Raw genomic sequence first — 57,111 nt, 5'->3', positions numbered from 1 at the left:
ATAGTGCGCCTGCAGCGCCTGCTGGAACTCAGCGAAGCGCATCGCGCGCCGCCTCGCGCACCTGGCCGCGCCCGCGCCAACGTTGCACTTCGCCTGGCAACCCAGGACCGAACACGCGCACGATCGCGCGCTTGAGGGCGCGCCGCAGGCGGTCGCGCAGGCGCCAGCGCACGCTGTCCAGCCGCGCATCGAGCCGCCCCACTTCTTCGGCGCTGGCGGTCGCCAGGGGGTGAGCGCAGGACTGCGCAGGACGCTGCACCGCCATCCACAGATTGTCGGCCAGCACGCCGCCGCCCGGATGCGCGCCGCACTGCGCCACCTGCAGCCCGGCGCTCACCGCCAGCCGCTGCAGCACCGCGCCGGAGAAATAGCTCAGATGCGCCGGTTGCACGTAGTTGCGCGAGCGCCAGTCGCTCATCACGTCCGGCACCTCGATCCAGGCGCGGCCGCCGGGTGTCAGGATCCGCACCAGGGTCTGCAGGAATCCACGCGGATCGGGCAGATGCTCCAGCACGTGGAACGCCACCACCGCGTCGACGCTGGCATCGGGCACCGCCTGCAGGTCCGCCACGAACGTCACGCGCGCGTCGCCGAGCAGCCGCGCACGGTGGTCGAGATCGGGTTCGATCGCCCACAGGTCCAGATCCGGACGCGCCGCCGCAGCGACGCCGAGAAAGGCGCCGAAGCCCGAGCCCATTTCCAGCAGCCGTGCGCCGGCTGCCAGCTGCGGCGCGATCCACTGCAGCCGACGCTGCGCGATCGGCTGGTCGCCGCGCCAGGCGAAGAAGCGCGCTTCGCTGCGCCATGGCGATTCGGCCGGGAACAGCCGGCGGTAATCGTGCGCGTAGAATCGCGCCAGCGCCTCCTCGGTGAAGTCCGGTGCCAGATAGGCCACCGCACAATGGCCGCAGCGGCGCAATTCCTGACCGGTGCCGGCGTAGACCTCCGGCCACACCGCGCGTTGCTGCGTGGTGGCGCCGCAACAGCGGCAGGCGCCATCGTCGGCCGCCAGTTCCATCGGCGCACGTCCGAGCTTAGCCATAGATGCTCCGATACCACAGCGCCACGGACACGGCGAACCACAGCGTGCTGTGCGCCTCGCCGCGCTGCCACTGGCGGCGCAACACGTCCAGGTCGAGGAATTGACCCAACTCCGGCGGCAAGTCCGCCAGGATCGGCTGCAGCGGCATGCGATCGACCAGGAACTGCTCGGCATGGCCGAACCCGGTGCTCTTGCGCTGGCCGACCAGGCGCGGCGGCAGGACGCCGGAAAACGCCTGCCGCAGCAGCGCCTTGCCATGGTAATCGCCCATGCGCTGGTCCGCGGGGGTGGCCAGCGCACGTTCCACCACGCGGTAATCCAGGAACGGCGCGCGCACCTCCACCCCCGAGTGCATGCTGTTGCGATCGGTCATGCGCAGGATCATCGGCAGGTTGGTCGTCAGCACATCGGCGCGCAGGCGCGCCTGCACGTCGCCGCGGCGATCGGCCTGCAGCACGGCCAGACGCGGTGCCTGCTCGTGCCACAGCGCCGCCGACATGCTGGCCACGCTGGGCCGCTGCCGGCGCAGCAGCGCCCCGAGCGTGCCTGCCGGCAGATCCCAGGCCAGGCGGTTGAGCAGCAAGCGCGGATCCACCGCGCCACTGCCGAGCAGGCGCGCCAGGGTCGGCAGGCGCAGGCCGTGCAACGCGCTGCGCGCGCTCAACGCCAGGTACAGGCGGACGTAGCCGCCGAACAATTCGTCGGCGCCCTCGCCGTTGAGCACGACCGTGTAGCCGGCGTCGCGGATCGCCCGGTACATGCGGAAGCTGGCCAGGATCGACGGGGTGCAGAACGGCTCCTCCTGCGCGCGCACCAACTCCAGCAACTCGTCTTGCGCCGGGATCGCATGCGCGCGATGCACGCGGTGGCGCGCCGCCTCGCCCCACTCGGCCATCAATGCCGATGCCGAGGCGACCTCGTCGAAGCGCGCCTGCTCGGCATCGCGGTAGCCGTAGGTGTAGGCGCCGGCGAAGCAGGTCCGCGGGAACGCAGCGGCACGCAGGCTGAGCCGGGTCAGGATCGCGCTGTCCAGCCCGCCCGACAGCAGCGTCACCGTGGGCACGTCCGAACGCAGCCGCAGCCGCGTGGCGTCCTCCAGCAACGCCTGCGTCGCCCCGGCATCGAGCGGCGCCACTTCGCCCGGCAACGGCCAGCGATGGTAGCGGTGGCGGCGGCTGTGCCCGTCCGCGCAGACGCGGTACACCCAGCCCGGCGGCACCGCGCGGATGCCGGTATAGAACGTCTCGCCGCGATGATCGGACAGGCCGGCGATCAGGAAGTCGAAGATCGCGCCGGGATTGGGCGGCGGGTAGCCGCCCAGCGCCGCGGCGATGGCGCGGATCTCGCTGGCCAGCAGCAGCTGCCGGCCGTCGTGATGCAGGTACAGCGGCTTCACCCCGAGCCGGTCGCGGCAGTAGATCAGGTCGCCGCTCGCCTGCTCCAGCAGCACGATCGCCCACATGCCGTTGCAGCGCGCGAACAGGTCTTCGCCCCAGGCGCGCCAGCCGTGCAGCAGCACCTCGGTGTCGCTGTCGGTGCGGAAGCGATGACCGAGCGCTTCCAGCTCGCGGCGCAGCTCCAGGAAGTTGTAGATCTCGCCGTTGAACACCACCACGTTGCCGGTCTCGGGGCAGCGCATCGGTTGCGTCGCCGCCTCGCTCAGGTCGAGGATGGCCAGGCGGCGGTGGCCCAGCGCGGTCGGCACCGGCTGCAGCGTGCAGAGCAGCCCCTGCGCGTCCGGCCCGCGCCGGGCCAGGGCAGCCAGCGTGCGCTCGGCCTGCGCCTGCAGCGATCCGCCGTCGTCGAAGCGGCGCAACGCGACTATGCCGCACATGCGCGCCTCCTTGAGCGTCCGCCGTGGCGCGACACGACAGCGCACCTCGATGACCGCGTCACGCCGCACGCTCCGGCGCTGTCGCGAACAGGCTGTGCTGGCGCCACGCCGTCCACAGCGCCGGCAGCAGCAACACCGCCGCCAGCGTCCAGCCGAGCCGTCCGCCCCAGAGCGTGGCCGCCAGCAATGCCGAGAGCAGCGCCGCGACGCCGCCGCCGTTGAGGCGCAGGCCGCACAGACGCAGGCTCGCGACCACGATGCCCAACAGGCACAGCAGCCGCCCCCACAGCAGCAGTTGCGGCGCCGGCCAGGCCGCAGCGGCCAGTTGCAGCAGCGCGCTGCACAGCACACCGATCAGCAACACCCGCAACAATGCGCGTTCGCGATGACGCCCGATCAGCAGCGCCGACAGCACGCCGCCGAGCAGCACGGTGGCGCCACCGGCCAGCACCGGCGTCGTCCACGGCAACCAGGCGCGTTGCGCGGCAGTGCCCCATGCCTCGGTCGCCAGCGGCAGCACCAGCGCGCCCAGCGCCGCGCCGCCGAGCACCAGCGAGATCAGCCACTGCGCCCAGCGCTGGCCGGCCTCGCTGGCGGCCTCGGCCAGGAGCAGACGGTTGAACTGATTGAACACGCCGCTTGCACCGTTGAGCAGATAACCCAGGAACAGATACACCGGCAGGAAGCCCGGCGCCACCGCCGCCAGCAGCAGCGGCGTCAACCGATCGTGCAGGATGCCGATGATCCCCAGCAGCGACAGCTGCACGGCCGTGCCCAGCAGGTGGCGGCCCTGGCCGCGCTGCGGCCACAGCAGGCGCAACGGCGCGGTGAACACCGCCAGGTTGACCAGCGCCTGCGCCAGATAGCCGAGGCTCACCGCGAGGCCGGCACCGACGCCGCCACCGCAGCCTGGCAACGGCCGCAGCAGCAGCCAGGCCAGGATCGCCACCGGCATCGCCACCTGCTGCACGGCGAATCCCGCCAGTCGCCGCCCCTGCGCCAGCAACGGCGCCGAATAGCCGACCAGGCCGAAGACGGTGGCCGGCAGCACCGCCAGCACGTACCCGAAGCCGGGGCCATGCCACTGCCAGGACCATCCGGCCGCGGCGACCCAGCCCAGGTCCAGCAGCACGGTGGCCAGCAGCCGGTGACGCAGCGCCTGCCGCCAGCGCGTCTCCCATGCCGGCGCCGCCGGATCCTCGCGCAGGAACAGCGAGGCATAGCCCAGGTCGGCCAGGAACAGCACCGTCGTCAGCCCCAGATGCGCCAGTCCCACCTCGCCATAGCCCTGCAGGCCGAACTGGCGCAACAACAGCCACTGGAACAGCAGCGCGCAGCCCTGCCCGAGCGCATACAGCAGCGCACCGGACGCAAAGCCCGCGCGCATGCGTGCGGCCGCGCTCATGGCAGGGCGGACGATCCGGCTGCCGGCGCATGGTGTGCAATGACGCCGACAACGGCCTGCTCCGGTGCCAGGGTCCGTTGCAGCGCCTCGCGCAGGGTCCAGCGCGTGCGCCAGCCCAGCACCGCTGCCGCCTTGGCCGGGTTGCCGAGCTGGTGTGCACGATCGTGCGGACGCTGCCGTTGCGGATCCACTTCCACCCGCGGCGCGCGGCCGAGCAGCGCGCCGAGTTCCGCCACCAGTTCGCCGACCGCGTGCTCCACGCCGGAACACAGGTTGAAGACATCGTAGGCCGGCTCCACCCGCGCATCGTCGAGCAGGGCCAGCAGGCCCGCCGCGGCATCGTCGGCATGCAGGTAGTCGCGCCGCGGCTGCAGGTTGCCCAGCCGCACCTGCGGCGTCTGCGACGGATCGGCGGCCAGTTGCGCCAGGATGTCGGGAATCAGGTGCGCATTCGGGTCGTCGTGGGCGATGCAGTTGAACAGGCGCGCCACACGCCCGCGGCGCCCGGCGCCACGCCCGCACCACAGGCGCAACTGGCTTTCGTTGCACAGCTTGGACAGCGCGTAGTTGTCGCGCGCCTCGGTGGGAGTGCCGGCTTCGTCCAGCGCCGCCTCGCCCCAGGCGTACACCGCCCCGCTGGAGGCGATCAGCACCTGCCGTACCTCGGCCTCGGCCGCCGCCTGCAGCACGCTCTCGGTCCCGACCACGTTCACCTGCAGGCAATGCATGCGCTGCAGTTCGCAGGTCGGGATATGGTGGACCGCGGCCAGATGCACCACCGCCTCGGCGCGGAAGTCGCGCAGGCACGCCAGCACCGCCGCGGTCTCGCGGACGTCGGCGACCTCGGCGAGGTGCAGGCCCTCGGGAAATGGTATCCCGCTGGACAGATCGTCCAGCCCGGCCACCGCATCGCCGCGCTGCACCAGCGCGGCGACCAGCCGGCGCCCGATCATGCCGGCGGCGCCGGTCACCAACACCCGTTTCATGGCTGCTCCGGCGCGCGCCGCGGCGCATCCTCGGGTAGCAGCCGGCGGCGCAATGCGGCCGGCAGCCAGGCGAACAGCGGGTCGCGCTGCGCCGACCACGCAGACCGATCGCGCAGGCGCCGGGCCGCGACATACACGCCAAGCCCCAGCGACATCGCCAGCAGCGAACCGGCGAACACCACGGCGGCGACCAGCAGCGGATGCCGCGTCGGCACCGGCGTTGCCGACAGCGCCGGCAGCGCCCGGTAACGCACCTGTTGCGACTGGCCGAGTTTCTGCGCCAGCGTCAGGTCGATCTCGCGCACCACCTGCCGTCGTGCCGAACCGGTCTCCGCGGCATCGCCGAACACCGCCGTGCGGCACGCCTGCAGCCAGGACGCGAGCGCCTGGCCCGAATGCAGCGTGCCTGCGCGCCGATCGGCGCAGGCCAGGAAGCGCCGCTTCCAGTCGAGCTGCTCGAGTTCGCGCTGGCCCTGGCGCAGGTCGGCCCGGGTTTCGGTGATGGTGGCCTGCAAGGCCACGATCTGCGCCAGCGGCGACAGGTACTTGCCGCCGCCGTCGTCGACCGAGACCACCGTATTGACCTCGCTGCGCCGCAATTCCGGATAGCGCTCCAGCAGCGCCTGCATCTCGGTGATTTTCTGGGTGTTCTGCTCGATGGCGAACTGCTGCTGGATCTGCGCGATCTGCAGCTCCGGCCGCTTCTCCAGGGTCTGCTGGCGCATGGCCTCCAGCGCATCGCGCAGGCCGCCCCACAGCACCACCTGGCGCACGTGCCGGGCGATCACCTGCAACTGCTGCGTGGCGGACGTCTCGTCGCGCGCGTCCAGCATCACCTCCAAGCCCAGCGCACCGACCGTCTTCGGATCGATGTTGACCTGCTGGCGGATATCGTCGCGCTCCACCGCGCTGCGGTACTGCACCCGCGTCTGCCAGTACAGCGGCTGCAGGAACCGGCGCTGCACGCGCTCGCGCAACGCCGGCGGCAGGCCGGCCGCGGCGACCGAATCGGCCACCAGTTGCCGATCCGACAACATCGGCTGCAGGCGCCGCCACTCTTCCAGGGTCATGCGCGGCGTGTCCAGCAACGCGCCGACGCGGTAGAGCGGGAACAGCGCGACCAGCACGCCGGCGGCCAGCGCCAACAGCACGGCAACGGGGATCAGCAGCCGGCCGAACTGCCGGTAGAAGCGCAGCAGCCCCAGCAGCAGATCGCCCAGCGACGCATCGTCGCCATGGTTACGCACATCGTCTATGCCTGGCATCGCATCCGTCGCCGTGGTTCGGGTACAAGGAAGTCACCAGCCCGGCGCAGCGCCGCACACGGCATCGCATGTCCCCTCATGTCGATCGGCGGCTGGATGGGCAGGCACTGTGCCACACGGGTCGCGATGGCGGCAATGCGAGGCGGCTCACGCCGCTGGCGCGGCGGCGCGGCGCAGCCCCAGCCACAACGTCGCCGCCAGCACCGCCTCGGTGGCGATCGTGGCCAGCGCCGCACCGCGCGCGCCGTAATGCGGCGCCAGCCACAGGTTGAGCGCCAGGTTGGTCGCGGCGGCCAGGCCGGCGCCGACCATGTAGCAGCGCTGGCGCTCGAGCGCGATCGCCGTCTGCGTCAACACGTAGTTCGGCAGCACGAACACGAAGGCAGCGAACAGCCAGCCCACCAGCGGTCCGGCGGTAGGCCGGTACGCCTGGCCATACAGGAGCCCGACCACCCAGGCGCCGAGACCGGTCCCGGCGATCGCCAGCATGGCGCCGGCCACCCCTGCAGCCGCGAGTGCACGGCCGTGCAGGCGCTGCGCGGCAGCGGGGTCGTCGCGGGTCAGGCGCAGGCGCCGGAAGAACAGCAACGCCACCGGTGCCGCCAGCAACAACACGCCGTCGAACAGGCGATAGGCCGCGGCGTACTGGCCGACCTCGGCCGGGGACACCGCGCGATGCAGGATGACGATGTCGCTGCGCCGGTACAGGCCGGTCGCCAGGTCGATCCACAGGAAACCGGCCGCCGCACGATACACCGTGGCCTGCGGGCGCCAGCGCGGCCGGTCGTGCAGGTCCCGCCCCAGCAGCGCGTAGGCCAGCAGCAGCCCCACCGCCCAGGCCGCGAATACCACGTCGGGACGGGCGCCCAGCAGCAGCACCGCGAGCACGATGGCCAGCCCGCTCAGCGCGCGTGCACCGACCTGCCAGCGCGCCTCGCGGCGCCATTGCCCCGCGCCCTTCAGTTGCGCCGACACCAGTTGCGACAGGGTCACCGCGGCGAAGCACAGCACCGCCCAGACCAGCGCCGGGTCGCCGACACCGCGCGGCAGCAGCAGTGCCGTGCCCATCAGCACCAGCGTCGCCAGCAGCAGATGCCCGCGCGCCAGCCCCGGCAATGCCGCCGCGTCTCCGGCCAGCGCCGAACTGGGCGCCACGCGCTCGCGCAGCACCAAGGTGCGCATGCCCGCATCCTGGGCCAGTGCCAGCAAGGTCGCCAGGTTGAGCAGGTAGGCGTAACGGCCGAATCCGTCCGGCTGCATGCTGCGCGCCAGCCACACCGACAGCCCCAGCGAGACCGCCGCCACGCCCAGGATCGCGCCCCATTGCGCGGACAACGCGCCGGTGCCGGCACGCCAGGTCGCGGGAAGGCGCCAGTTCATCCGCGTGCGAGCGTGCGGCGGAGCGTCATGCCACGCCCGTCCATGCGCAGCCCCGCTCGGGCCGCTGCGCCACCGCGGCGCGCGCGCCACCGCGACCACCGGGGCCAGCGCAGGAAGCCGCTCCGGCTGCCAGGCATGGGCATTGGCACCGTCACACCGAGGGCGCCGCCATGATCCGCGCCTTCCCACGCCCGGCCGCCGCCCGCAGGCGTTGCACTGGCGGCATGCGCGGGCACGGGAGCGGCGGCTGGACGGACATGGGCGACACCTGCGCGGGAAAGGCGGCGGCGAAAACCTGCGCCATGGCGCAAGCGCGGACGCGCCAGCCTAACAAATGCGTCCCGCGCCAGGCACGCCGGGCACCGCGCCGGCGCGGTGCGCGAGGGTCTGCCCTACAGCCGGCTCACGCTGCGGATGCGGATCTCGCTGCTGTCCACGCCGTGGCGTTGCGCGGCCTGCGCGCGCAGGCGGCACAGCAGCCGCTCCGGGTCCAGCGGCGCCGGCTCGGCCCAGGTGTGCGCCAGGGTGCCCCAGGCCACGCGCTGGCCGAAGCTGTAGGCCTCGTAGTCGGCCAGGTAGTGGCGCGCGCGCTCAGGTGCCGACGTGGACATCGCCTTCGTAGCCGTTGCAGCCCAGGTGTTCGAGCGCGATCGACAGCGCCAGCGCATAGCCCTGCGCGCAGTAGCCGCCAACCTGGCCCAGGCGCTGCCCCGAGGACGCGCACAGGCAGGCTTCGCGGCGATCGCTGGCGTCGTCGTGCACTTCCACGTAGGGCCGGCGCAGGTGCGCCACCGCGTCGGCGGTGACGGCGCTGTCCGAACACGCGCCCGGATCCAGCAGCAGCATCTCCACGCCGGCCTGGTCGGCCTGGGCCAGCGCCTGCAGCAGTTCGCGCTCGCTGGCGCAGCCGCGCACGGCCAGGGTCTTGCCGGCGCGCCCGGCATGGGCGAGCAATTGCCGCATCACCGGCGGGGCGATGCGCGCCGGGCGGCCGCGATGGCCGGCCACGCAGTCCGGGCCACGGAGCAACAGGATCGACATGGCGGCGCCCTCAGTTGGTCAGCGCCGCGCGCGCGCCGAGGCGGCGCTGCGCCACGCCCAGGGCGATGGCGTAGCTGTCGGCGAGCGCGCCGTTGGCGATCACCGTCAGCAGCGGCATGTGCCGCGGATGCAGCAGCGGCTCCAGCGCCTGCGCGCTGGCGTCGTGCACCTCGATGTACGGGTGGCCCAGCGCCTCCAGCGCCGCGCACAGCTGCGCGCCGTGGTCGGCCAGCTCCGACGCCGGCAATTCGCCGGAATCCAGCAGCACCAATTCGGTGTCGTCGCACGCGCCTTGCCGCAGCCGCGCCACGATCTGCGCGGCATCGGCGCAGGCCACCGGCACCACCTGCGCGGCATGGGAAGCGGCCAGACACTGCGCCGCGGCAATGGCCGACGCATCGCGATGCGGGCCCTGGATCAGCAGAATCGACATGGAACACATCCAACGGAAAGGACGTGGCGCAGTCTGCGCGCGCGCCGCGTAAGCGTTCCATGGCGGTTCGGGGCTGCGCGCGTAAAGTCTGTGTAAGGCCGGGATTCGGGATTCGGGATTCGGGATTCGGGATTCGGGATTCGGGATTGGGGATTGGGGATTGGCAAAAGCGGATGGCGGCGCTGCGCTTCCACCAATCCCTAATCCCGAATCCCTGCTTCTAAGCCAATCCCCAATCCCGAATCCCCAATCCCGGCTTTATGCGATCATCCCCGGCTTCCCGCCGCCGCCCGGACTCGCCATGACCCACTCCGCCCTGCGCCGCGATGTCGGCCCGTTCGCCCTGATGCTGACCGGCCTGGGCTCGATCATCGGCTCCGGTTGGCTGTTCGGCGCCTGGCGCGCCGCCGGGCTGGCCGGCCCCGGTGCGATCTGGGCCTGGGTGCTGGGCGCGGCCATCGTCACCACCATCGCCCTGGCCTATGCCGAGCTGGGCGCGATGTTCCCCGAGTCCGGCGGCATGGTCCGCTACAGCCACTATTCGCACGGCTCGCTGGTCGGCTTCATCGCCGGCTGGGCCAACTGGATCGCGATCGTGTCGGTGATCCCGGTGGAGGCCGAGGCCTCGGTGCAGTACATGGCCTCGTGGCCGTGGCAGTGGGCGCAGGATCTGTATGTGCAGCAGCCCGGCGGCGCCGGCGAGCTGTCGGTGCCCGGCCTGTGCATCGCCGCGGTGCTGGTGCTGGTGTACTTCCTGCTGAACTTCTGGAGCGTCAAGCTGTTCGCGCGCTCCAACAGCCTGATCACCGTGTTCAAGCTGGTGGTGCCGGCGCTGACCGGCGTGGCGCTGATCGCCAGCGGCTTCCACAGCGAGAACTTCAGCGTCGGCCTGCACGGCGGCAGCCACACCATCGACTTCGCCGCAGTGCTCACCGCCGTGGCCACCGCCGGCATCGTGTTCAGCTTCAACGGCTTCCAGAGCCCGGTGAACCTGGCCGGCGAGGCGCGCAACCCGGGGCGCAGCATCCCGTTCGCGGTGCTCGGCTCGATCGCGCTGGCCACGGTGGTCTACGTGCTGCTGCAGGTCGCCTACCTGGGCGCAGTGCCGCCGGACCTGCTGGCCAAGGCCGGCTGGCACGGCATCGACTTCCGCTCGCCGTTCGCGCAGCTGGCGATCATCGTCAACCTGCACTGGCTGGCGATGCTGCTGTACGTGGACGCCTTCGTCAGCCCCAGCGGCACCGGCATCACCTACACCGCCACCACCGCGCGGATGATCTACGGCATGGAGCGCAACGGCACCATGCCCAAGGTGCTGGGCCGGATCCATCCGACCTGGGGCGTGCCGCGCCCGGCGATGTTCTTCAACCTGCTGGTGTCCTACCTGTTCCTGTTCTTCTTCCGCGGTTGGGGCACGCTGGCGGCGGTGATCTCGGTGGCCACCATCATTTCCTACCTGACCGGCCCGATCAGCGCCATGGCGCTGCGCAAGCACGCGCCGGAGATGCACCGCCCGCTGCGCATCGCCGGCCTGCCGGTGCTGGCCGCCGCCGCCTTCGTGCTGGCCACCGAACTGCTGTACTGGGCGCGCTGGCCGCTGACCGGCGAGATCATCCTGCTGATGCTGGTGGCCCTGCCGGTGTACGCCTACTACCAGCAGCGCGACGGCTGGAAGGATTTCCGCCGGCACCTGCGCGGCGCCAGCTGGCTGATCGCCTACCTGCCGACCATCGCGCTGCTGTCGTGGGCCGGCAGCACCACCTTCGGCGGCCACGGCTACCTGTCCTACGGGCCGGACCTGGTGGTGGTCGGCGTGGTGGCGCTGGGCTTCTACTTCTGGGGCGTGCGCGCCGGCTGGCGCACCCCGTCGCTGCAACAGGCCAGCGCCGGCTGAGCCGCGGCGGCGCTCAGCCGCCGCGCAGGAACTGCAGCGCGCGCGACAGCAGCGCGGCGCCGACGAAGCCGGCCAGGGCGCACAGGCCCACCGCGATGACGCCCTGGTGGTACGGGTCGTCGCGTCTGTCGAACAGGGCCAGCACCGCGGCGACGCAGACCGCCGAGGTACCCGCCCCGATCAGCCCGATGCGCAGATGCGCGCGCCAGCCACGCAGGCGCGGCCAGGCGCGGGCGGCGAACAGACCGGTCAGCAGCGCCGGCAAGGCGCCGAAGACATAGGAAAACAGCGCCATCAGCAGGAGCAGCAGCAGCGGAGCGCTGACGCCGCTGCCCTCCCCCCGGGTCATCGCGATCGCCACCGGCAGCCCCACCACCATGGTGCCCAGCGGCGGGCCGACGAACAGGAAGGTCGTCACCACGCCAACGCCGACCAGCCAGCGCGGCAGCGGGTCGTTGCCCGCCTCCCTGTCCAGCCGATCGGCATCGCCGGCGAGCGCACCCGGCGGCGGCTCCGCGGCCGCCTGCGAGGCAGGCGGCAACGGGTCGTGGCTCACTTGGCGGGCGCGGCTGGGCGCTGCGCGGCGCTGGCGTCGCGGGCGGCGCGGAACTCGGAGTCGCGGCTCCAGTTCGGCCACTGCGGCGAATTGGCCAGTTCCTTGCCCAGGGTGTACAGCACCTGCATGTCGCGCGCGGCGCCGGCGAAGGTCCAGTTCGGCTGCCATTCGTCGCCGGGCTGGTGGTAGCGCTTGGCGGTGTAGTCGTCCGAGGCGGCCTTGCCGGCCGCCACGCCGCCGTCCACCCAGTCCTGGCCGGCGGCAAAGGACAGCGCCGGCACGCCGCGCTTGGCGAAGGAGAAGTGATCGGAGCGGAAGAAGTAGCCGGCCTCCGGCTTCGGATCGGGCGTGTAGCGCAGGTCCCAGCCCTTGGCGACACGCTTGAGGTCGTCGAGCAGTTCCAGCTTGGCGGTGCCGTAGATGCCGAAATCGCGCGAGGGCCCGAACGGGCTCATGCCGTCCATGTTGATCACCGCCACCGTGCGCGCCAGCGGATACAGCGGCTTGGAGGCGTAGTACTCCGAGCCGAGCAGGCCCTTCTCCTCGGCGGTGACTGCCATGAACACCACCGAGCGCTGCGGCGCCGGGCCCTTGGCGAAGGCGCGGGCCAGTTCCAGCAGCGCGGCGACGCCGCTGGCGTTGTCCAGCGCGCCGTTGAAGATGCGGTCGCCCTTGGCGTCGGGCGCGCCCACGCCCAGGTGATCCCAGTGCGCGGTGTAGATGAGGGTGTCGTCCGGCTGGGTCTTGCCGGGCAGCCGCGCGACCACGTTGTGCGAGGTGATCACCTCCGACTTCACCGCGTAGTCGGCATACAGGCGCTCGCCCTTCAGCGGCACCGGCTTGAAGTCGCGCGATTGCGCCTGCTTCTTCAGCGCATCGAAATCCAGCCCGGCGCGCTTGAACAGCTCCACCGCCAGATCGCGCTGGATCCAACCCTCCAGCTCCGGGTGCACCGACTTGGGATCGTCGCGGACCACGTCGAACATGCTGTTGGTGTTGGAGTTGGCGACGGTGGCCCAGCCGTAGGAGGCCGGTGCGGTCTCGTGCACGATCAGCACGCCGGCCGCGCCCTGCCGCGCGCCTTCCTCGAACTTGTAGGTCCAGCGGCCGTAGTAGGTCATGCCCTTGCCGTCGAACGCGCCCTTGCCGGTCTCGAAGTCGGGGTCGTTGATCAGCACCACCGCGATCTTGCCCTTCAGGTCGACGCCCTTGAAGTCGTCCCAGCCGCGCTCGGGCGCCTTCACCCCATAGCCGACGAACACCAGCGGCGCCCCGTCCAGGGTCACCTGGCTGCTGCCGTCCAGCGCGGCGCGCACGGCGATCTGCTGGCCCTGGGTCAGGGTTTGGCGCTGGTCGCCACTGGCGATCGCCAGGCGCGGGGTGCCGACGATGTCGGCGCGGCGCAGCGGCACCGCCTGCGTCCACAGGCGCTTGCCGTCGTGCAGGTCGCCGCCGGGCTGCAGGCCGGCCGCCTGGAACTGCGCGCTGAGGTAGGCCACGGTCTTCTCCTCGCCCGCCGAGCCCGGGGCGCGGCCCTCGTAGGCGTCGGAGGCCAGCGTCTTGACGTCGGTGGACAGGCGCTGGGTGTCGAAGGTCGGTGCGGGCGGCGGCGCCGCCAGGCAGGCGCCGGACAGCGCCAGGGCCAGCAGGCTCACGATCGGTTGTTTCACGGGGTTCCCCTCGGCGGACACAAAGAAGATCGAGTGTAGCGGCGCCCACCCCGGGCCGGGGTAGGCCAGCTGACCGCCATCCGTGCGCTATCGCAAAAATTTATTGTGATAAACCGCTCAAATACGAAGCTGAACATGGTCTAATGCCGCGCTCGCGTATCGCGCGGCCACGGGGATCGGTGGCCGCGCCGATCCGCGCACCCGCCCCCGGCATCCACCCAGCCGGGGCGGAGCCCGTCACTCCCCACCATCACCTGGGCCGCTCCGACTGCGGGGCCGGCTCGCTTCCGGAGACCTGCCGAGATGTCGATGTCCCCCCTCCCCCGTATCACCCGCTGCGTGCTGGCCGCCGCGCTGCTGGCCGCCAGCGGTTCGGCCTGGAGCTACGCGATCAGCAAAGGCACGGTGGTGGACGACCGCGGCAACGCGGTGCAACTGCGCGGCGTCAACTGGTTCGGCTTCGAAGGCAGCGCGCACACCGTGCACGGCCTGTGGGCGCGCAACTGGAAGGACATGATCACGCAGATGCAGGGCCTGGGCTTCAACGCCGTGCGCCTGCCGTTCTGCCCGCAGACCCTGCGCGGCGTCGCGCCCACCAGCATCGACTACGGCCGCAACCCGGACCTGCAGGGCCTGAACTCGTTGCAGGTGCTGGACAAGGTGATCAACGAATTCAGCAGCCGCGGCATGTACGTGCTGCTGGACCATCACTCGCCCGATTGCCAGGGCATCTCCGAGCTCTGGTACACCGACTCCTACAGCGAGCAGCAGTGGCTCAGCGACCTGAGCTTCGTGGCCAAGCGCTACGCGTCGGTGCCGGGCGTGATCGGCATCGACCTGAAGAACGAGCCGAACGGCCGCAACACCTGGGGCACCGGCAACCTCAAGACCGACTGGAACAAGGCGGTCGAGCGCGCCTCGGCGGCGGTGCTGAAGGTGGCGCCGAAGTGGCTGATCGTGGTCGAGGGCATCACCGACAACCCGACCTGTTCCAGCAGCTACGGCTACTGGTGGGGCGGCAACCTGGAACCGCTGACCTGCACCAAGCTCAACGTGCCGGCCAACCGCCTGCTGCTGTCGCCGCACGTGTACGGCCCGGACGTGAACTGGCAGCCCTACTTCGGCGACGGCAACTTCCCGGCCAACATGCCGGCGATCTGGGAGCGCCAGTTCGGCCAGCTGACCCAGCGCGGCTACGCCATGATGATCGGCGAGTTCGGCGGCAACGAAGGCCGCAACCAGGCGCAGGATCCGATCCTGCAGAAGGCGCTGATCGACTACCTGATCAAGAAGAACATCCGCAGCGGCTTCTACTGGGCCTGGAACCCCAACAGCCGCGACACCGGCGGCGTGCTCGACGACGACTGGACCACCGTGCGCACCGAGAAGATGGCCGGGCTCAAGCGGCTGTGGGGCGACACCAGCGGCACCACGCCGACGCCCACCCCGACGCCGACGCCCACGCCGACCCCGGCACCGGGCAGCGCCAGCTTCAGCACCAAGATCATCGTCGACAGCGACTGGAACGCCGGCTACTGCGAACGCGTGCAGGTGACCAACAGCGGCAGCGCCACCGGCAACTGGGCGGTCACCCTGTCCATCAGCGGCACCGTCAACAACCTGTGGAACGCCACCTGGACGCAGTCGGGCACCACGCTCAGCGCCAGCGGCGTGGACTGGAACAAGACCCTGGCCCCCGGCGCCACCGCCGAGTTCGGGTTCTGCGCCGCGCGCTGAGGCGGTAGCCACACACGGCGCGCATCGCGCCGTGACCATGCGAACGGCAGCGTCCTGCGACGCTGCCGTTGACGTTTGCAGCGGGCAACTGCGCGCCCGTGGACAGCACCACAGCACCTGCGCGCAATCGGTGGACAAGCCCGTCTTCTGCAACGGCAGTCACGGCCGCCATGGCGGACACTGCCGATCATCGCCGCCAAGCATCCGCCCCCCCTTGGCTGGCGCACTCCGCACCGGCCGCCATCGGAGCCATCGCGATGAATCGGTCCCTGCACTCCCGTATCACCCGCTGCCTGCTCGCCGCGGCGCTCGTGGCGGCCAGCGGCTCGGCCTGGAGCTACGCCATCCAGCAAGGCAAGGTGGTGGACGACGCCGGCAACGCCGTGCAGTTGCGCGGCGTCAACTGGTTCGGTTTCGAGACCTCGCAGCACACCGTGCACGGCCTGTGGGCGCGCAACTGGAAGGACATGATCACGCAGATGCAGGGCCTGGGCTTCAACGCCGTGCGCCTGCCGTTCTGCCCGCAGACGCTGCAGGCGGTGTCGCCCGGCAGCATCGACTACAGCCGCAATGCGGACCTGCAGGGCCTGAACTCGCTGCAGATCCTGGACAAGGTGATCAACGAACTCAGCAGCCGCGGCATGTACGTGCTGCTCGACCACCACACGCCGGACTGCAACGCCATCTCCGAACTCTGGTACACCGGCAGCTACAGCGAGCAGCAGTGGTTGGACGACCTGAGCTTCGTCGCCAAGCGCTACGCGTCGGTCCCGGGCGTGATCGGCCTGGACCTGAAGAACGAGCCGCACGGCGCCGCCACCTGGGGCAGCGGCAATGCCGCCACCGACTGGAACAAGGCGGCCGAGCGCGCGGCGGCAGCGGTGCTGAAGGCGGCGCCGAACTGGCTGATCGTGGTCGAGGGCATCGCCGACACGCCGACCTGTTCGAGCAGCACCGCGCACTTCTGGGGCGAGAACCTGGAACCGCTGGCCTGCACGCCGCTGTCCATTCCGGCCAACCGCCTGCTGCTCGCGCCGCACGTGTACGGGCCGGACGTGTCCATGCAGTCCTACTTCAGCGCCTCCAACTTCCCGGCCAACATGCCCGCGATCTGGGAGCAGCATTTCGGCCGGTTCGTCCAGGCCGGCCACGCGCTGCTGCTGGGCGAGTTCGGCGGCAAGTACGGCCAGGGCAACCCGCTGGACGTGCAGTGGCAGAACGCGCTGGTCGACTACCTGATCGGCAAGGGCATCCACAGCGGCTTCTACTGGTCGTGGAACCCGAACAGCGGCGACACCGGCGGCATCCTCAATGACGACTGGAGCACGGTGCGCAACGACAAGGTGACCCTGCTGAAGAAGCTGTGGGACGGCGACGGCAGCAGCACTGGCGGTGGCGGTGGCGGTGGCAACGGCGGCGGCGGCGGAACGCCCACGCCGCCACCGTCCGGCAGCAGCTTCAGCACCAAGGTGCTGGTCGACAGCGACTGGAACGCCGGCTACTGCAACCGCGTGCAGGTGACCAACACCGGCGGCAGCAGCGGCGACTGGACCGCCACCCTGTCGATCAGCGGCACCATCAGCAACCTGTGGAACGCCACCTGGACGCAGTCCGGCACCACGCTCAGCGCCAGCGGCGTGGACTGGAACAAGACCCTGGCCCCGGGCGCGACCGCCGAATTCGGTTTCTGCGCCGCACGCTGAGCGCTGAGCGCTCCACGGCAGGCCTGACGCCATGCGCACGGCCATTCCCCCGGGGATGGCCGTGCGCGATGCCGACCGCCCGCCCGGCACACCGCTGTGTGCCATCAGTCACGTTCCCGCGGCCGGCGCCACCCCTCTATGCTGGCGCATTGTCCACACTCAGGCCCGGCCCATGCTCCGACCCTTGTCGCTGTTGATCTCCAGCATCCTCACCCTCGGCACCGGCGCCGCCCTGGTGGCCGCGCCGTCGGCCCTGGCCGCGGCCACGCCGGGCCAGGCGACCGCGCCGGAGATCGCCTACACCCGCTTCACCCTGCCCAACGGCCTGACCGTGGTCGTGCACGAGGACCACAAGGCGCCGGTGGTGGCGGTGAGCATCTGGTACCACATCGGCTCGGGCGACGAGCCGGCCGGCAAGACCGGCTTCGCGCACCTGTTCGAGCACCTGATGTTCTCCGGCTCGGAGAACCACAAGGGCACCTACTTCCAGCCGTTCGAGAAGGTCGGTGCCACCGACATGAACGGCACCACCTGGTTCGACCGCACCAACTACTTCGAGACCGTGCCGACCACCGCGCTGGACACCGCGCTGTGGATGGAATCGGACCGCATGGGCCACCTGCTCGGCGCGATCGGCCAGAAGGAACTGGACACCCAGCGCGGCGTGGTCCAGAACGAGAAGCGCCAGGGCCAGAACCGTCCCTACGGCCGCGTCGACGAGAACATCCTGGCCAACATCTTCCCGGCCAACCATCCCTACCAGCACGACACCATCGGCTCGATGGCCGACCTCGACGCGGCCTCGCTGGACGACGTCAAGCAGTGGTTCCACGACAACTACGGCGCTGCCAACACCACCCTGGTGCTGGCCGGCGACATCACCGTGGCGCAGGCCAAGGCCAAGGCCGAGCAGTACTTCGGCGACATCCCCGCCGGCCGCCCGGTGCCGCGCCAACAGCCGTGGATCACCCCGCTGGCCAAGCAGACCCGCGGCGTGCAGCACGACCACGTCGCGCAGCCGCGCATCTACCGCACCTGGGTGGCACCGCAGCTGGGCACCGACGACGCGGTGCTGCTGGACCTGGCCACCACCGTGCTCGGCGGCGGCAAGACCAGCCGCCTGTACCAGCGCCTGGTCTATCGCGACAAGCTGGCCGACGACGTCTCCGCCGGCCTGCAGTCGTTCGCGCTGGCCAGCCAGTTGCAGATCACCGCCGACGTGAAGGAAGGCGTGGACCCGGCCAAGGTCGAGGCCGCCATCGCCGACGAACTGCAGAAGTTCCTGGCCGAAGGCCCCACCGCCGACGAACTGCAGCGCGCCCAGGTCGGCTACCGCGCCGGCTTCGTGCGCGGCCTGGAGAAGGTCGGCGGCTTCGGCGGCAAGGCCACCGTGCTGGCCGAGGGCCAGGTCTACCGCAACGATCCGGGCGCCTACAAGAAGGACCTGCAGCGCGCGCAGGACGCCACCGTCGCCAGCGTGCGCAAGGCCGCCGACACCTGGTTCGGCAAGGGCGACTACCTGCTGACCGTGCTGCCGGCGCCGGAGGGCTTCGATCCGGCGGCCGAGGACAAGGCGGTCAAGCCGCTGCCGGCGGCCCCGGGCAAGCCCGCGCCGAAGGTGCCGGCCAAGGGCAACTACAGCGTCGGCAAGACCCAGGTCGATCGCGCCGCCGGCGTGCCGGAGACCACCCAGTTCCCGAGCCTGAGCTTCCCGCAGCTGCAGCGCGGCAAGCTCAAGAACGGCATCGAGGTGGTGCTGGCCGAGCGCCACACCATCCCGGTCACGCAGATCCAGCTGCTGTTCGATGCCGGCTATGCGACCGACCGCGGCGGCAAGCTCGGCACCGCCAACTTCACCGCGGCGCTGATGAACGAGAGCACCCGCAACCTGGATTCGGTGGACGTGGCGCAGCGCCGCCAGCGCCTGGGCGCGATGACCAGCGTGTCCTGCGAGCTGGACAGCTGCGACGCCTCGCTCAACGCGCTCAACGACCAGTTGGCGCCGTCGCTGGAACTGTTCGCCGACATCGTGCGCAACCCGGCGTTCAAGGCCGACGACATCGAGCGCATCCGCGGCCAGTGGCTGGCCTCGATCGCGCAGGAGAAGACCCAGCCGCAGGGCCTGGCGCTGCGCACCCTGCCGCCGCTGCTGTACGGCCCGACCCATCCGTACGGCGTGCCGCTCACCGGCACCGGCACCGAGGCCGCGATCAAGAGCCTGACCGCGGGCGACCTGAGCGCGTTCCAGAACAACTGGCTGCGTCCGGACAACGTGCGCATCCTGGTCGCCGGCGATACCACCCTGGACAAGATCATCCCGCAGTTGGATGCCGCGTTCGGCGACTGGCAGGCCCCGTCCGGCAAGCGCCCGACCAAGAGCCTGCCGCAGGTGGCCGCGCAGCCCAAGCCGCGCGTGTTCCTGATCAACCGCGACGACGCCCCGCAGTCGCTGATCCTGGCCGGCCTGCTGGCGCCCTCGACCAAGGCGCCGAACAACCTGGCGATCGGCGTGGCCAACGGCGCCTTCGGCGGCACCTTCACCTCGCGCCTGAACATGAACCTGCGCGAGGACAAGCGCTGGGCCTACGGCGCCAACAGCTTCATGATCGACGCGATCGGCCAGCGCCCGTTCCTGTTCTTCGCCCCGGTGCAGACCGACAAGACCGCCGAATCGGCCGCCGAGATCCTCAAGGAAGCCAAGGCCGTGGTCGGCGACAAGCCGCTGACCGCCGCCGAGATCGCCAAGATCAAGGAACAGCGCGTACGCGCCCTGCCGGGCAGCTTCGAGACCACCGGCGCGGTGCTCAGCGCGATGGAAGGCATCGTCCAGTACGGCCGCCCGGACGACTACGTGCAGACGCTGAAGACGCGCCTGGAAGCGGTCGACCAGCCGGCGGCGGAAGCGGCGATCAAGGAGATCGTGGCGCCGCAGGCGATGACCTGGGTCATCGTCGGCGACCTCAAGCAGATCGAAGCGCCGGTGCGCGCGCTGAAGCTGGGCGAGGTGCAGGTGCTGGACAGCGACGGCCAGCCGGTCAAGGCGAAGGCCAAGCCGTAACGCCGCACACGCATGGCGGGGTTGCCCCGCCATGCGCCACGCGCCGACGCCAGCATCGGGCGTCGGCGCCATCGCAACGCAGCGCCATCGCGCGATGCGACATGCGACATGCGACGACAGGAAACGTGCAGGCTGCGCTCCGGCGCAGCCTGCAGGCACCGGCCGCCCTGGCCCGCGGGTGGCGGATGAGTCGCCAAGGCGGGGCGCGGCGCCTGTCCTTCACGGCTCCTGGCCGCAGCACTTGGTATCCGGAAGGCCTGTTCTCGCCCGCTGCCGCCGATGCCGACCGCTTCTCCCCGCCGCGCCGACGCCGCGCCGAACATCCGCGTCGGCTGCGCCGGCTGGTCGATCGCCAGCACGCAGCGCGCCTTGGTCGGCGACGGCGCCAGCCAGCTGGCGCGCTATGCCACCCGCTTCGACGCGGTCGAGATCAATTCCACGTTCTACCGCGCTCACCGCGCGAGCACCTACCAGCGCTGGGCCGACAGCGTGCCGGCGGCGTTCCGCTTCTCCGCCAAAGTGCCACGCACGATTACCCACGACGCGCGGCTGTACCGCGTCGCGCCGCTGCTGCAGACCTTCCTTGGCGAGGTCGGCCATCTCGGCGACAAGCTCGGCTGCCTGCTGGTGCAACTGCCGCCCAGCCTGGCCTTCGATGCGCGCACCGCCGCCACCTTCTTCGCGATGCTGCGGCGCCGCTGGCACGGCGGCATCGCCTGCGAACCGCGCCATGCCAGTTGGTTCAGCGCGCGCGCCGAGGCGCTGTGGCAGCGCCACCGCATCGCGCGCGTGGCCGCCGACCCGGCCCTCAACGCAACCGCCGCGCAGCCGGCCGGCACGGCGACGCCGGCCTACTGGCGCTGGCACGGCGCGCCGCGCCTCTACTACAGCGACTACGCCGACGCCACGCTGCGCACCCTGGCCGAGCGCGTCGTCGCCGCCACGCCGCACCCGGGCCAAGCCTGGGTGATCTTCGACAACACCGCGCTCGGCCACGCCCTCGACAACGCCGCCACGCTGCAGACGCAGCTGCGCGCGCTCGGCGCCGGTGCCGCCGGCTGACCAGCACACCCCCGCCGGTGCTCGCGATGTGCGGGGACATCCCCGCCCGTACGGCTGCAATCAACCCGTCGTTCGCCGCCCCTGTAAGCCCGGGCTCAGCGGCGACCTCAAGCCGATCGAAGCGACGATGCGCGCGCTGAAGCTGGGCCAGATGCAGGTGCCGGACCGACGGGCCGCCGGTCTGGCGCTGCTCGGCCACCGCGCATGCCGCGCCAGGAACTGATCGCAGCGCAGCCGTCGCAGGACCGCATCAGTGCAGCCGCGCGGCGCGCATCGCTCAGTGGAAGCTCACCGTGCGCACGTCTTCACCGTCGCCCCAGCGGGTACAGGCGTCGCTTCCCTCGATCCAGACCGGCTTCCCCGCCATGTAGGCGGACAGCAGCATCGCCAACTGCGCCTTGCCGGTATCGGACGTTTCGTCCTTGATCATGTAGTACGTGGTGTTCGCCGCGCACGCCGGGCGCTGCGTCGGCGTGCCGTTGATCACGACGTAGTGCACGCCGTCGGTCGCGCGGACCGACAGGTCTTTGATCGTGCCGGTCACGCTGCTGGCGGACGCCAGCCCGCTCGACAGCGAGAGCGCCAGCACAACAGCGGAGAGCGTGCGGGAACGGCGAGGAGCCGGCAGCGTCATGGTGATCGTCCTTGCGACGTGACGGCGCGTGCTGGCGCCGAAGAAATGCATCCAGCGCCATCCGGAGGCAGGCCGCATGGTCATCGCAGATGCCGGTGCGAGCGCGCCACTCCGGCGCCACTGGGGAGCCCGTGAAATGCGGATCCTATCACGGTCCATTTCCAGATCCGGCGCATCGCCCGGGGCCGTCATCATCCGCGACGCGATGCCGCGCACGCGCAGGATCCCGCGTGCACTGCATCACGCTTGCGCGCTTGTCCACGCGACATCTCGGCGCCCTGCGGTATCGTGCTGCGCCCTGCGATCCGCGCCAGACCCGACGCCGCCCATGACCGATGAAGCCCAGCGCCAGCGCGTCCTCGACAGCTACCGCATCGTCGACAGCCTGCCCGAAGACGCTTACCAGGACATCGTGCAGATCGCCGCCGCGCTGTGCGACACGCCGATCGCATTGCTCTCGCTGGTGGACCGCGACCGGCAGTGGTTCAAGGCCAGGATGGGCCTGGAGGTGTCGCAGACCGAGCGCAGCCAGGCGGTGTGCGGCCACGCGATCCGCGAGCCCCAGCAACTGCTGGAAGTGCCCGACCTCGCCGCCGACCCGCGTTTCGCCGACATCGCGGTGGTCCGGGGTGATACCGGGGCGCGTTTCTACGCCGGCATGCCGCTGGTGACCGATGAGGGCATCGCCTTGGGCACGGTGTGCGTGCTGGACACCACGCCGCGCGAACTCCAGGACGCCCAACGCGATGGCCTGCGCGCGCTGGCGCGCACCGCCATGCGCCTGCTCGACGCGCGCCGCGATGCGCTGCAGCGCGAACGCGAGGCGCTCCTGCAAGCGCACCCGGTTGCCGACAGCGCGGACGCCGAGGGCCGCTACTGGGTGGTGATGCTGGAAGTGCAGGAACTGGCCGCGCTGGCCGAGCGGCAGAGCGAACGCCTGCTCGGCAGCAGCCTGCAGCAGCTCGACCGCGCCCTGGGCAGCTACGTGCAGGATGGCGGCGCCGACAGCGTGGACCGGGCAACCGACAGCGCGGAATTCATCGTCATGCTGCATGGCGCCGACGCCGAGCGGAAGCTGCGCGGCCTGCGCGAGATCGCCGCGCGGCAGCAGGCGCTCGGGCTGACCGTCCTGGTCGGCGCCGCCCAGGCCACGCGGGCGGACGAGCAGATCGGGCTGGTGTTCCTGCGCGCCGAAGCCGCGCTCAGCGCCGAGAAGGACCGCCTGCGGCCGCAGACGCCCTGACCGGCGGATCGCTGACCGGCGCGCGTGGCGCGCTGACAGCGCCACCTCCCTGATCCGCGCAGCGGGCGAGCACCTACGCATCGACCTTGGCGCGCGTTGGACGCCCAGCCGCCCCGCTCTGGGCACGCGGCGCCAACCATTCTGCAGGTGATGCGCCCCGACTGACCCGGCGACGGGCAGCCGCGCCGCGGCAGCGGCCCCGTTCTTGCATCACCCGGGACGTTGCGGTCCCTCACCGGTACGAGCCGGGCGGCGCGCGGCCGCCAGGGCAGGATCGGCAGCCGCGTCTCCAGAGCCGGCCGCGCGCCCCGTCTCCGCTTCGGTCGTTTACCATGCCGCACGCATCCTGCTCTGGACCCGACATGAGCCATGCCGCTCCTCCCTGTTGCACCCCGCTGCTGAGCCTGTCGCTCGGCCTGTTGCTGGGCACCGCCGACACCGCCATGGCCGAGGCCGCGCCCGCGACCACGCTGACCGCCCCGGCATCGCCGCCGCAGACGCCCGACCTGGCCTACCCGGAACTGTTCCAGGCGGTGCAGCAGCAGGAGCTGTTCGACGATCAGAAGCACTTCGTCGATGCGCTGCCGCTGCGCGACCCGGCGCTGATCAACGCCGACTATCTGGCGCAGCGCCAGCAACCCGGCTTCGACCTGCGCCGCTTCGTCGCCGCCAACTTCGAGGAATCCGGCCCGGTACAGACCGAGGCGATCCGCCAGGACACCGGCCTGCGCGAGCACATCGACGCGCTGTGGCCGCTGCTGGTGCGCCGCCAGGTCGACGTGCCGCCCTACAGCAGCCTGCTGTCGCTGCCGCACCCCTACGTGGTGCCGGGCGGGCGCTTCCGCGAGGTCTACTACTGGGATTCCTACTTCACCATGCTCGGCCTGGTGGAGAGCGGCGAGCACGAACGCAGCCGGCAGATGCTGGACAACTTCGCCTACCTGATCGACACCTATGGGCACATTCCCAACGGCAACCGCACCTACTACCTGAGCCGGTCGCAGCCGCCGTTCTTCTCGCACATGGTGCAGTTGCAGGCCAAGGTGGAAGGCGATGCCGCCTACGCGCGCTATCTGCCGCAGCTGCAGAAGGAATACGCGTACTGGATGGAGGGCGCGCAGACCCTGGCCCCGGGCAGCGCGCATGCGCACGTGGTGCGGCTGGCCGACGGCAGCCTGCTCAACCGCTACTGGGACGCCCGCGACACGCCGCGCCCGGAAGCCTGGTTGCACGACGTGCGCACCGCCGCCGAGGCCAAGGACCGCCCCGCCGCCGAGGTCTACCGCGACCTGCGCGCCGGCGCCGAAAGCGGCTGGGACTATTCCAGCCGCTGGCTCGGCGACCGCAAGACCCTGGCCAGCATCCGCACCACCGCCATCGTCCCGGTCGACCTCAACAGCCTGCTCTACCACCTGGAGAGCACCCTGGCCCTGGCCTGCGCCAAGAACCCGGGCGCGGCCGGCTGCGACACCGACTACGCCGCCCTGGCCAGCGCGCGCAAGACCGCGATCGACAAGCACCTGTGGAGCGACGCCGGCTACTACACCGACTACGACTGGCAGCAGCGCCGGCTGCGCGAGCAGGTCACCGCCGCGGCGCTGTACCCGCTGTTCGTCGGGGTCGCCTCGCCGGCGCGGGCCAAGCGCAGCGCCGACACCGTGCAGGCGCAGTTGCTGCGCCCGGGCGGCGTGGCGACCACGCGCCTGCACACCGGCCAGCAGTGGGACGAGCCCAACGGCTGGGCGCCGCTGCAATGGATCGCTGTGGACGGCCTGCGCCGCTACGGCCAGGACGCGCTGGCCCAGCGCATCGGCAGCCGTTTCCTGGCGCGGGTGCAGGCGCTGTTCGCGCAACAGCACAAGCTGGTGGAGAAGTACGGCGTGGACGCACAGGCCAAGGGCGGCGGTGGCGGCGAGTACGCGCTGCAGGACGGCTTCGGCTGGACCAACGGCGTGACCCTGCTGCTGATGGACCTGTACGCGGCGCCGGCCGCCACGCCGACTGCGCCGCATGCGCAAGCGCAGGCGGACGCCGAGGCGGAGACGGAAGCCGTCGCGCTTTGAGCCGTGGCAGGCACCGCGGCCACACCGCGTCGGCCTGCGCACGCGGCATGGCCGGCGGTCGGCGCCGCCGCTACTGCGCCGGCGTCTCCACCGCGATGCCCATCGCCGTACGGTAGCGCTGGTACAGCGCCATCACCTTGTCGATGTACTCGCGGGTCTCCGCGTACGGCGGCACGCCGCCGTAGCGCGCCACCGTGCCGATGCCGGCGTTGTAGGCCGCCGCGGCCAGCACCCGGTCGCCGTCGTAGCGGCGCAACAGCGCGCGCATGTAGCGGGCACCGCCGGCGATCGACTGGTCGGCCGCGAACGGGTCGCGCACGCCATATTCCTTCGCCACCTCCGGCAAGAGCTGCATCACCCCCTGCGCGCCCTTGGGCGAGACCGCGGCGGCGTCGAAGCCGCTCTCGGCATGCGCGATCGCGCGCAGCCACGGCTCGTCCACCCCGGTGGCCCGGGCCGCGGCGCGGAACGGCCGGGCATGCACCTGCAGTTGCGGCGCCCCCACCTTGCCCAGGCCGGGATGCGCGCTCTCGCCGGGCGGGGTCACCGCGGTGAAGCGCAGGTAGGGCCGCGAACCCGGCAGGTTGCGCGTGGAGTAGACCAGCCGGCCGTCCTGCTCGCGCTCGTACAACGTGCCGCTGAACACGCCCAGGTTGCCCCACAGGTTGGGCGTGGCGATCGCCGCATCGTCCAGTTCCTTCGGCGTGCAGCGCGAGCCCGGTTCCGGCGCCGTGGCCAGGCTGACCGTGCCGTCGCACACGCAGCGGTACACGGTGCGCGCAGAAGCGCCGGCGACGACGCCACAGCACAGCAACAGACACAGCGCGGCACGAGCAAGCGGCATCGGGCAACTGATCGGACGGGACGGGCGCGCATCATCGCGCAGCGCGCGTCGACGCAGGTGACGGCCGGGCTTCGGCACGCTGTCCGACAGCGCCTCCCTCGTAGGCGCGGCTTCAGCCGCGACCACGGCGTCCCTGCAATGCCATCGCGGCTGAAGCCGCTCCTCCAGGAATCCGCAGCAAGCTGGCTGGTGCACTGTGGGAGGGACTTCAGTCCCGACGCTTCCAAGTCGAACACACCGCATCCTCCGCCTGCGTGGCTGAAGGGCGCCTCCGACAACCCGGGGGGGAGCACACCCGTAGGAGCGGCTTCAGCCGCGACGAGGCCTTCCCTGGAAAGCCATCGCGGCTGAAGCCGCTCCTACAGGAATCCGCAGCAAGCTGGCGGGGTGCACCGTGGGAGGGACTTCAGTCCCGACGCTACCAAGGTCGAATCACCGCCTACGGCGCGCACGCCGCCAGTTTCTGGTCGGCGTACCACAGCGCGCGCCGCGCCAGGTCATAGGCGCTGTCGGCCTCGCGCGGCAGCAGTTGCTGCGCGCGGATCGGGTCGGCGCCCTTGGCCATGGCGGTTTCCACCTGCAGCAGCGCGTCCAGGTGCTGCTGCACCGGCGCCAGCAGGCGCGCGCGCTGTACCGCCGGACAGGCGCCGCGACGCTGCTCCAGGTCGGCCAGGGCCTGGCGAATCCGCCGGCTGGCTTCGCCATCCAGCCCCGGCGCCTTCTCGAAGGCGATCGGCGCGGCCTTGTAGGCATCGCCGGTGGCCTCGCTGCCGAGGTCGCTGGCGCGCTCGTGCAGCGCCGGGTTGAACCGCACGTCCGGCGGCGGCCGCGCCACCGCCGACTGATGGGTGTTCTTGGGCAATAGCTGCTTGATCGCCCGGTCGATGCCCTGCACGGCGACATCGCCGAGGGTGCCGTCGCTGGCCCAGTCCTTGTCGAAACGGGTCGATCGGTAGTCGATCGGGTTTGGCCGTTCGAGCAAGCGCTTGGACTTGGCGACGTCGCGCGGATTGAGCGTCCCCGGCGGCGTGCCCTGCGCCTGCGCGAACGGATCCACCGCCACCCCGTCCGGCAGGCGCGGACGGCCATCGCCGGTATAGAGCGTCGCCGCCATCCGCGTGCCGGCCGCGGTGGTCGGTGCCGGTGTCGGTGTCGGCGACGACGTGGACGTGGACGGCGGCACTTCGGCGCCGCGTGGCTGTCGCATGGTCGCCGGCGTGCGCGCGGCCGCCGACGGCACCTGCGTGGCGGCCTGCGGCGGGACCGCGACGCGCTGCGCGGGTTGCCGCGGCAGGAACACCAGGCGCAGCGCATCCTCGGCCGCCGGGCGCAGCGGCGCCGACGGCGCGCCCCACAGCAGCCGTCCCAATAAGGCCAGGATCATCACGGTCGCCAGTGCCGCCCATAGCTGCTGCCAACGGTCTTGCGCAGGGAGGGCGGTCACGACGGTCGAGGATCCATGGGCAGGCGACGATAGCGAATGTGGGGGGACGGACCTGTACAGCGTGCCGTGAGTTCCGTTGCCGGCGCGTGCCGCCGCGCGCGGCCGGCAGCGACGCGACGCCATCTGCGGCCGCGCCGCGCACGCAAAGCCTTGTCCTGCCAGGGATTGCGCCGGCGCATGCGGAAACCGGCTAAGGTGGCGCGCGCCGGCGCTGCGACAGCCGGCGTACAGCCAGCGGGCACCGATGCCCACCCTGCCGCAGGAGAACCGCATGATCCGACGCCTGGCCGCCCCCCTGCTCGGCGCCGCATTGGCGCTGCCGGCGCACGCCACCCCGTCGCACCTGGACAGCGTCCTGCAACGCGGCGTGCTGCGCGTCTGCACCACCGGCGACTATGCACCCTACAGCCGCCTGCGCGCCGACGGCGGCTACGAAGGCATCGACATCGCCCTGGCGCAATCGCTGGCCGACAGCCTGGAGGTCAAGCTGCAGTGGGTGCCCACGCGCTGGCCGACCCTGCTGCCGGACCTGCTGGCCGACCGCTGCGATATCGCCGTCGGCGGCATCTCGGTGTCGCTGCCGCGGCAACGCCAGGCCTGGTTCAGTGCGGTGCTGGAGGTCGACGGCAAGATCCCGCTGGTGCGCTGCGCCGACCGCGCGCGCTACCGCGACATCGCCCGGATCGACCGCCCCGAGGTGCGGGTGATCGAACCGCGCGGCGGCACCAACGAGGCCTTCGCCCGTCGCGAACTGCCGCATGCGCAATTGATCCTGTTCGACGACAACCCCGCCATCTTCCGCGACCTGCGCGAGGGCCGCGCCGACGTCATGATCACCGACGCCTCCGAAGCACGCTTCCAGCAGCGCCAGGTGCCGGGCCTGTGCGCGGTGGCGCCGCAGCAGCCGATGCAGTACAGCGAAAAGGCCTTCCTGCTGCCGCGCGACGACATGGCCTGGAAGGCCTACGTCGACCAGTGGCTGCACCTGAGCAAGGCCAGCGGCGCCTATGCGCGGATCGTGGCGGCGTGGCTGGGTGAGGCGGAGACGACGCCCTAGCTCTGCCGCCTGCCCACGCCCAGCCGCTATGCTGCCACGGCCGGCGGCGTTCGCCCCGGCGTGGAGACCTCGACAAGGAGAGAGCATGAAACTGCAATGGAGAACGCTCGCGCTGCTGGGCGTGATGTTGCTGGCGGCCGGCTGCGCGACCAACAGCGTGGTGCACCAGAGCTACAAGGCGACCACCGCGGAAACCTACTGGTACCAGCTCACCGGCAACGACGACACCGATGCCGAGAGTCTGGCCATGTTCCGCCGCCAGCTCGACGCGCAACTGGATGCGGCGCACCTGCACGGCACGCAGGGCCAGGCCAATGCGCGCAAGATGACCATCGTCATCGATCACTACTACATGCGCAGCAATGGCGCGCGCTTCTGGGCCGGCATCATGGCCGGGCGCGACAAGATCAAGAGCCGCGTCAGCGTCGCCGATGCCAACGGCAAGACCGCCGCGCAGTTCGACGTCGAATCGACCAACAGCACTGCCTGGGGCACCTCCGAAGGCCTGATCGAGCGCCACGCCGAAGAGATCGTCGCGCGGCTCAAGCAACTGCAGTAACCCGTGGCGCCCGTGCAGGACTGCACCGGTCCTGCACGGCGCAGATGCAGGATGCCGCGCTGCCTGCAAGCGCACCTCGCATCATCTGATCCCACGACACTCAAGCCGGAGGCGGCTCCGCGTCTTGTAGGAGCTGCTTCAGCCGCGACCGGCCTTATCGGGAACGCCCGCCGCGGCTGAAGCCGCTCCTACGGGACGCGCCTCGACGTGATGGGAGATGTCCTGTCGTCGATCAAGCAGCAGCACGTCAGCTGCGCACGGCGTCCCGCGCAGTACCAGCACGCCTCAACCCGCCAGGCCCAGCTGTTCGGCCAGGTCGCTGCGCGGCGAACGCCCGTACAGCCGGCTGTACTCGCGACTGAACTGCGACGGGCTCTGGTAGCCGACGCGGTAGCCGGCCGCGCCCACGTCCATGCGTTCGACCACCATCAGCCGCCGCGCCTCGCGCAGGCGCAATTGCTTCTGGTACTGCAGCGGCGTCATCGCCGCCACCGCGCTGAAATGGTGATGCAGCGAGGACACGCTCATGTTGACCTGGCGCGCCAGATCCTCGATCCGCAGCGGCTCGGCGTAGTGTTGGCGCAACCAGGCGATAGCCTTAGCGATGCGGTTGCTGGGGCTGTCCTCCTGGGCGATGCGCAGCAGGTTCGGCCCGCACGGCCCGACCAGCAGGCGGTACAGGATCTCCTGCTCGATCAGCGGCGCCATCGCGGCGATGTCGGCCGGGCGTTCCAGCAGCCGCAGCATGCGCAGCGTGGCATCCAGCAGGTCCGGGCAGGCGGTGTTGACCGAGACCCCGCGCGGGCGCTCGGCGCCGACCTGCGGCGGCAAGGGAATGCGCTCGAGCAGTTCGCGCAGCCGGTCCGGCCGGATCGACATGCCCACGCCCAGCAGCGGCTGTTCCGGGCTGGCCTGGGTGATGCGCGAGACCACCGGCAGATCCAGCGTCACCAGCAGAAAGGTGCCGACCCCGTAGCGATACTCCTCGTTGCCCAGGGTGAGGCATTTCTCGCCCTGCAGCACCAGCGCGAAGACCGGCCACTGCGCGGTGTGCGTCTTCGGCGACGGCGCGGAGCGGTAGGAACAGAAGAAGCCCTCGATGGCGGTGTCGTGGTCGCCATCGGGCGTGGCCAATCGGGCAACCAGGGCGGCCATTTCCTGGTAGCGTTGGGCGAGCGCGGTCATCGGCAAGGGCGCTGTAGCGTGCGGAGGAGGAAGGCAAGCTTGCACGATGCTGCGCCGGCACGGACCACGGCGCGACGCGGCTTGCAGGATCGTACAAGAATTCCGTTGGATCGCGCTAACGCGCCGGCGGCGCGGGCCAGCATCCTGTGTCGGCCGGTTCCGCTACCGGCGCCGTCCCGGAACGCCCGCCCCCCGCCCGCCTGTTCCGGCCGTACGGCCCTGTCCCTTCCCCCATGCCCCGCCGTCGCGCTGCCGCGTCGCCGCCAGCGCGCCGTGCGGGCGATGCAGACCGCAGGAGAGACCGATGCATCCCCATACCGAAGCCCTGGAAATCGCCACCTTCCGCCTACTGGACTGCACCTGGCGCACCTTCCTGCGCGCCAACGCCGAGGTCGATGCGTGGCTGCAGCGCCAGCCCGGCTTCCGCTCGCGGCGCATCGCCCGCCGCCGCGACGGCAGCGTGGTCGACATGGTGCTGTGGGACAGCGTGGCGCACGGTACCGCGTCGGCGCGGCGGCTGATGCGCGAACTGCAGGGTGCGGCGATCCACGCCCTGATCGATCCGGACACGGTGTCCTGGGACATCGCCCCGGTGCAGCACGTCAGCGGCGAAGAGCACGACGCGGTGGACGCCGCAGCACAGGCCGACAGCCTCGCGGCGTGATCCTGCGCGGCCGGCGCCGCGCGCAGTGGCTCAGACCCAGCCGCGCCGGCGGAACCAGGCCAGCGGCAACAGCATGCTCAGCGCGATCACGCCCAGCGCCCAGTAGTAGGCGTCGTGCCATTTCAGCTCGGGCATGTGCGCGAAGTTCATGCCCCAGATGCCGACCAGCACCGTCGGCGGGATGCCCACCACCGAGGCCACCGCCATCACCTTCATCACGTTGTTCTGGTCGACGTTGATCATGCCCAGCACACTGTCGAGCAGGAACTCGATGCGATCGTCCAGGTGCTGCTCGAATTCGATGAGCGTGGACAGATCCTTGTGCAACAGCCCGATGCGCTTGGCCGCGTCCTCGCCGAACCAGTCCGGCGCGGCGTCGTCCAGGTAGGTGGCCAGGCGCAGCAGGCCGTGGCCGGCGTTGTGCATGCCGCCCAGGCGCCGGCCCATGTCGCCGACGTCGTGCAGCATCCGCTCCAGGTGCCGCGACTTGTGCCGCGCATGCGGCTTGGCGAACGCGGCGCGCGTGGTCTCGGTGATCTGCGCCTCCAGCGCTTCCAGGCGATCGGCCAGGCGCCCGACCAGTTCGTCGAGCAGGCGCAGCAGCAGGTCGTCGGTGCTGCGGCAGGGGCTGTGCTGCAACTGCGCGGCCACCGCGTCCAGCGAGGCCATCGGCTGCTCGCGCTGGGTCACCAGTACCCGCGGCGACACCGCGAAACCGAGCGGCGCGGTCGGGCCGTCCTCGTCCTGGAAGCGCGGCACGTTGAGGAACAGCACCTCGCCTTCCACCCGCACCCGGCTGCTGAACTCGATCTCGCCGATGGCCGCGCGCGTCGGCACGGCGAAGCCGACCTTGCGGTCGACCTCGGCCAGGTCCGCCTCGCTCGGCTGGCACAGGTCCACCCAGCACACCGGTGTATCGGAGGTGCCGCCAAGGCGATGGAGAGTGATCATCGGGACGGGCTCGCGCAGGAAAGGCCGCGAGCATCGGCCAGCGCGCGCGGAGCGTCAACGACCGCCGCGCGCATCGGTTCAGGCGCTGCGGCGCTTCAACGCGTAGCCCACGCCCAGCAGCAGGAACCACACCGGGCTGCCGAACAGCGCCTGGCGGGTGTCGGCCTGCAGGGTCAGCAGCGCCAGCACGAAGGCGAAGAACGCCAGGCACACGTAGCACATGACCACGCCGCCGGGCATCTTGAACGCGGAGGCCGCGTGCAGTTGCGGGCGCTTGCGCCGGTAGGCGATGTAGGCGCACAGGATCAGCGACCAGACGAACATGAACAGCACCGCAGCCAGCGTGGTGACCAGGGTGAACGCGGTGACCAGGTTCGGGATCAGGTACATCAGCACCGTGCCGCCGAGCAGGCAGGCGCAGGAAAACAACAGACCGCGCGCCGGCACCGCCGCACGCGAGAGCCGCGCAAAGCCGCGCGGCGCGTGGCGCTCCTCGGCCAGGCCGTAGAGCATGCGGCTGGTGGAGAAGATGCCGCTGTTGGCCGAGGACGTGGCCGAGGTCAGCACCACGAAGTTGATCAGGCTGGCCGCGGCCGGCACGCCGGCCAGCACGAACAGCTCCACGAACGGGCTCTTGCCCGGCACCACTTCGCGCCATGGCGTCACCGCCATGATCGCCACCAGCGCCAGCACGTAGAACACCAGGATGCGCACCGGGATCGAGTTGATCGCCTTGGGCAGGTTGCGGCGCGGGTCGGCGGTCTCGGCGGCGGTGGTGCCGACCAGCTCGATGCCGACGAAGGCGAACACCGCGATCTGGAACCCGGCGAAGAACCCGCCCAGCCCCATCGGGAACATGCCGCCGTCGTTCCACAGGTTGGCCAGCGAGGCCACATGCCCGGACGGCGACTGGAAGCCCCAGGCGACCAGGCCGGCGCCGGTGAGGATCAGCGCGCAGATCGCGATGATCTTGATGAGCGCGAACCAGAATTCCATCTCGCCGAACAGCTTCACCGTCACCAGGTTCAGCCCCAGCAGCAACAGCACGCACAGCATCGCCGGGATCCACGGCGCCAGCGTCGGGAACCAGAACTGCGCGTAGGCGGCGATCGCGATCACGTCGGCGATGGCGGTGATGATCCAGCAAAACCAGTAGGTCCAGCCGCAGAAGAACCCGGCCCAGGGCCCCAGCAGGTCGGTGGAGAAGTCGATGAACGACTTGTACTCCAGGTTCGACAGCAGCAGCTCGCCCATCGCGCGCATCACGAAGAACAGCATCACGCCGATGATCAGGTACACGAACAGGATCGACGGCCCGGCCAGGCTGATGGTCTTGCCCGAGCCCATGAACAGGCCGGTGCCGATCGCTCCGCCGATCGCGATCAACTGCAGGTGGCGGTTGGACAGGCTGCGCTGCAGGTGGTCGGGCTGGGCGGACGGATCGGTCATGAGCGCAGGCCATCGCGAGGGATTAGCCTGCAAACATAGAAGATGGCGGCAGCGCGCGCCAGCCGCGCGTGCGCCGGGTGGCCCCCGCAGCGGCGCGGGCGGCGCCGCATGCCGCCCGGGACGCCGCGGGGGCCGTCGCTCAGGCCAGCGCGCCGCCCTGCCCGATCGCCACGAAGCTGAAATCGCGGTCGGACTGGTTGCCGCCGCCATCGCCGGTCTTCAGCAGGACCTGGCCCGCATCCAGGCGGATGATCACCGCGTTGTCGCAGGTGCTGCCGTCGCCGGGATAGATCTGGGTCACCGACACCCCGTCCAGCGCCTGGAACGGAGGCTGGAAGCTCACCAGGTAATGCCCGGTGCTGACATGCGCCACCGTGTACCCCGCGCCGTTGCGGACCGCACCGTCCGCGCCGACCACGCCTGCCACCACCCGCACGCCGGCCGCGCCCGCATGGGCCGCGGCGTCGAGCAACTGCCCCATCGCATTGTTCGTCATGCCGTTCTCCGATCTTGATAAGGAAAATCCGATGGCGCGGCGACCGCAGCGGTCCCTCGCAGCCACACGCGCCGCCGTCCTGCCTCGTCCGTGAGTCGGCAGCATCGCCGCGCTGCGCGCGCGGCCGTATCGGCGATTTCCTGATCGGCGCCGGTGCGGCGACCGAGATCGGCTCAGGCGGCGACACTCACACCAATTTGGTGCGCCGCCACCACCGCGTGACCTTCTCCTCGCGCACCAGGGTGAACAGCCCGGCGCCCAGGATCAGCGCGATGCCCACCGCCATCGGCCAGTCCAGGTGGTCGTGGAACAGCCAGTAGCCGAAGCCGATGGCCCACAGCATCTGGCTGTACTGGGTCGGCGCCACCGCGCTGATCGGCGCCGACCGCGAGGCGTACATCATGAAGATCGCGGCCAGCCCGGCGAGCAGGCCGTAGCCGGCCAGCAGGATCCACTGCTGCCAGGTCGGCCAGACGAAGGTCGGCAGCATCAACAGCCCGCCCATCAGCAGCGGGCCGAGCACGCCGGCGCCGTACAGGGTCAGGCGCTTCTCGCCGGGCCCGGCCATGCGCAGGCTGATCACCGACACCGCCCCCACCAGCCCGCAGACGATCGCCGCGACATGGCCCTGGCCCAGATGGCGGAAGCCCGGCCGCAGCACCACCAGCACCCCGATGAAGCCGACGATCACCGCCAGCCAGCGCCGCCAGCGCACCTCTTCCTTGAGCAGCAGCACCGACAGCACGGTGACGAAGATCGGCATCAGGAAGATCAGCGCGAACGCCTCGGCCATCGGCAACAGGGTGAACGCGGTGACCGCGGACAGATTGCCGGCCGCACCGGTGAACGCGCGCAGCAGCCAGATGCTGGGCCGCTGTGCCACCACCACCTCGCGCCAGCGATCGCCCGGCTTCTTCAGGAACGGCAGCGCCGACAGCATCAGCAGCGCCCCGAAGAACACCACCTCGTAGGCCGGCAGCGACCCCTCCAGCCCCTTCACGAAGGCATCGCTGATCGAATAGGCGGCATAACAGGCGAAACCGAGCAGCACACCCTTGAGCATGGACGATCCTGGCCGGCAGCGGCGCTGCGACGGCGTACTTGGGGGGATCGTCAGTATCCCTCTTTTGTCGTGGGTGTGGCGCCGCGGCGGTGTGGTGAAGCGCAGCAACGTGCCGCACGCCACTGCACACCCTCCGACCATGCCGCCCGCCGCAGGCCATCGCTAGCGGGGAGCGGCGTGAGCCATGTCCGCCACGTCAAGCTCACTGAGGAATTCCGAAGCCGAGCGGCGCGGTAGCGGGAACTCACCCGACACGGTCGCGTCGAAATGCTGCAGCGGGCTCCAAAGGTCAAAATCCCCGATCAGATAGCAGCGGCGCTTGGCACGGGTCAACGCGACGTTGAGCAGATTGGGTTTGGACGAGGCCCAGAGGGCCGAGCCAGGATGCTGGCGATCGGCGCCCAGCACCATCAAGACCGTATCCTGCTCCTTGCCCTGGAAGGTATGTACGGTGCCCACGCTGGCACGCAGCCAGTCACTCAAGGCGCGTGCCGACGGTCGTTGTCCGCTGCCCATTTCATCCCAGGCATCTCCGCGCAATGCATCATGCAAGGCTTGCCGGATCGCCTTGAACGGCGAGATCACGTACAGCCGTGGCAAGGCTCCGTCGCGCCGATACAGCCGGACGATCAACCCAGCCACGAACGCAATCTGCTCGGGCACCACCTGTTTGCGTTCGGTGCCGCCCGGAATATCCAACCAGCAACTGGCGAGCGGCAACGGCGCGGCGTCGGGCGCATGTCGTTTAGACATGCCATAGACCATCTTGCCGCCGTACGCGATACGGTTGGCGATGCCGAACATCGGCTCGATGCAACGCCGGTGCACGCGCAATGGGCTGCCGATCCACAGTGGCTCGTCACCCATCGTCGTAAGGGTTCCATATCGATTGGCCTGATCGGCGAGGCACTGCGCGGATGTGCGGTGCGGCGCATAGACCCCCTCGGCGGTCGCGTCGGAAAGTGCGCCGAGCGCGGCGATCAAGCGGATCGGCAAGGTGAACACCGGTTCTATCTGCAAGGGGTCTCCGACCACGACGGCACGACGTGCGCGCCACAATGCTCCCACTGCCGCCTGCGGCACCGCCTGTCCCGCTTCGTCGATGAACAGCCAGCCGATCGCATCCGGGCCTAGACCACGAAACTGGCTGGCGAACGACGCGAATGTGGTAGACACGATCGGAACGATCATAAACAGGCCGCGCACGATCGACAGATAATCGTCCGCACGCTGCGGCCGCTTGTTTTGCAACCACTTCGTCATCGCAACCACGTTGCTGCCGAATCCGTGATGCTGCGTCACCTCGTGCAGCCATGCTTCGTGCAGCGCCATCGCGGCGGCGAACAAGTTCGAACGCAACTGAGACAGTTCCGGGTCGTGCCAGAGCCCACTGATCTGGAAGACGTCAGTTTCGAGCTGCTCCGGGGTCTCGGGCAGCGAAGGTAAGGGCATGACCTGCACCATTTCGCGCAGCTGCTGTAGATCTACTTCCTGTTCGCGCTGTACCTCAGCCTCGGCCGCACGGCATACCTCCAGCTGAGCGCGGGAAGACGCTATCGCCTCTTGCGCGGCGACCACCTCAAGACGTTGTGCTTCGCGTGCTTTGAATTGCTGTAGCTGCAGATCGGCGTTGGCCTTGAGTTCCGCCTCCGCAGAACGCCAGCGACGAAGCGCGGTGCGGAACTCGAACAACCATTGCGACCAGGACGGCCGGGTCTTGCGAATCAATTGCTCTCGTTCCTGCAGGCGCGCCGACTCCAGTTCCAGACGAGCCAGGGCTACCTGTGCCGTCGAATGGTTCTTCTCGGCTTGCTCGGAATCCTGGCGCGCCTGCTCGCTTGCGCGATGCAAAGACTCCAGCTGCGGCCTCCGCTGTTGCACTCGCGCCTGGCAGTCTGCATAAACTCCGCGCAAGGACAGCGCGCGCATGACCGCCTGATCTGCCTTGCGAAAGCTGGCAGCCGCTTCTGAAAAACTCAATGCTGGCGCCTGTTTGCGCCACCCCCAGAAATTACTGGGTACTTCTTCGCTCGAGGTTTTAAGTGATGCAAAGGCAAAGCGCTCGCGGAACAACTTGCGGTTACGGGAGTTTCCCAGCGCGCAGCTGATCAACCCCCATGGCATCTCCTCGCCCTCGGGGGAAACGTTGCGACGCTTGCCCGCCTTGATCGCCAGATTGTGCGCGACGGGCTGCAGGTAACGGACGGTATCGCGCCACGGTGACGCCACCTCTTTGCGCTTTGGCAAGGCAACGGAAATATTCTCGATGGCGGCATTGTTGTAGGACGCCACGACCATCTCGTGCCCGAGCAAAGGTTCGATGAGTTCATGCAAGTAGCAGGGCTTTTCATCGCCATCGAACTGCACCTTGCGCTTGGTACCGACGAAGGCTGCCCCGGCATCAGGCAGTCCCGCCAGCACGCGGGCGCGGCGCACCAAAATCTCAGCGAACACGTCGCGCAGCAGCGTCGTCTTGCCGGTCCCCGGCGGTCCATTGACCGAAAACAGGCCACCAGCCTCAAGCTCCGACAGCGCGGTATTAATGGCAAACTGCTGCATCAAGCTCATTGCATGCTCGGGATCCGACAGCCAGTGGCCTGCATTGAGGTGTCGAGGATGCAGCGCCCGCAGCAGCTCCTCGCGACCGGCATCGGTATACAGGTCGATCCGCTCTTGCTTCGACAACGGAATCAGGTAACGCCGGAGCGGCTCGGGAATCGCCCCGGCTTGAACCGACGCGATCGCATGCTCCAAGTCGACGAGGAAAAAGCTGTTGAGAATATCGATCTCGGTGTCCGCCGCTGCCTCATCTTCCGCATCGTCGGCCTCCACACCAGCATTCGTATCGCTGGCAGCAGTCTCGGCTACAGGCAAGCTGGCCTCTGGCGCGTCTTGGGCGCCCACCACCACCCCCACCTCAGCTGCCACGTCCGGCGCTGCCATGCTGTCGCGCACCCGTGCTTCCAGCACCGCCATTGGCGCCTCGGGATCAGGCATGAAGCCCGCCCACTCGCACAGCAAGCGATGTAGGCGCAGAATGTCCTCCGCACCGAGCGGCGCATCCGCGCGATCGCCACGATGGGCCATAAAGTCGTTGAAGAGACTGATCAAGCGCTGCTTGGCGGCGTCGAACGCAGCGTGGCTAAGCGATCCCAGTCCGCCCGCGCGGACCTGTCCGATCGCCCACGGCACTGTGGAGACGGAAATCCGGTCCAGTTGCAACTCGCCTTGTGGTGACAGCCGCAGCTTGGCGAAACACGTGGCGCCTTCCAGCTGCGCACGCTGTTCTTCCTCGTCGGTGATGCCATTGCCTGCCGCCGGTGGCAAGCAGTCACGCATCATGTCCAGGATCGCGGATGCATCGAATACGCCCAGATATAGGTCGAATCCCTGCACCTCCTTATCCGCCGGCGGGTCAACATGCAGCCAGTGCTGCCCGTTTTTGCTCTGCAGGGCATCGCGTCCCAGGTAGCACCATTGCCAATCCTCGAGATCACTCAGCCGCTGGTCCAATGCAAACGGGATGAAGAATTCGAGGGCATGCCAATGTTGCAACACCTCGAGAATCCGTCGCTGTTCTTCCTGGTTCAATGCCGCGCTCCTGCCATACCGATGCCGGTCAAATTCTAGCGACGGCGTATCGTCGTATGCGACGACGTTCACGAATGTCTACATCTGTCCCCCAACGCGAGACAACAGGAGGCGCCCTGCTGGCCGGCTGTGCTCGCCGGCCGTTCCCTTTTTCAGCCATACGTCGGGTACGATGCAGCCCCTCCGTCTCAGCCGCCCACGCGGGTTCCCGCGTCGGTGGCGAACCTGTGATCCCGTGACCCGCTATTTCGGCCCCCTGCTGACCCGTCCACTCGCCGCCGCGCTGCTCGCCGCGCGCGATGCCGGCACCGCCACCTGGTCCGGCTCGCTTGACCTGGAGCGCAGTCAGGGCCAGGCAATGCTTGGCACTGAACGTTGGCAGTGGCAGGGGCGCGACTATCCCTATCCGGGCAAGCTCAAGGACCGCACGCTCTACTACTGGGATGGCGAGGATTTCGAAGCGGTGTCGCGCTTCGGCGGCGCGCTGATCAAGCTGGTGCCCACCGAGTGGGGCGCGCCGACCTTCGAGATCGACGGCATCAAGATGCTACCCAGCGCGCAGCTGTCGCCGTTCGAGGACGCGCGGCGCAAGGTGGCGCTGGTGGAACCGCGCGGCAAGCAGGTGCTCGATACCTGCGGCGGCCTCGGCTATTTCGCCGCCTGCGCGCTGGAGGCCGGCGTGGCGCGGCTGCACTCGTTCGAGAAGAACGCCGACGTGCTGTGGCTGCGCACGCTCAATCCGTGGTCGCCGGATCCGGCCGCCAGTGAGGGCCGCCTGCAGCTGACCCATGGCGATGTCGGCGCCGCCATCGGCGGCATCGCCGATGCGTCGATGGATGCGATCCTGCACGACCCGCCACGCTTCGGCATTGCCGGCGAACTCTACGCGCAAACCTTCTACGACCAACTCGCGCGGGTGCTGCGCCGCGGCGGCCGGCTGTTCCACTACACCGGCAGTCCGAACAAGCTCACCAGCGGCCGCGACGTGCCGCGCGAGGTGGCCAAGCGCCTGGAGAAGGCCGGCTTCGCCGCGCAACTGGCGCTGGACGGGGTGCTGGCCACGCGCCGCTGAAGCGACGTCGCGGCCGAAACGTCAGATCGACGCCAGGAGGTGCTCGCGCAACCAGCGATGCGCCGGATCGCGGTGCACGCGCTCGTGCCAGAGCATGGCCATTTCGTAGCCCGGCAATTCCAGCGGCGGTGCGCACACCTGCAGGCCGGACTGCCCACGCACCAGGCGCTCGGGGAGCATCGCCACCAGGTCGCTGCGCTGGAGCGCCGCGACGACGAACAGGAAGTGCGGCACCGACAGCACCACGCGGCGCTGCAGGCCGCGCGCACGCAATGCCGCATCGGTCACGCCGCTGAAGCCGCCGCCATCGGGCGACACGATGACGTGCTCGAGCGTGCAGAACTGCGCCAGGCTCGGCCGCCGCCGCAATCGCGGATGGCCGGCACGGCCGACCAGCACATAGCGCTCGGCGAACAGCGTGCGGCGGTGCAGGCCGGGCGGCGCGTCGGCGACGGTATGCAGGGCCAGATCGATCTGGCCCTGTTCGGCCTGCTGCGCGATCGCCGGCGGCGCCAGTTGCAGCACCGCCAGCCGGGAGCCCGGCGCCACCCGGCGCAAGGCGGCGATCGCCGGCAGCAGCACGGTCGAGGCGCCGTAGTCGGTAGCCGCCACCTGCCACAGCGCCTGCGCCCGCGCCGGATCGAACGGCGCTTCCGGCGCCACCGCCTGCTGCAGCGCCTGCAAGGCCTCGCGCAGCGGGGTGCGCAGCGCCTCGGCGCGGGCGGTGGGGCGCATGCCACGTGGTCCGGGCAGCAGCAGGGGATCGCCCAGCGCCTCGCGCAGCTTGGCCAGGTGCACGCTGACCGACGGCTGCGACAGATGCAGGCGCGCCGCCGCGCGGGTCACGTTGTGCGTGTCGAGCAACGTATCCAGCGTCAGCAGCAAGTTGAGATCCAGGCGCCGCAGATCAACCATCGTAATAACGGGCATTAAGGCAATTCATTTCCACTATAGCGAATGACGGCCTAGCGTGGAGACCTCCCCTCATCGAGCACCCGCATGAACGTCTTGCTGGTCTATGCCCATCCCGAACCCGCCTCGCTCAATGGCACTCTCAAGCAGGTGGCGGTGCAGCGCCTGCAGGACGCCGGCCACCATGTCCAGGTCTCGGATCTGTACGCCATGGACTGGAAGACCACGGTCGATGCGCAGGACAGCCTGGACGGCGCCGCGGACGCGCGCTTCGATCCCTCGCGCGACTCGCAGCGCGCCTTCGCCAGCGGCCGCCAGCGCGCGGACATCGCCGCCGAACAGGACAAGCTGCGCTGGGCCGATGCGTTGCTGATGCAGTTCCCACTGTGGTGGTTCTCGATGCCGGCCATCCTCAAGGGCTGGGTGGACCGGGTCTATGCCTGCGGTTTCGCCTACGGGGTCGGCGAACACTCCGACACGCACTGGGGCGATCGCTACGGCGAAGGCATGCTCGCCGGCAAGCGCGCGATGCTGATCGTCACCGCCGGCGGCTGGGAATCGCACTACGCGCCGCGCGGCATCAACGGCCCCATCGACGACCTGCTGTTCCCAATCCAGCACGGCATCCTGCATTACTCCGGGTTCGATGTGCTGCCGCCGTTCGTGTTGTACCGCAGCGGACGCATGGATGCGGCGCGTTTCGCGCAGACCAGCGCGGCGCTGGGCGAACGGCTGGACACGCTGTTCAGTGCCGCGCCGATCGCGTTCCGCAAGCAGAACGGCGGCGACTACGCGATCCCGGCGCTGACGCTGCGGGAGGATCTCGCCCCAGGCCGCAGCGGCTTCGGCATCCATGTGGACAACGCGGACGCGCAAGCGGCGGAGACCTCCGACCGCACAGCGTCGACGCCGGCGGCGTAGGCGCGGTGCCGACATCGCATCTGTAGGATGCAGGCGACCGCCACTCCGCTGGAACCGCCGCGCCGATGTCCACCGCCGTCTTCGTCCGCCTGCTCGCCGTGTGCAGCGCCGCCTTGCTCGGCGCCTGTGCCACGCAGGCGCCACGCATGCCCGAACGCACGCCCAGCGAGGTCAAGGCCGACATCGCCCGGCGCATCCCGGCCACGGTGCCCGACCGCCGCGGCTGGGCCGACGACGTCTACGTGGCCCTGGCCTCGCAGAACCTGGGCACCAGCGCCGAGAATATCTGCGCGGTCCTGGCGGTGATCGAACAGGAATCGACCTACCAGACCAATCCCTCGGTGCCGGGGCTCGGCAAGATCGCACGGGCGGAACTGCAAAAGCGCGCGGCCGCACTGCATGTGCCGGCGTTCGCACTGGATGCGGCGCTGCAGCTACACGGGCCGGACGGCCGCAGCTATGCCGAGCGCCTGGCCGCTGCGCGCACCGAGCAGGATCTGAGCGCCCTCTTCGAGGACATCGCCGGCAGCGTGCCGCTGGGCCAGCGCCTGTTCGGCAACCTCAACCCGGTGCACACCGCCGGGCCGATGCAGGTGAGCATCGCCTTTTCCGAAGCGCATACGGACGGCTACCCGTACCCGCTGAACGACAGCGTGCGCCACGCGGTGTTCAGCCGCCGCGGCGGCATCTGGTTCGGCACTCGCCACCTGCTCGGCTACCCCAACGAGGCGCCGATGCTGTATCGCTTCGCCGACTTCAATGCCGGCTGGTACGCCAGCCGCAATGCCGCGTTCCAGGCCGCGCTGGCGCGCGCCAGCGGCATCTCGCTCGCCCTCGATGGCGATCTGCTGACGCCCGGCGCCGACCTCGACGCCCCCGGCGCCACCGAGCGCGCCGCGCGCAGCCTGGGCACGCAACTGGGCATGGACGCGCGCACGATCCGCCGCGCACTGCAGCGCGGCGGCGAGGCGGATTTCGGCGACAGCGCGCTGTATCGCCAGGTGTTCGCGCTGGCCGACCGCGATGCCGGCAAGCCACTGCCGCGCGCGGTGCTGCCGGGCATCGCCCTGGAAAGCGCGAAGATCACCCGCAAGCTCACCACCGCCTGGTTCGCGCAGCGCGTGGCCGAGCGCTGGCAGCGCTGCCTGGCCAAGTGATGGCCGCGACACGCCGATGGCGGCGCACTACTTCGGCTTGCGCAGCGCCATCAGCGACCAGCCAAGGGCGACGGCCAGCGCCAGCAGCACGAGGCTGAGCACGCCGTCCCACGCGATCGAGAACCAATAGTGGCCAGGATCGGTCTGCAGCAGATAGACCCGTGCCGGGCCGATTCTCGATGCGCCAATGTACACGCCGCTCGACAGCGCCTTCGCCAGCAGGTACAGCTTCACCACAGCGCTCGCGCCGATGGCCGCGGCCATCAGCAGCAACACCGGCCGTTGCAGACGCGCGACCAGCCGCTGCAGGCGCGTGGGTACCGGCATTGGCGGGGGCGGTCGTCGTTGGCGTTTGCCCATGGCATCCTCGCCTGCGCTAGGCGCTGCAGTTTAGAGCGACGCCGAACAACGCCGGCCCAATGCACCACCGACGCAGCGCATCCGCACGCGACAACCTGCGTCGCCGCGGATGCGGCGCAACCTGCGTTATCGCGCTGTACGCTGCCGCGGCGCGCCGAGCAAGCCGATCCTGCGGAACCACAGTTCCAGCGGCACCGTGACCAGCGGCGGCAACGCGGCCAACAGGCTCAACGCCCACGCCCACCACGGCCAGCGCAACCGCAGCGCCGCGACCAGGCTGGCGACCACGTACAGCAGGAACGCCACGCCATGCAGACGGCCGAACAGCCACACGCCCAGCTCGGTGGTCTGGGTGCCGTACTTGAGCAACATACCGAGCAACAGGCCGGCCCAGGTCAGGCCTTCGAACACGGCGGCAGCGGCGAACAGCCGGCCCACCGGCGACAACGGAGCAGAAGCAGAAGAAGACAAGGACACGCGCGACTCCAGTGAGGGAACGAGGCCGCGACGCGATGGCGGCGGCGACGCCCGCTGGCGCCTGCATTGTAGAGCGTGTCCTCGCGTCTGGCGCGCAGGCGCGACGCGGCCACGGCGAGCGCGGCACACAGGTGCACCCACCGCACCGATCCGTCATCGCGTGGCCGGCAGTGCGCCGCAGCGCACCGCGGCAAACCTCAGCGACGCTGTTCCAGCACCGCCACGTCGTCCGGTGCCAGCTGCACCGTGTCGTTGCTCGGCGCCGGCCCCAGCAGCGACCGCATCGCTGCCGGCAGCCGCACGGCGTGCGCGGCGATGCCGTGGTTGATCAGCACCACGATGCGGCGCGCGCCGTCGCTGCGCACGCCCACTTCCACGTCGTCCGGCACGTCGGCCAGCGGCGCCTGTACCCCGGCGTCGCGCAACCAGTCGCCGGTGAGACGATCCAGCGTGGCGTCGTCGAACCAGCCACCGACATAGCTGATGCGGCCCTTGCCGACGCGCCGGCTCAGCAACGCCGGCGCACCGTCCAGCCAGCCGTTGGCCGTGCCGTAGTGCAGCGGCGCGGTGGTGTCGGCGGCAGTGGCCTGCAACTGATCGGCCCAGATCCTGGCGCTGCCGTCGGCGCCCGCACCGACCAGCGGGATCGGCTTGTCCAGCGCATAGAACTGCTCCACGCGCCCACCGAGCAAGGCCGCCAGCGGGCCGGGCTGGCGCTGCGGATGCAGGCCGTTGTCGATGTTCTTCATGCCGCTGCGCGGCCCCAGCACCAGGTGACCGCCGTGTTCGACGTAGGCTTTCAACCGCTGCGCCTGCGCCTCGGTCAGCACGTTCAGCGCCGGCGCCACCACCAGCTTGTAGCGCTCCAGCGGCGCCATCGCCGAGACCACGTCGACCACCTGCGCCTGCTGCCGCAGCGGACGGTAGAAGCTCTTCATCTGCACGACCGGATCGAAGTCGGCCGCGTGCTTTTGGAAACCGATCGCCCAGCGGCTGTCGAAGTCGTTGATCAGCGCCACCTGCGCCTGCGGCGTGGTGCCGGCCAGCGCCGGCCCGGCCTTGGCAAACTCCGCGCCGACCTGCTGGATCTCCGCATACACCGGCACCGGCTCGCCATCGGCGCCGACCAGCGTGCCGTGGTATTCCTCCTGCCCGTTGGGCGCGGCACGCCACTGCCAGTACGACACCGCATCGGCGCCATGCGCCACCGCCTGCCACGCCATCGCCCGCACCTGGCCCTTGCGCAGCGCCACGTTGGTCGCGCGCCAGTTGACGAAGCCCGGCTGGGTCTCCATCACCCAGTAGTTGCGCTGCTTGTAGCCGCGGGTCAGATCGTGGCGCGCCGCGTTGTCCACCCAATCGTAGCGTTCGCCGGCGACGTAGTCGTCCCAGGCGGCGATGTCGAGCACACCGTGCACGGTGTAGGCGTCGAAGCCGGCGAACCAGCCCATGGTGTTGGTGGTGATGAACTGGCGTGGATCGGCATGCGGGCGGATCGCATCGATCTGGTTACGCGAGTAGTCGGTCCAGGTGTCGCTGACGAAGCGCTTCCACTCCAGCAGCAGCGCCGGATTCTCCTCGTCCTCGCGCACCGGGATCTGCGCGAAGTCGTTGTAGGTCTGGCTCCAGTAGGCGGTGGCCCAGCGCTGGTTGAGAGCGTCGATGCTGCCGTACTTGCGCTGCAGCCAGGCGTGGAACTGCGCCTTGGCCTCGGGATCGAACGAGGACTGCGCGTACTCGTTGTCCAGTTGCCAGCCGACCACGTGCGGATTGTGCCCGTAGCGCTGCGCCATCTGTTCGGCGATGGCATGCGCGAAGTGCCGGTAGCGGGTACTGGCGAAGGAGAACTGCTGGCGGTTGCCATGCTCGTCGCGCACCCCGTCCTGGCTGACCCGCAAGGTGTCCGGATAGGCCTGGGTCAACCAGGCCGGCGGCGCCGCGGTCGGCGTCCCCAGCACCACCACCATGCCGTGGCGCGCGGCAGCGGCGATGGCGCTGTCCATCCAGGCGAAGTCGTACTGCCCCTCGCGCGGCTCCATCCGGCTCCAGGCGAACTCGCCGATCCGCACCACGCGCACGTGCGCCGCCTGCATCAGCGCCAGATCGTGCTCCCACTGCGCCTCCGGCCATTGCTCCGGATACCAGGCCACGCCGAGCAAGAGCGGCGCAGCGTCGCGATAACGGGTGGCCTGCGCCCGCGCCAACGGCGGCACGCAGAGCGCGATCGACAACAGCACGGCGAACAGCACAACGCCGCAGCGTTGCGGAAAGCGGAACAGTGGCATGCGCAACATCCTTCGCAACAGGAAACGCCGGCACACCCCCTGCGTGCTGACGGCGTGTGCATTGTGCGCAGCTTTGTCCTGCGCGCACTTGTGCATCTTGCGGCGTTTGCGCGCGCAACTGCGCACAATCCGCACCCCGCACCTCACCGCATAACGCAGGATGTGCCAACGCTGCAGCGCGTCATCCTGCAAGGCCCATGCATCCATGTGGACTGAGGACAGCGTTGCGCTCGCGTTGCGCCACCGGTCTCACTTGAACGCTTTGGACGATCGCGACATTGAAATGGTCACCTGCGATGGCTAGCGTCACGCCTCCCCCACCCCTGGAGCCACCATGAAGACCCCTCGCTTGCTCGGCACCTTGCTCGCCGCGGCCGCCACGCTGTTCTCGGCCGGCGGCGCCTCGGCGCAGACCGTCACCGTCAATCCGTCCGAAGTCCACCAGACCATCCAGGGCTTCGGCGGCATGAACGGCGCCGGCTGGATCGCCGACCTCACCCCGGCCCAGGTCGATCTGGCGTTCGGCAGCGACACGGGGCAGATCGGCCTGTCGATCATGCGCATGCGCATCGATCCGTCCAGTTCCGGCTGGAGCCAGCAGGTGCCCTCGGCGGTGCGGGCCCGCGCGCACGGCGCGGTGCTGCTGGCCACGCCGTGGTCGGCACCGGCCTACATGAAGTCCAACAACAGCTTCAACAACGGCGGCAAGCTGTTGTCGCAGTACTACGATGCCTACGCCAAGCACCTGCTGGACTTCACCGCCTACATGGACAGCAAGGGCGCGCCGATCTACGCCCTGTCGCTGCAGAACGAGCCGGACTGGCATCCGGATTACGAGTCGGGCGACTGGAACGGCACCGACTTCCTCAACTTCATCAGCGCCCAGGGCGCGAAGTTCGGCAAGTTCAAGCTGCTCGCGGCCGAGTCGCTGGGCTTCAACCCGGCATTGACCGACCCGGTGCTCAACAGCAGCGCCGCCCAGTACCTGTCGATCATCGGCGGGCACCTGTATGGCGTGCAGCCCAAGGACTACCCACTGGCGCGCAGCAAGGGCAAGCAACTGTGGATGACCGAGCACTACACCGACAACACCGACGGTAACGCCTGGCCGTCGGCGCTCGGCGTGGCCAGCGAACTGCACAACAGCATGCTCGCCAACTACAGCGGCTATATCTGGTGGTACATCCGCCGCAGCTACGGGCTGATCGCCGAGAACGGCACGGTGAGCAAGCGCGGTTATGTGATGTCGCAGTACGCGCGCTTCGTGCGTCCCGGTTCGGTGCGCATCGGCGCCACTGCCGCGCCGTACAACGATGTCGCCGTCAGCGCCTACAAGACCCCCAACGGCAAGCTGGCCTTGGTCGTGGTCAATACCGGCACCCAGCATCGGCAGATCACCGTGCGCGTTCCCGCCGGCAGCGCCACCGCGTTCACCAAGTACAGCACCTCGTCCACCCTCAACGTCGGCTACGGCGGCAAGTACAGCGTCGCCTCGGGCCAGACCGTGGTCTATGTCGACCCGCAGAGCGTGGCGACGCTGGTCGGCGAGTGATCTGCGCGATGGCTTGAGTCGGTCGGATCGACCCGCGGCAGCCGAGCGCTGCCGCGGGTTGGGGGCGTGCTGCCTCGTTGCGTCGTCGCGGCGCCACGCCTTGCGCGCCGGCACCGCGATACGCGTTGGCAATCACCCCAGCTTGGCCAGGAAACCCAGCAGCGCCTGATTGAATTCCTCGGCATGGCTGGTGTTGCAGCCGTGCGGCGCATCCTTCAGCAGCACCACGTCGCTGCCGGCGATGACGCGGTGGGTACGTTGGCCCGAACCCTCGTACGGCACGGTCGCGTCGGAGTCGCCGTGCAACACCAGGGTCGGCACGTCGACCTTCTTGAGATCCTCGCGGAAATCGGTGGTGCCGAACGCCTCCATGCAGCCGAGCGCCGCGGTCTGGTCGCTCTGCAGGCACAGCGCGATCGCTTCCTGGCGCTGCGCCTCGCTCACCTTCAGCGTGCCGTGGGCACTGAAAAAGCCCCGGGTAAAGTCGTCGAAGAAGGTCTCGCGCGAGGCCTTCAGGCCCTGCTCCATCTCCTGCGCCTGCTCCTTGCTCAGCGGCCCTTCCGGGTTGTCCTCGGTCTTGAGCATGTACGGCGGCACCGCGGAAGCGAACACCACGCCGGCGAGCTTGTCGGTGCCGTGGCGCGCCACGTAGCGCGCCACTTCGCCACCGCCCATCGAGAAGCCGACCAGCACCGCCTCGCGCAGCTGCTTGTCCTCGAGGATGCCGGCCAGATCGTCGGCCAGGGTGTCGTACTCGTACCCGTCGGCCGGCTTCTCGGAACGGCCGAAGCCGCGGCGGTCGTAGGCGATGACCCGGTAGCCGGCCTGCTGCAGCGGCCCGACCTGGTCCTTCCAGGCCTCGGCCGACAGCGGCCAGCCATGGATCAGGATCACCGGACGACCGGCACCGCCGGTATCTTCGACATGCAGACGGACGCGCGCGTTGGTTGCAGCCATGGGCAGGACCTCGTGGTGGGGAGTCGCGGCAGCTTGTCCCGCCCCGTGTCCTGTCCGCGTGAGTGCCGTGTATCGGGGCGTTTAACGCGATGCGAAAGCGCTCAACCGATCCGCGGCAGGGCGCGCGTCAACTGCGCCAGCGCGTTCCGCGCAATGCTGTGGAAGGCCGCGGACATGTGCGCGTCCTCGATGACGCGCTCCCAGAACTGCGCCGCCATGCCGGCCGCTGCGCGCCAGTCGTCGCGCTGGTCTGGCAACGGCAGCGCCCAGGCACTCGGCACCCACCCAGCTCAGCCAGCCATTGCGCCGCGCCGGCGGCGCGGACAGCCACCAGTCAATGTGCCAGACCACATCCACACCGGAAGACGACATGGCGCCCCGCGAACACATAACGTCGGGCCTCGCGCGCCTGCGATCGAATAGATGCATGAATAGATAATCGACTGGAGCAGGGCAAGGCCTTGCCTGTTTTTCTGGGCTTTCTTGCATCTATGCGTCAATCCAGAGCGCCAACCGTGAATAGATTGATGAATGGATACTTGCGCCGATCGGTCGCTTCGATGTCTCGAAGCAACCGATCGCGAGCGCCGGCTGGCGCTCGCTCGATCAATCGATCCGCGCGGTAACGCGAGCGCGCCGGACATCACGTCCAGTTGTCGTTGCCGAAGTCGCCGTCGTCCTGGAAGTCCTGGCCCATGTCCTGCTGCGGCGTACCGTCGTAATAGTTGTTGTTGGTGATGTTCTCGACCACCGTCTCCTGCGGCGCGCCGCCCCCGAACAGGCCGCCGCCGTGGTGGCCGCCCAGCAGACTCTCCACGCCCTCGAACAGGAACATGCCGCCAGCCACGCCGGCCGCGGTGGTGGCCGCGCTGCTGAGGAAGCTGGGGCCACGCGCGGCGGCCGGGGCCGGCGTCGGCTCCGCGGCCGCGGCACCGCCACCGAACCAGCGCTCGCGCCAGCCGGGCGCGCCGGCGCCCGCGACGCCTGCGGCGGCGGGCGCCGGCGGCAACGGTGGCGGCGCCGCGTTGAAACCCTGACCCAGGAAGCTGGCGGGCGGCGGCGGTGGCGTGGCGGCCTGCTGCAGCTGCGCGATCTGCGCCTTGGCGGCCTCCAGCGCGTGCTCCAGCAGCAAGGTGCGCTGGACCAGCAGATACATGGCATCGGGTTGATCGGCCAGGCGCGCGTGGATCAGCGCGTCGGCCTGCGGATCTTTGGCCACCCCGCCGGCGCTGCGCAAGCGCGCCAGGAAGTCTTCGAGAAGCTGCTGTTCTTGCGGAGTCATACCCGTACCTGGATGCGATGACCGGCCCAGTGCCGGCACGGCACGGTATGGGCATCGCCCCGCGCAGGCCAAGGGTGCATCCGAGCTCCGGTGTATCGTCATTCATCAATCACGCGTGCCAGGACAACCAGACCGGCGGCCGCCATGGCGAACTCCGACATTCTTCCGACAACGCGCGCCAGGTACGCCCCGATCCAAGCGCAGACGCCCTGATTATTCCGCGTCGCTGTCCGAACGGGAGGAGGACGCCGCATGCGGCAGCCGCGCCGCCCACATGTTGTCGATCAGGTTCGGATACGGACGGCCGTTCTCATCGGCCCGCTGTCGCGCGGCCGCCTTCTGCGAAGGCGACAACGGCTGGCTGCGCTGGCCGCGCGGATTCGGCTTCTTCCACGGAGGCGTGTTGGACGAGGGCATGGGCGTCACGGCGAGTAGAGAGGTGCCATCGTGATCCGGCCACGTGTGCGTGGATGGTGAAGGTGCCCAGCGGTCGGTCGCGCCGGCACACGGCCGTTCAACGTCTTGCCGACGGAGATGAAGGAGATCAAATTCGCGGCATTACATCGAACTCGCATGACCGAAAAACCCGACCTCGCCAAGCACCGGCTTGATCGGCGATCCTCGCCTCCACGACGCTGACGATTGCATCGCGCCGACTCGGGACTACACTGCCTCGACGCCAATGTTGCCAGCCAACAGACCGGCGACGCCGCGATCGGCATCGCCGAACGCTGGTTGGAATTGTTAGCAACCAAGCATTCATATGAGCAAGCAACACACAGAAATCAGCAAGTTCCTCAGTTTTGTACTGCGCCACGAACCACAAGCCGCTGGCATCACCCTCGACAGCGAAGGCTGGGCGGAGGTCGATACGTTGATCGTGGGTGCGGCCAAAGCTGGCAAAGTATTTGATGCGGCACTCGTTCGCGCCGTCGTGGATGGCAGCGACAAAAAACGCTTCGCACTCTCGGACGATGGTCGGCGCATCCGGGCTGTCCAGGGCCATTCGACCGAGAGCGTCGCCATCCAGTACGAAGCCAAGGTGCCGCCGGAGTTCCTCTACCACGGCACCGCCACACGGTTTCTGGACGCGATCCTGGCCGAAGGCTTGCGCGCCGGCCAACGGCATCATGTGCACCTGTCGCAGAACATCGCTACCGCGACCACGGTCGGGCAACGTCATGGCACGCCGGTTGTCCTGAAAGTCGAAGCCCTGCGGATGCACCAGCAGGGCGTTGCCTTCTTTCAGGCGGACAATGGCGTCTGGCTCACCCAGGCAGTCCCGAGCAGCTTTCTCTCGGAAATCTAGTTCCTGTGGCTATCCCGCTTGCGCGCCAATACCGCGTGTGCGACTGCGCAGGGACACCCAGGGACTCGTAATCCTTTACTCCGATTTGGCAGGCGCTACGAGACGATCCCTGCACTACTCCGCATCCACCCCCGCCAACGCGAACACCCAGCGCGGCACCACGGGTTCGCCGGAGTAGAAGTCCTTGGGCTTGTCCTCGGCCATGGCCCAGCGATGCAGCCAGCTGATCCCGCCGGGGCCGGTGTAGCCCTCGGCGTGGGTGTAGGCCGGGTCGCGCAATGCTTCCTCCAGGGAAATGAAAGCGTAGCCACGGCGGCGCGTGGCCGCGACCAGGTCCGGAAAGGCGGCAGCGTTGAGCGCGTTGGCGTGCATCAGCCACACCTGCGGGATGCGGCGGCCGAACAGGGCCTGCGATTCGCGCTCGAAATAATCCAGCTTGTTGAGCATGTACGGCACGTAGCCCTTGCGCAGCCGCAGCAGCATGGCATCGCGCGCCGGGCCGGGCGGCTCGTCCAGCACATGCGCGTAGGCAAATGCCCACACCCATTCGCCGCTGTCCACCGTGACTGGCGCCACGCGGTAGCCGTGCGCGGCCAGGAAGCCGTTGACCGCCTCGCGGTCAGCGACGCTGCGGCCGGTGGCCAGATACGGATGACGGAACCACTGCAGCGGCTGAGCGCGTTCGGCCAGCAACGGCCGCAAGGTGCGCTCGCCACGGACGATCGCGCCTTCGTACGCCGGCACGCCGACCTGGTGCAGGTTCACGTGGCCGTAGGTGTGGTTGCCCAGTGCATAGCCGGCGTCCAGCCAGTCGCGCAGCATCGCCACGCGTTGCGGCTGCACCTGTCCATCCTGCTCCAGCTTGTCCTCGTTGACGAAACCGACGATGGGCACCTGCGCCTGCCGCAGCGAGGCCATCAATTGCGCATGCAGTGCCGGCAGCTGCGCCAGCGGCGTCTGCTCGATGCGCTGCCACGGCAGGTCGTCGATGGTCACCGCAATGCGGCGGGTATCGTCCTGGGCCTGGGCGAGTGCGGTGACGCACAGCAGGGCCGGCAGCAACAGGCAGCGAAGTAGTCTCATCGGACGTCCCCAGTATGGAGCTGCCAGTCTATACGCACACCTACAGACGACACCAAGGAGCATCTTTCAGCTAGTCACGCGCCTGCCTGGCCGACTCACCGGCAAGAGCGAGGCGCCGAAGATTCAACTCCTTGCGTGCGCGTTGCCACGATCCTGCGAGCAGGCTAAAGGAGAGCGGCGTTCCAGGTTCCGAGCCAACACCCTCACCAGTTGCTCGCGCGCCAAGCGCTTTCGTGCAGGCGACAGGGCCGGCAGGATCTCCACAAGCGCATCGGTGAACGGCAGCGACCAGGTCGCCTTTTGGCCATCCATCTCCTCATCTTTTCGGCCAACGGGCATGCCGCGGATCCACGCCAGCATGAACGGCTTCTGCGACTGCGAATGGAACACCAATGGCGCCCCACGTTCGGGCACGATGCGCACCGTCATGGACGGGCTATCGTCGGTCCATGGCATAGTTTGGCGATAGAGCTGCTCGAGCGCGTCCCTCACGCCATCTCCATTCACTTGCACGGCACGCAGTTGGCGCTGTTGTAGGGGCGAGCAATCCCGATCGACAAACAGCGCATTGCGGATTCTGGCGATGGTCGCTGGCGCCATCGCCCGCTGCTGCAAGACACCCAGCCCGGTCGCGCGATCGATGCGGGGAGCGCGCGCCGCCGCGAACAGCGCCGTCACCTTGTCCGTGGCGACCCTCTGTTCGGCGTGCCTCACCCCATCCTCGTCCGTCCAGCGCATGACGAACCCCATGCCGTTGCGCGCCGGAACCAAGTGGAACACTTCATCGACGTAGCCCCACCCCATGTACGTATAGTGGATGGAGATCGAGGCGATTTTGATCGGCTCCTGCCGCCCAGTCGGCGCCGTAGTACTCCCTGCAGCAAGCAGCCAGAGCGATGCAACGGCAACGACGATAACCAACGCGATACGCATGCGATTCCCCCCAAGTGCAGGCAACCTAATCCACCTTTCATGCAGAAGGAAGCCTCCAGCGCCGGAATCCCTTTCGCACGTCCAGTCGACACGGGTGACGGGGGGCGCGGAGCGGATGCGCGCGCGATGCACAACACGGGACGCGCCGGCACTCGCGCAGCCATGGCACCATGCAGACGCGCCGCCTTGCGTGCGGCTTCGAACAAACGGAAACGACGGAATGAGCAAGGCGCTTGGGCTGATCTGGATCTCTCTGCTCCTGGCAGGGTGCACGAACGTGGCACAAGCACCCGCGGCGGTAGAAGCAGCGAAAGAAGCCACCACGCGGCCAGCGGTGCCTGCCGCACGCGCGGTAGCGACGCAGCTCGGCGGACAGCGCGGCAGCGGTGCGCCTTACGAACTGGCCGGGACCGAGGTGTGGGATGTGCCCGATCCCGTGTCCGGCCGCACGTACCAGGTATTCGTGGCGCTGCCTGCCGGCTATGCGGACCATCCCGAGCGGCGCTACCCGGTGCTGTACGCGACGGATGCCGACTATGCGTTTCCGGTGGCGCGGCAGATCGCGCGGCGTTTGAACGGCGAAGGGCCGGCCATCGACGACTTCATCCTGGTGGGCTTGTCGTATGCGCTCGGCGATACGCCGATGCCGAGCCGGCGCCGCGACTACACGCCCACCACCGAGGCCGGCGATGTTGCGGCCGCCGGTGCCACTCACGGGGGTTCCAGCACCTACATTGCGTACTTGCGCGACCAAGTGCTCCCCTTCGTCGGCCACCGCTATCGCACCGATGAAGCGCGGCGCCTCTTCCTTGGCCATTCCTACGGCGGCCTGCTCGGCCCGCAGATCCTGCTGAGCACGCCGGAGCTGTTTTCCGGCTACATCCTGGGCAGTCCGTCGTACTGGTTCGGCGAGCATGCCATGCGCGCCGAGGAAGCGCGCTTCGCCTCCAGCCACCGCGACCTGCCGGCACAGGTCTACCTGTACGTCGGCGAGTACGAACAGCGCCGCTACGGCAAGCACTACGACATGGTGACCGACGCGCAGCAGATAGTGCAGACCTTGCGCGGGCGGCACTATCCGTCACTGCGCCTGCAATTGGACGTGCTGGCCGATGAGGATCACCTGAGCGTGGCGCCGCGTGGGCTCACCCACGGCTTGAAGTTTCTGCTGGGTTCTCCGCGACAGTGAGGCGCGGCGCGCACGCCCCTGGCCGGCCGGCCGGATGCTGTATCTCCACGGATGGTGTTGTCGCGTGAAGCCGCTCCTACAGTTGCACGCCGGCCAGCGTTAAATGTCTCCGAACCCCCGCCTCAGTTGAGCGGCACGTTGTTCGCATAGATTACTGAAGGCGCCGCGCAACAGCCGCTCAATACTTCAGCGCGTCCGCCGTCGGCGCCAGTGGCGCGAAGCGCGCGCCGCTGAAGTCGTGTAGCAACTGGAACGCCTGCGTACCCCGCTGTGCCACTTCGCGGAAGTCGCTCTTGCGCAGGCGATAGAGCCCACCATCGCGTGCGAACACCAGGTCGCCGCCATCCCACTCGGCCCAGTCGCTGCCCGGCAGATCGACCAGCACGGTGCCGTCGCGATCCAGTACCCGGTGATCCTGGCCATACCAGGCATGGTTGTCCTGGCCGACCGCATGCAGCAGCGACTGCAGGCGGCGACCATTGGCGCCGAGCTTCTCGCGCACGCGCGGGCGGCTGAAGCGGAACAGCGCGTCGCTGCGCAGCCCACCACGTTCGCCCTCGCCGGCGTCGCGTAGCTGCCAACCATCGCGCTCGCGCAACACGCCGTCGATCGGCTCATCCTCGCCGCCGCCCGAATCCGTGCCGAACGGGCGCACCTGCAGATCGTGCGGCAACTGGAAGCCGGTCGGCATCGGGAAGGGATCGCGCCCGTCGCGTGGCCGATGGTTCAACAACAAAGTCCGCTCGTCCTCGAACATCCCGCCGCCACCCCAGCTGTCACCCTTGGGCCACAGCGCCAATGCGGTGAAGAACGGCGGCCGCGACAGCGCGGTCCAGGTACCGAAGTCGCCATGCTGCTTGGAGGCGAAATACACCAGCAGCCGCCCCGACGGCGACAGATCGCAACGCCGCTCGTAGATACGGCCCTTGAACCACTGGCCGTGCACGAAGCTGTCGTCGCGCAGATCCCAGTGAATCAGCTGTACCTGCTTGCTCGGCCCGCGGCGGAAGATCACCCCGGTGCGCGACTCGCGCGCCAGCAGGGCGAACAGGCGGGTCGCCGGCGGGCGCTGCGACACGGGGGACGGAGTGGATTCCATCTGCGAATCTCCTCGCAGGACTCAGCCGTCACAGTGGCAGACCCGCGGCATCGCGACAACCGCCGCCGGCGCGCCGCATTCGCGACGCGCATGCCACAACCGATGTGCGCGAACGGCGTGCCACCCCAGCCCGCCTTTACCGCGTCGCGCTACTTGGCGATCACCGACGTTCCCGACGGCACCATGTAGCAGGCCTGCGCCTTGGCACAGGCCTCGGCATTGATCTCGGCGATCTGGCTGGCCAGGTACTGCTCCGGGGTCAGGCCCATGCGGTTGCGGTAGGCGTTGTCCGCATCGGCCTTGGCCACCTGCTCCTGCTCCTGCTCGCGCTGACGCTCGGCGGTGGTGGCGGGCTGGGCCAGCAGCAAGCAGCACACCATGGCGGGCCATCCAGGCAATTCATCGCTCCTCCTTGCGCACGACGGGGAACGTTGGCTCAAGTATCTAACGCGGCGCGAACGGCCGGCAACGGCCTTGGCGGGGGTATCCGTCGCAACCAGAGCAAGCGGCCCATGCGTGCTGCTCGGCCGGCCTTCGCCGGTTAGAATCAGATTGACCTGCTACAGGACCCGACGACATGGCGCTGCCGTTCCATCCCTCGCTGAAGAAGCTTTCGCAGGAATGCGGGGAGTGGATGGAGCACGTTCGAAAGACGGGCGACTATGATCGCTACGCTGCCGCCATCGAGAAGTTTCTTGCAACGCCTGGCCCGCTTGATCCCAAGGCTGCAACCCAATTGGATCGGATAGGCCACTACTTCAATGTCGCCGCCTGCGATGCATATTTCCGCTCCAATACGGCTGACCTCGCCCGCTTTCTGCAATGGTCCGTCGCGCTTCGGGCGTTGGTGTTCCGATGGCACGGCATGCATAGCGAGATGCATCCCGACATCGGAAATTGGCCGACCCAATTCTGGGACAGCATGAAGGCCGTTGGCCCGACCATGCTGTCGTGGTGGGAGGAAGCCAGGATCTGTAGCCAGCGCTTCCTGGAAATGGCGGAAAAGGATCAGCGCATCAACACGCTTCCGCAGTCCCGCCGCCTGGCCGAGGGCACGAACGATGCGTTCTTGGCCTTACTTTTCTCCGATGCCTTTGGCATACCTACGGACTTCGCCCCACAAAAACCCGTGATCGCAGCGTATCGATCGCTGCTGGATCATTGGAAAACCACGGACGAAGCCACCTTCACCAATGCGATGCAAGGCGCTTCCGAGTTCCACATCAGCCGAAGCAAGCACAGTACCGGATCGACATTTTACGAGTTTGACCGCGATATCGATCGCCTTTTCCCTGGTGAGCTGCTGGCCATACAAGCACTCCGCCGCAGGGACGGCCAGCCTGAGTTCGAGACTGGCCACCTTCTGGTCGATGCGCCGTGGGCGATCGTCCGTGATCTGCCTCCAGTCGCACCACATCCGCTGGCTGCCGCCGTCGAGGCACGCCTCAAACAAGACTATCCGCTTTTCCGTTGACCCTCATGTTGAAAGGACTCCGCCATGAACGATACGCCGCACGCTGGTCGCACCGCTGATCTCGTTGCCTTGGCCCAGGCGACAGACGCCAATGGTCATGTGGATCTAACGGCTTATCAGGCCCAGCGCCTCATCCTTCTTCATCAATCAGTTGATGGACTGGATGCGCGAGGATTGGTAGCGGACCTGACCGCGTCCCCTGCTTATGCCACTCCGGAAGGCCAAGCCCAGGTCGGGCCACTGATCGATGCCATCACGCGCCGGCTACCTTCGCCAGACGCCGCACGGCTCGCCGACGCGCTGGACAAGGCGAATGTCAACGAATCATGGATTGAACGCGGCTTCGAGGATTACGTCCAGGCCCCACTGCAAACCGCCGCTACCCGTGTGACGCAAGCGGCGAGCGACGGCATTGCATGGACGGACAAGCAGATCAGCGACAACCTGGTCGCCGCAAGACAATGGGCAGAAGGCGCAAAGAACAACCCATCGAACGACTACCTGGAACGCGCCGCAGGAGAGCTTGCTGCGCGCGGTAGCGACAATGCCCAGGAGTACTACGGGGCTATGAAGGGCGCCACCGGTCATGGGCTGAACATGATTGGCGAGACGGTCGATCTGGCCAAATTCGCGCACCGGTTTGGTACCGACACAAATTTCCGAAATCTCGTGATCGGCGCTGCCGCCATCTATGCCTCAGATGCGTATCACGACCCCAGTAAACCCTTCAACGACATTTC

At 69.2% G+C, this 57,111-nt stretch carries 50 protein-coding genes and 1 pseudogene (2 of these 51 only partly in view); 18 read left to right on the top strand and 33 right to left on the bottom strand.

Going from position 1 to position 57,111, the window contains the following annotated elements:
• From Q7W82_RS05225 to Q7W82_RS05180, 10 genes are all read right to left on the bottom strand, one after another.
• Positions 1-42, bottom strand: the 5' end (the start) of a protein-coding gene (locus Q7W82_RS05225; RefSeq protein ID WP_242159578.1) for a hypothetical protein. The gene continues 1,224 nt to the left of window position 1, outside the view; the window shows 42 of its 1,266 coding nt (coding positions 1-42); the start codon lies at positions 40-42; its stop codon lies beyond the left edge, outside the window.
• On the bottom strand, positions 29-1,042 hold the full coding sequence (locus tag Q7W82_RS05220) for a methyltransferase domain-containing protein (protein ID WP_242159577.1): 1,014 nt from the start codon (positions 1,040-1,042) through the stop codon (positions 29-31). The genes Q7W82_RS05225 and Q7W82_RS05220 overlap by 14 nt, the downstream gene beginning before the upstream one ends.
• A complete protein-coding gene (gene asnB / locus Q7W82_RS05215; protein ID WP_242159576.1) occupies positions 1,035-2,876 on the bottom strand; it encodes an asparagine synthase (glutamine-hydrolyzing) in 1,842 nt (613 codons plus the stop codon). Before asnB ends, Q7W82_RS05220 begins: the two co-directional genes overlap by 8 nt.
• 58 nt (positions 2,877-2,934) lie before the next feature.
• Positions 2,935-4,281 (bottom strand): hypothetical protein, encoded by a 1,347-nt coding sequence (locus Q7W82_RS05210; protein WP_242159575.1) that lies wholly within the window; start codon positions 4,279-4,281, stop codon positions 2,935-2,937.
• Positions 4,278-5,267, bottom strand: coding sequence for an NAD(P)-dependent oxidoreductase (locus tag Q7W82_RS05205; RefSeq protein WP_242159573.1), 990 nt, complete (start codon positions 5,265-5,267; stop codon positions 4,278-4,280). Before Q7W82_RS05205 ends, Q7W82_RS05210 begins: the two co-directional genes overlap by 4 nt.
• Positions 5,264-6,532 (bottom strand): hypothetical protein, encoded by a 1,269-nt coding sequence (locus Q7W82_RS05200; RefSeq protein ID WP_242159571.1) that lies wholly within the window; start codon positions 6,530-6,532, stop codon positions 5,264-5,266. Before Q7W82_RS05200 ends, Q7W82_RS05205 begins: the two co-directional genes overlap by 4 nt.
• A 147-nt stretch (positions 6,533-6,679) precedes the next feature.
• The gene (locus tag Q7W82_RS05195) at positions 6,680-7,912 is read right to left on the bottom strand and encodes a polysaccharide biosynthesis C-terminal domain-containing protein (protein WP_242159570.1); all 1,233 of its coding nucleotides are present in this window, start codon (positions 7,910-7,912) and stop codon (positions 6,680-6,682) included.
• A gap of 392 nt (positions 7,913-8,304) precedes the next feature.
• Positions 8,305-8,523 (bottom strand): hypothetical protein, encoded by a 219-nt coding sequence (locus tag Q7W82_RS05190; RefSeq protein WP_152235729.1) that lies wholly within the window; start codon positions 8,521-8,523, stop codon positions 8,305-8,307.
• Complete coding sequence (locus Q7W82_RS05185; protein ID WP_242159568.1) at positions 8,504-8,953, bottom strand: type II 3-dehydroquinate dehydratase; 450 nt, start codon at positions 8,951-8,953, stop codon at positions 8,504-8,506. Before Q7W82_RS05185 ends, Q7W82_RS05190 begins: the two co-directional genes overlap by 20 nt.
• 10 nt (positions 8,954-8,963) lie before the next feature.
• The gene (locus Q7W82_RS05180; RefSeq protein ID WP_242159567.1) at positions 8,964-9,386 is read right to left on the bottom strand and encodes a hypothetical protein; all 423 of its coding nucleotides are present in this window, start codon (positions 9,384-9,386) and stop codon (positions 8,964-8,966) included.
• A gap of 301 nt (positions 9,387-9,687) precedes the next feature.
• Here Q7W82_RS05180 and Q7W82_RS05175 point away from each other — a divergent pair, with 301 nt between their 5' ends.
• On the top strand, positions 9,688-11,280 hold the full coding sequence (locus tag Q7W82_RS05175; RefSeq protein ID WP_242159566.1) for an APC family permease: 1,593 nt from the start codon (positions 9,688-9,690) through the stop codon (positions 11,278-11,280).
• Between the two features lie 13 nt (positions 11,281-11,293).
• Here Q7W82_RS05175 and Q7W82_RS05170 read toward each other — a convergent pair whose 3' ends face one another.
• Positions 11,294-11,836 (bottom strand): hypothetical protein, encoded by a 543-nt coding sequence (locus Q7W82_RS05170; protein WP_242159565.1) that lies wholly within the window; start codon positions 11,834-11,836, stop codon positions 11,294-11,296.
• Complete coding sequence (locus Q7W82_RS05165; RefSeq protein ID WP_242159564.1) at positions 11,833-13,506, bottom strand: M28 family metallopeptidase; 1,674 nt, start codon at positions 13,504-13,506, stop codon at positions 11,833-11,835. The genes Q7W82_RS05170 and Q7W82_RS05165 overlap by 4 nt, the downstream gene beginning before the upstream one ends.
• A gap of 309 nt (positions 13,507-13,815) precedes the next feature.
• Here Q7W82_RS05165 and Q7W82_RS05160 point away from each other — a divergent pair, with 309 nt between their 5' ends.
• The 4 genes from Q7W82_RS05160 to Q7W82_RS05145 all read left to right on the top strand — a co-directional run bounded on the left by Q7W82_RS05160 (position 13,816) and on the right by Q7W82_RS05145 (position 21,066).
• On the top strand, positions 13,816-15,243 hold the full coding sequence (locus Q7W82_RS05160; RefSeq protein ID WP_242159562.1) for a glycoside hydrolase family 5 protein: 1,428 nt from the start codon (positions 13,816-13,818) through the stop codon (positions 15,241-15,243).
• A 257-nt stretch (positions 15,244-15,500) separates the two neighbouring features.
• A complete protein-coding gene (locus Q7W82_RS05155; protein ID WP_242159561.1) occupies positions 15,501-16,946 on the top strand; it encodes a glycoside hydrolase family 5 protein in 1,446 nt (481 codons plus the stop codon).
• 172 nt (positions 16,947-17,118) lie between these two features.
• The gene (locus tag Q7W82_RS05150; protein ID WP_242159560.1) at positions 17,119-20,004 is read left to right on the top strand and encodes a pitrilysin family protein; all 2,886 of its coding nucleotides are present in this window, start codon (positions 17,119-17,121) and stop codon (positions 20,002-20,004) included.
• A 279-nt stretch (positions 20,005-20,283) separates the two neighbouring features.
• Complete coding sequence (locus Q7W82_RS05145; protein ID WP_242159559.1) at positions 20,284-21,066, top strand: DUF72 domain-containing protein; 783 nt, start codon at positions 20,284-20,286, stop codon at positions 21,064-21,066.
• A gap of 277 nt (positions 21,067-21,343) precedes the next feature.
• Here the strand turns inward: Q7W82_RS05145 and Q7W82_RS05140 are convergent, their stop codons facing one another.
• Positions 21,344-21,916 carry a hypothetical protein gene (locus tag Q7W82_RS05140; RefSeq protein ID WP_242159558.1) on the bottom strand — a complete coding sequence of 191 codons (573 nt, stop codon included), beginning with the start codon at positions 21,914-21,916 and terminating at the stop codon, positions 21,344-21,346.
• A gap of 112 nt (positions 21,917-22,028) precedes the next feature.
• On the opposite strand from Q7W82_RS05140, the gene Q7W82_RS05135 reads away from it, so the two are divergent.
• Positions 22,029-22,943, top strand: coding sequence for a GAF domain-containing protein (locus Q7W82_RS05135; RefSeq protein ID WP_242159557.1), 915 nt, complete (start codon positions 22,029-22,031; stop codon positions 22,941-22,943).
• 362 nt (positions 22,944-23,305) lie between these two features.
• On the top strand, positions 23,306-25,006 hold the full coding sequence (gene treA, locus Q7W82_RS05130) for an alpha,alpha-trehalase TreA (protein ID WP_242159556.1): 1,701 nt from the start codon (positions 23,306-23,308) through the stop codon (positions 25,004-25,006).
• Positions 25,007-25,076: 70 nt separating this feature from the next.
• Here treA and Q7W82_RS05125 read toward each other — a convergent pair whose 3' ends face one another.
• Positions 25,077-25,850 (bottom strand): lytic transglycosylase domain-containing protein, encoded by a 774-nt coding sequence (locus Q7W82_RS05125; RefSeq protein ID WP_242159555.1) that lies wholly within the window; start codon positions 25,848-25,850, stop codon positions 25,077-25,079.
• Positions 25,851-26,289: 439 nt separating this feature from the next.
• Complete coding sequence (locus tag Q7W82_RS05120) at positions 26,290-27,294, bottom strand: hypothetical protein (RefSeq protein ID WP_242159554.1); 1,005 nt, start codon at positions 27,292-27,294, stop codon at positions 26,290-26,292.
• 271 nt (positions 27,295-27,565) lie between these two features.
• Between Q7W82_RS05120 and Q7W82_RS05115 the strand changes: the two genes are divergently transcribed.
• Together Q7W82_RS05115 and Q7W82_RS05110 are read left to right on the top strand one after the other, a co-directional pair.
• Complete coding sequence (locus Q7W82_RS05115; RefSeq protein ID WP_242159553.1) at positions 27,566-28,351, top strand: transporter substrate-binding domain-containing protein; 786 nt, start codon at positions 27,566-27,568, stop codon at positions 28,349-28,351.
• An 85-nt stretch (positions 28,352-28,436) separates the two neighbouring features.
• Positions 28,437-28,910, top strand: a complete 474-nt coding sequence (locus tag Q7W82_RS05110; RefSeq protein WP_242159552.1) for a DUF4410 domain-containing protein — start codon at positions 28,437-28,439, stop codon at positions 28,908-28,910.
• Between the two features lie 285 nt (positions 28,911-29,195).
• Here the strand turns inward: Q7W82_RS05110 and Q7W82_RS05105 are convergent, their stop codons facing one another.
• Entirely contained in the window at positions 29,196-30,095 is a 900-nt protein-coding gene (locus Q7W82_RS05105) for an AraC family transcriptional regulator (protein WP_242159550.1), read from the bottom strand.
• 304 nt (positions 30,096-30,399) lie between these two features.
• On the opposite strand from Q7W82_RS05105, the gene Q7W82_RS05100 reads away from it, so the two are divergent.
• Positions 30,400-30,759, top strand: a complete 360-nt coding sequence (locus tag Q7W82_RS05100; protein WP_242159548.1) for a hypothetical protein — start codon at positions 30,400-30,402, stop codon at positions 30,757-30,759.
• A 30-nt stretch (positions 30,760-30,789) separates the two neighbouring features.
• Here Q7W82_RS05100 and Q7W82_RS05095 read toward each other — a convergent pair whose 3' ends face one another.
• From Q7W82_RS05095 to Q7W82_RS05075, 5 genes are all read right to left on the bottom strand, one after another.
• Positions 30,790-31,710 carry a CorA family divalent cation transporter gene (locus Q7W82_RS05095; RefSeq protein WP_242159546.1) on the bottom strand — a complete coding sequence of 307 codons (921 nt, stop codon included), beginning with the start codon at positions 31,708-31,710 and terminating at the stop codon, positions 30,790-30,792.
• A 78-nt stretch (positions 31,711-31,788) separates the two neighbouring features.
• On the bottom strand, positions 31,789-33,159 hold the full coding sequence (cycA, locus tag Q7W82_RS05090) for a D-serine/D-alanine/glycine transporter (protein WP_242159545.1): 1,371 nt from the start codon (positions 33,157-33,159) through the stop codon (positions 31,789-31,791).
• Between the two features lie 139 nt (positions 33,160-33,298).
• Positions 33,299-33,655, bottom strand: coding sequence for a hypothetical protein (locus tag Q7W82_RS05085; protein WP_152237325.1), 357 nt, complete (start codon positions 33,653-33,655; stop codon positions 33,299-33,301).
• A 187-nt stretch (positions 33,656-33,842) separates the two neighbouring features.
• Positions 33,843-34,718 carry a DMT family transporter gene (locus Q7W82_RS05080; RefSeq protein WP_010340290.1) on the bottom strand — a complete coding sequence of 292 codons (876 nt, stop codon included), beginning with the start codon at positions 34,716-34,718 and terminating at the stop codon, positions 33,843-33,845.
• 162 nt (positions 34,719-34,880) lie between these two features.
• Entirely contained in the window at positions 34,881-38,309 is a 3,429-nt protein-coding gene (locus Q7W82_RS05075; protein WP_242159544.1) for an AAA domain-containing protein, read from the bottom strand.
• Between the two features lie 235 nt (positions 38,310-38,544).
• On the opposite strand from Q7W82_RS05075, the gene Q7W82_RS05070 reads away from it, so the two are divergent.
• Positions 38,545-39,381 (top strand): SAM-dependent methyltransferase, encoded by an 837-nt coding sequence (locus Q7W82_RS05070; RefSeq protein WP_242159543.1) that lies wholly within the window; start codon positions 38,545-38,547, stop codon positions 39,379-39,381.
• A 21-nt stretch (positions 39,382-39,402) separates the two neighbouring features.
• On the opposite strand, the gene Q7W82_RS05065 is transcribed toward Q7W82_RS05070, so the two are convergent.
• A complete protein-coding gene (locus Q7W82_RS05065; RefSeq protein ID WP_242159542.1) occupies positions 39,403-40,296 on the bottom strand; it encodes a LysR family transcriptional regulator in 894 nt (297 codons plus the stop codon).
• Positions 40,297-40,380: 84 nt separating this feature from the next.
• Here Q7W82_RS05065 and Q7W82_RS05060 point away from each other — a divergent pair, with 84 nt between their 5' ends.
• Together Q7W82_RS05060 and Q7W82_RS05055 are read left to right on the top strand one after the other, a co-directional pair.
• Positions 40,381-41,214 (top strand): NAD(P)H-dependent oxidoreductase, encoded by an 834-nt coding sequence (locus Q7W82_RS05060; protein WP_242159541.1) that lies wholly within the window; start codon positions 40,381-40,383, stop codon positions 41,212-41,214.
• 65 nt (positions 41,215-41,279) lie between these two features.
• Positions 41,280-42,371, top strand: coding sequence for a DUF1615 domain-containing protein (locus tag Q7W82_RS05055; protein ID WP_242159540.1), 1,092 nt, complete (start codon positions 41,280-41,282; stop codon positions 42,369-42,371).
• Between the two features lie 27 nt (positions 42,372-42,398).
• Here the strand turns inward: Q7W82_RS05055 and Q7W82_RS05050 are convergent, their stop codons facing one another.
• The 3 genes from Q7W82_RS05050 to Q7W82_RS05040 form a co-directional block, all read right to left on the bottom strand.
• Entirely contained in the window at positions 42,399-42,731 is a 333-nt protein-coding gene (locus Q7W82_RS05050) for a hypothetical protein (protein WP_242159539.1), read from the bottom strand.
• Positions 42,732-42,857: 126 nt separating this feature from the next.
• Positions 42,858-43,178, bottom strand: a complete 321-nt coding sequence (locus Q7W82_RS05045) for a DUF3817 domain-containing protein (protein ID WP_242159752.1) — start codon at positions 43,176-43,178, stop codon at positions 42,858-42,860.
• 227 nt (positions 43,179-43,405) lie between these two features.
• Positions 43,406-45,493 carry a beta-galactosidase gene (locus Q7W82_RS05040; RefSeq protein WP_242159538.1) on the bottom strand — a complete coding sequence of 696 codons (2,088 nt, stop codon included), beginning with the start codon at positions 45,491-45,493 and terminating at the stop codon, positions 43,406-43,408.
• Between the two features lie 334 nt (positions 45,494-45,827).
• Here Q7W82_RS05040 and Q7W82_RS05035 point away from each other — a divergent pair, with 334 nt between their 5' ends.
• Complete coding sequence (locus Q7W82_RS05035; protein ID WP_242159537.1) at positions 45,828-47,045, top strand: glycoside hydrolase family 30 beta sandwich domain-containing protein; 1,218 nt, start codon at positions 45,828-45,830, stop codon at positions 47,043-47,045.
• A gap of 132 nt (positions 47,046-47,177) precedes the next feature.
• Here Q7W82_RS05035 and Q7W82_RS05030 read toward each other — a convergent pair whose 3' ends face one another.
• From Q7W82_RS05030 to Q7W82_RS05015, 4 genes are all read right to left on the bottom strand, one after another.
• The gene (locus Q7W82_RS05030; RefSeq protein WP_242159536.1) at positions 47,178-48,002 is read right to left on the bottom strand and encodes an alpha/beta hydrolase; all 825 of its coding nucleotides are present in this window, start codon (positions 48,000-48,002) and stop codon (positions 47,178-47,180) included.
• Between the two features lie 101 nt (positions 48,003-48,103).
• Positions 48,104-48,283, bottom strand: a complete 180-nt coding sequence (locus Q7W82_RS05025; protein ID WP_242159534.1) for a hypothetical protein — start codon at positions 48,281-48,283, stop codon at positions 48,104-48,106.
• A 362-nt stretch (positions 48,284-48,645) separates the two neighbouring features.
• On the bottom strand, positions 48,646-49,284 hold the full coding sequence (locus tag Q7W82_RS05020) for a DUF2076 family protein (RefSeq protein WP_242159532.1): 639 nt from the start codon (positions 49,282-49,284) through the stop codon (positions 48,646-48,648).
• Positions 49,285-49,497: 213 nt separating this feature from the next.
• A complete protein-coding gene (locus Q7W82_RS05015; protein WP_242159531.1) occupies positions 49,498-49,701 on the bottom strand; it encodes a hypothetical protein in 204 nt (67 codons plus the stop codon).
• A 346-nt stretch (positions 49,702-50,047) separates the two neighbouring features.
• Between Q7W82_RS05015 and Q7W82_RS05010 the strand changes: the two genes are divergently transcribed.
• Positions 50,048-50,593 carry an RNA 2'-phosphotransferase gene (locus Q7W82_RS05010; RefSeq protein ID WP_242159530.1) on the top strand — a complete coding sequence of 182 codons (546 nt, stop codon included), beginning with the start codon at positions 50,048-50,050 and terminating at the stop codon, positions 50,591-50,593.
• Between the two features lie 114 nt (positions 50,594-50,707).
• On the opposite strand, the gene Q7W82_RS05005 is transcribed toward Q7W82_RS05010, so the two are convergent.
• Together Q7W82_RS05005 and Q7W82_RS05000 are read right to left on the bottom strand one after the other, a co-directional pair.
• Positions 50,708-51,676 (bottom strand): polysaccharide deacetylase family protein, encoded by a 969-nt coding sequence (locus Q7W82_RS05005; RefSeq protein WP_242159529.1) that lies wholly within the window; start codon positions 51,674-51,676, stop codon positions 50,708-50,710.
• A 123-nt stretch (positions 51,677-51,799) separates the two neighbouring features.
• Entirely contained in the window at positions 51,800-52,609 is an 810-nt protein-coding gene (locus Q7W82_RS05000; RefSeq protein ID WP_242159527.1) for a hypothetical protein, read from the bottom strand.
• A gap of 220 nt (positions 52,610-52,829) precedes the next feature.
• On the opposite strand from Q7W82_RS05000, the gene Q7W82_RS04995 reads away from it, so the two are divergent.
• A complete protein-coding gene (locus Q7W82_RS04995) occupies positions 52,830-53,798 on the top strand; it encodes an alpha/beta hydrolase-fold protein (protein ID WP_242159526.1) in 969 nt (322 codons plus the stop codon).
• A gap of 178 nt (positions 53,799-53,976) precedes the next feature.
• On the opposite strand, the gene Q7W82_RS04990 is transcribed toward Q7W82_RS04995, so the two are convergent.
• Complete coding sequence (locus Q7W82_RS04990) at positions 53,977-54,897, bottom strand: hypothetical protein (protein ID WP_242159524.1); 921 nt, start codon at positions 54,895-54,897, stop codon at positions 53,977-53,979.
• A 149-nt stretch (positions 54,898-55,046) separates the two neighbouring features.
• A pseudogene (locus tag Q7W82_RS04985) lies at positions 55,047-55,247 on the bottom strand (SPFH domain-containing protein); the annotation flags it as partial.
• 227 nt (positions 55,248-55,474) lie between these two features.
• Between Q7W82_RS04985 and Q7W82_RS04980 the strand changes: the two are divergent.
• Positions 55,475-56,371, top strand: coding sequence for a hypothetical protein (locus tag Q7W82_RS04980; protein ID WP_242159523.1), 897 nt, complete (start codon positions 55,475-55,477; stop codon positions 56,369-56,371).
• Between the two features lie 24 nt (positions 56,372-56,395).
• On the top strand, positions 56,396-57,111 hold the start of the coding sequence (locus Q7W82_RS04975) for an XVIPCD domain-containing protein (protein ID WP_242159521.1). 1,468 nt of this gene lie beyond the right edge of the window; only the first 716 of its 2,184 coding nucleotides appear in the window; it begins with the start codon at positions 56,396-56,398; its stop codon lies beyond the right edge, outside the window.

The sequence above is a fragment of the Xanthomonas indica genome, assembly GCF_040529045.1.
GTDB lineage: Bacteria > Pseudomonadota > Gammaproteobacteria > Xanthomonadales > Xanthomonadaceae > Xanthomonas_A > Xanthomonas_A indica.
Note: the sequence above shows the minus strand (reverse complement) of the source record. Positions and strands in the feature narration are given on the sequence as shown.

Coding starts and splice junctions, on each gene's coding strand:
- treA (WP_242159556.1), top strand. CDS start 23,306: ATGAGCCATGCCGCTCCTCCCTGTTGCACCCCGCTGCTGAGCCTGTCG.
- Q7W82_RS05060 (WP_242159541.1), top strand. CDS start 40,381: ATGAACGTCTTGCTGGTCTATGCCCATCCCGAACCCGCCTCGCTCAAT.
- Q7W82_RS05065 (WP_242159542.1), bottom strand. CDS start 40,296: ATGGTTGATCTGCGGCGCCTGGATCTCAACTTGCTGCTGACGCTGGAT.
- Q7W82_RS05000 (WP_242159527.1), bottom strand. CDS start 52,609: ATGCGTATCGCGTTGGTTATCGTCGTTGCCGTTGCATCGCTCTGGCTG.
- Q7W82_RS05050 (WP_242159539.1), bottom strand. CDS start 42,731: ATGGGCAAACGCCAACGACGACCGCCCCCGCCAATGCCGGTACCCACG.
- Q7W82_RS05030 (WP_242159536.1), bottom strand. CDS start 48,002: ATGGCTGCAACCAACGCGCGCGTCCGTCTGCATGTCGAAGATACCGGC.
- Q7W82_RS05020 (WP_242159532.1), bottom strand. CDS start 49,284: ATGACTCCGCAAGAACAGCAGCTTCTCGAAGACTTCCTGGCGCGCTTG.
- Q7W82_RS05105 (WP_242159550.1), bottom strand. CDS start 30,095: ATGACCGCGCTCGCCCAACGCTACCAGGAAATGGCCGCCCTGGTTGCC.
- Q7W82_RS05190 (WP_152235729.1), bottom strand. CDS start 8,523: ATGTCCACGTCGGCACCTGAGCGCGCGCGCCACTACCTGGCCGACTAC.
- Q7W82_RS05175 (WP_242159566.1), top strand. CDS start 9,688: ATGACCCACTCCGCCCTGCGCCGCGATGTCGGCCCGTTCGCCCTGATG.
- Q7W82_RS05210 (WP_242159575.1), bottom strand. CDS start 4,281: ATGAGCGCGGCCGCACGCATGCGCGCGGGCTTTGCGTCCGGTGCGCTG.
- Q7W82_RS05205 (WP_242159573.1), bottom strand. CDS start 5,267: ATGAAACGGGTGTTGGTGACCGGCGCCGCCGGCATGATCGGGCGCCGG.
- Q7W82_RS05005 (WP_242159529.1), bottom strand. CDS start 51,676: ATGAGACTACTTCGCTGCCTGTTGCTGCCGGCCCTGCTGTGCGTCACC.
- asnB (WP_242159576.1), bottom strand. CDS start 2,876: ATGTGCGGCATAGTCGCGTTGCGCCGCTTCGACGACGGCGGATCGCTG.
- Q7W82_RS05010 (WP_242159530.1), top strand. CDS start 50,048: ATGAGCAAGCAACACACAGAAATCAGCAAGTTCCTCAGTTTTGTACTG.
- Q7W82_RS05150 (WP_242159560.1), top strand. CDS start 17,119: ATGCTCCGACCCTTGTCGCTGTTGATCTCCAGCATCCTCACCCTCGGC.
- Q7W82_RS05125 (WP_242159555.1), bottom strand. CDS start 25,850: ATGCCGCTTGCTCGTGCCGCGCTGTGTCTGTTGCTGTGCTGTGGCGTC.
- Q7W82_RS05080 (WP_010340290.1), bottom strand. CDS start 34,718: ATGCTCAAGGGTGTGCTGCTCGGTTTCGCCTGTTATGCCGCCTATTCG.
- Q7W82_RS05100 (WP_242159548.1), top strand. CDS start 30,400: ATGCATCCCCATACCGAAGCCCTGGAAATCGCCACCTTCCGCCTACTG.
- Q7W82_RS04980 (WP_242159523.1), top strand. CDS start 55,475: ATGGCGCTGCCGTTCCATCCCTCGCTGAAGAAGCTTTCGCAGGAATGC.
- Q7W82_RS05055 (WP_242159540.1), top strand. CDS start 41,280: ATGTCCACCGCCGTCTTCGTCCGCCTGCTCGCCGTGTGCAGCGCCGCC.
- Q7W82_RS05085 (WP_152237325.1), bottom strand. CDS start 33,655: ATGACGAACAATGCGATGGGGCAGTTGCTCGACGCCGCGGCCCATGCG.
- Q7W82_RS05185 (WP_242159568.1), bottom strand. CDS start 8,953: ATGTCGATCCTGTTGCTCCGTGGCCCGGACTGCGTGGCCGGCCATCGC.
- Q7W82_RS05220 (WP_242159577.1), bottom strand. CDS start 1,042: ATGGCTAAGCTCGGACGTGCGCCGATGGAACTGGCGGCCGACGATGGC.
- Q7W82_RS05015 (WP_242159531.1), bottom strand. CDS start 49,701: ATGCCCTCGTCCAACACGCCTCCGTGGAAGAAGCCGAATCCGCGCGGC.
- Q7W82_RS05180 (WP_242159567.1), bottom strand. CDS start 9,386: ATGTCGATTCTGCTGATCCAGGGCCCGCATCGCGATGCGTCGGCCATT.
- Q7W82_RS04995 (WP_242159526.1), top strand. CDS start 52,830: ATGAGCAAGGCGCTTGGGCTGATCTGGATCTCTCTGCTCCTGGCAGGG.
- Q7W82_RS05155 (WP_242159561.1), top strand. CDS start 15,501: ATGAATCGGTCCCTGCACTCCCGTATCACCCGCTGCCTGCTCGCCGCG.
- cycA (WP_242159545.1), bottom strand. CDS start 33,159: ATGACCGATCCGTCCGCCCAGCCCGACCACCTGCAGCGCAGCCTGTCC.
- Q7W82_RS05195 (WP_242159570.1), bottom strand. CDS start 7,912: ATGAACTGGCGCCTTCCCGCGACCTGGCGTGCCGGCACCGGCGCGTTG.
- Q7W82_RS05040 (WP_242159538.1), bottom strand. CDS start 45,493: ATGCCACTGTTCCGCTTTCCGCAACGCTGCGGCGTTGTGCTGTTCGCC.
- Q7W82_RS05115 (WP_242159553.1), top strand. CDS start 27,566: ATGATCCGACGCCTGGCCGCCCCCCTGCTCGGCGCCGCATTGGCGCTG.
- Q7W82_RS05035 (WP_242159537.1), top strand. CDS start 45,828: ATGAAGACCCCTCGCTTGCTCGGCACCTTGCTCGCCGCGGCCGCCACG.
- Q7W82_RS05095 (WP_242159546.1), bottom strand. CDS start 31,710: ATGATCACTCTCCATCGCCTTGGCGGCACCTCCGATACACCGGTGTGC.
- Q7W82_RS04990 (WP_242159524.1), bottom strand. CDS start 54,897: ATGGAATCCACTCCGTCCCCCGTGTCGCAGCGCCCGCCGGCGACCCGC.
- Q7W82_RS05160 (WP_242159562.1), top strand. CDS start 13,816: ATGTCCCCCCTCCCCCGTATCACCCGCTGCGTGCTGGCCGCCGCGCTG.
- Q7W82_RS05135 (WP_242159557.1), top strand. CDS start 22,029: ATGACCGATGAAGCCCAGCGCCAGCGCGTCCTCGACAGCTACCGCATC.
- Q7W82_RS05110 (WP_242159552.1), top strand. CDS start 28,437: ATGAAACTGCAATGGAGAACGCTCGCGCTGCTGGGCGTGATGTTGCTG.
- Q7W82_RS05200 (WP_242159571.1), bottom strand. CDS start 6,532: ATGCCAGGCATAGACGATGTGCGTAACCATGGCGACGATGCGTCGCTG.
- Q7W82_RS05145 (WP_242159559.1), top strand. CDS start 20,284: ATGCCGACCGCTTCTCCCCGCCGCGCCGACGCCGCGCCGAACATCCGC.